The sequence below is a fragment of the Candidatus Firestonebacteria bacterium RIFOXYD2_FULL_39_29 genome, assembly GCA_001778375.1.
In the GTDB taxonomy this organism is placed as follows: domain Bacteria; phylum Oederibacteriota; class D2-FULL-39-29; order D2-FULL-39-29; family D2-FULL-39-29; genus D2-FULL-39-29.
Window position 1 is genome coordinate 1 of record MFGV01000019.1, and the last position, 54,851, is coordinate 54,851.

The window sequence follows — 54,851 nt, forward strand, 5'->3', positions numbered from 1 at the left end:
ATTATTAACACGGGTCACAAAAGAATAAAATCCTTGATTTTTCAGTGCAAAAGTTATGGCTTAATTTGCTTGTTGCGGAATCGCTGTTTAGTTGGCGCGTTGCTTGACAGACAATTAAATATTTGCTATATTACTGTAGAGGGTGAAAGAAATAAAAGAAATCCTATAAATTTTACTTCTTCCAAGGCAGGCGTGAAAAGTTAAAGTAATTAATGCGGCAAAGAAGGGAATAATTGAAAATATTGAGGCAAATTTCTTGGAGGTGTTATGAATAGTGATAAAAATCTTATTCAATTTGAAGGAACGAAAATTAGAAGACATTGGGATAAACAGAAAGAAAAGTGGTATTTTTCTGTTGTGGATGTGGTTGGTGTGCTGTCTGAAAGTAATAATCCGGCCGTTTATTGGCGTGTATTAAAAAAAAGGTTATTGGATGAGGGTTCAAATGAAACCGTTACAAAATGTAACGGTTTGAAAATGGTTGCTGCGGATGGAAAAATGAGAGAAACCGACATAGCCGATACTGAAACAATGTTTAGAATTATACAATCAATACCCTCCCCAAAAGCCGAACCTTTTAAGCAATGGCTTGCAAAGGTGGGCTATGAACGGCTTCAGGATATGGGTGATCCCGCCCGCTCTGTTGACCGCGGACGTTTATACTGGCAACAGCAGGGAAGAAGTGATAAATGGATTCAGCAGCGGATGATGGGACAGGAGACGCGCAATAAGTTAACAGATTATTGGAAAGATCATAAGATTATCAGAGAAGAGGAATATGCGTTTCTCACCAACATTATCCATAAGGAATGGGCCGGTGTAACGGTGAAAAAACATAAAGAAATAAAAAAGCTTAAAACACAGAATCTCAGGGATCATATGAGTGAGGCAGAACTGATTTTTACGGCGCTGGCCGAACTTTCCACCAGACAAATCGCAGAGACTGTTCAGGCTGACGGCCTGGTTCAAAATACCGATGCAGCCAAAAAAGGCGGAAAGATTGCAAAGCACGCCAGGCTTCAATTGGAAGAAAAAACCGGAAAAAGTATAATTACGGAGGAGAACTTTTTACCTCCTGCCGGACTAAAGAAGAAGATAAAGAAATGAAGCCTGTCTGAGAGGTGTTTTCGCAGCCGTTGTCTGCGAAATTTAAACCCTTAGGGTACAACATTGCCTCTTGTTCATGCTATTCATTAAGTAAGGACGCCTTTTCAAAAAAGTGTAGTTAATCATATGTCCGTCCTCCGGCTTCAGTCTTCTGCCTTCAGAAAGACTATTTTGCTAACCCTAAAACATTGAGTGGTACAGGGGCTTGTTACTTGGAGTCGAAATACGCTGATGCGTTGTCGCAGAGATATACCAGAATATCTGCGAATATTGTGTAGACGGCTTCAAGCTGGCCGGCATTTTTAATAAGATAGGGTACTTCTATATAGAGTTCGTCCACAGGTTCTTTTATGGTTTCCTTAAACCAGCTTTCGTCATCTTTAACCTGAATAAGTATATCTTCCTGCTCCATAAGGAGCTCTCTAAGAGCGTTGCTTAAAAACAAACCTTCAATTATATTTTTATTATTTCCCTGAATAATATACTTGTCGTCTATTTCTTTATGCCCGACAATAATATCCTGCATACCGAAGAATTTCATTATATTGACTGATTTGCTTTTCGGAAAGATTTTAACGCTGATGCGCTCGTTATTAAAAAAGGGGGCGCGAAACCTTGTATGAAGAGCTCCGGAAGAGGTGTACGAATCAATGGTGATAATCCAATCCTGTATTTCAAGCTGGAGTACCTTTTCTTTTAGATAATCAGGATCTAACAGGTTATCGCCGATACCCTTTGATATCCGTTCCCAGGCAGCATCCCTTATTAGAGAGAATCGTGTTTTTTTCATTGCCATAAGTTTTCCCCGTCTATACCAAACTCTAATTCTGAATGATTCTATCACAGGAAAGAAGCTTTGTCAATCGCGAGGAGCAGCAAGTAAAGCAAAGGAAGAAAGAGCAGCAAATAAAGCAAGTAATGTGAAAAAAGTAAAATGCTTTCCATGTTCTACAACTATTTTAACCCGTTATCCGCCTGGGTGGATTTCGCAAAGGGCTATGGTTTGATCCACCTAGGCGGATTGAGAAAAAGATTTATGGTTAGATATTTATACTTTTACTCAATATTATGGCTTTGCTCAACTCGCTACCCGTCACGTTTTAGTTACTTCAATATAATATTTCTCCGCAAACCCTACCGGATTATAGGAAAGCTTTGCTTTCCGGAGTCCCGGTTCGCCGACATCCTGTTCTCTGTTGACAAATTCGTACTTACTGAGAAGTTTTTCTGCGGCGAACTGATTAATGGCTTGATAAATACCTCTATATTCCGTGTTTGCTTTTTCTGCGTGTCCGACGGCTGTGGTGGAATTAAGTTCTTCCAATATGGTAAAAGCCTGGACTTTTCCGTCAATCAGTATTACTCCGCCAAAGAGTTTCCAGTGGGAAAAATTATTAAGGAGCTCCATAACCATTAAATCTTCTGCATTTGAGTCAGCATTTCCCGTACAGGCTTTGAGATTACACCACTTTTGATGAAGCTGTAAGCACTCCGGAATAAGAATACTGTCCAGAGGCTTAAACTCGAAAGAATATCTTTTAATAAAACCGTTAACCAGGTTTTTCTTGGCGTGAAACTTTTCTCCCGAGAGATTAATAAGTTCTTTTACATTATAGATATAATCAAAGTCATCTCTGTCGGGAAGGGGGTTAAACCCGAGGCCTTTCAGTTCCATTGCAATAGCTTTTGGAATAGCTCCGAGGCGGCCGGTTTTAAGATTCTCTTTTATATATTTTACACAAAGTGAAATAGTTTCCGGCAGTTTTTCTTTGCCGAGAGGCGAGACAATTAAATTATATCCGTTGTAGCAGCCCTTTAGAATAAGGTTATTGTTCAAACTGGAGATGGAAAGTTTTAGTGATTTTCTATAGCCGTAGATAAATCCAAGGGAATGCTCGGATATCTCCGGTTGTTCTTTTAAAAGAACTTCTCGTATGTCTTTATAGAAATCACAATTAATCTCGGAAAATTCCGGGAATAACGGTATTCTTTTAATGGTCATTTTTCTGTCCTTTTAATCAATAGAATACTATTTACTGAATAATTCGAAAAATTCTGCCTGTTTTTGTTTTAAGCCTTCGCCCTGCGGAAATCCTTCCTTAAGGGAGAGATAGTTGTTTGAAGAAATATCAAAAGGTTTCCATTCCGGCAGACCTTCGCCGTTGGGATTCCCGGTTTTCGCAAAATTAATCCAATAGCCCATTACACCTTTTGCAAACACACTGTCTTTGTCCGTAAGACCTGCTCCGGTGATAGTTGTTGAATTAAAAAGATAGGGGAGTTCTGAACCATGAAAGCTTCCGAGTCCGTCTGTTTCAAAACGGTAGCTTAGCTTTGAGAAGACATAAAGCCAGGTGTTATTTTGTTGTTTTCTTGAGAACTTTGCCAGAGATACGGCTCCGTCAACAAAAAGTGAGTCACCAAGGAGTTCTGAAAGTATTTTGTGAATAGCTTTGTCATTTTCTGCAGGATAGATATTTAAGATCTTTTCTGCTTTACTTCCAAAGGTTTTCCGGACATATTTTTCATAATCCTTTAATTTTCTGATTCCGGTAAAACCGGAGAAGAGCGACCCTTCATTTTCTGTTATGCCGGTCATCAAAGGGATATTCATGGCTCTTCCTCCGGAAAATGCGCTATAAGGCGCTTCGATGACGGCATACCCGTCAATTGCTATATGATTTACGGAACTGCTCTCAGCGCCGGTAGTTCCGGCCGGAAAATCATATAGTGTCTCCTTCCAGGCGTTCAAGAGATTCCCGTATCCGCGTTTTCTCGCTTCACTTATACTTTTTACCTTCAGATGCTTTAGAAAGGCGTTTCCTATATCTTCCATGGAGGGAAATGCTGCATCTCCCGTACTTTTCAAAGGACGGAGGCGTTTTGGCGCCCAGCCGCTTTGAATAATAGCTTTGTTAAAAATTTCTTTTGAGAGGGGGGAGGTCATAAGCAAAGAGACGCTTACACCTCCGGCTGATTGTCCGAATAGCGTTATATTATTAACATCCCCGCCGAATGCGGAAATATTTTGCTTTACCCATTTCAGTGCGGCAATCTGGTCCAGCAACCCGTAATTACCCGAGGTTTTTATCTCGCTTTCGTTTGAGAGTTCAGGGTGCGCCAAAAAGCCGAGAGGCCCGAGGCGGTAATTTATACTTACAAGAATTACCCCGTGTTTGGCAAAGGTACTGCTGTTAAACACGGGTTGAGCTGAGGACCCGAGATAAAATCCGCCCCCGTGAATAAAAACCATTACGGGAAGTTTATCGTCTTTTGATTTAGCTCCGCTCCAGATATTAAGCGTAAGGCAATCCTCATCTTGCTTGGAGCCGGTGTTGATGGTAAAAGAACTTTCCGGCTGCGGGCAGGAGTAGCCGAATTTATCACAAGACATGGGTTTGTCCCATTTTTCCATGGGAACCGGAGCTTTCCACCGCAGATTTTCTACCGGAGGTTTTGCGTAGGGAATACCTAAAAACGCAGTGACCCCATTTTTAGAAAAACCTTTTACCTCTCCGAGCCTGGTTTGTGCCAGATCGTTTTCGAAAGCAAAGGTATTTAATGAAAACAGAAGGAAAAATAATAATATTTTCATAGATCCGAAGTTATGCGGTCTTTACCGTCAACTTTGCTTTTATACATAAGTTTGTCCGCCCGCGCTATTAAAGATTTTGAATTGTCGCCCTTTTCAGCCATTGTAGCTCCGGTAGATATTGTGACCCTGAGAGGCCTGTTGTCAACGAGGAGCATAGAGCGGTTTACCAGCATATGAATTTTTTCCGCAATACTGGTAAGTTCCGCTTTATCTACTTTTTCCAGTATAACGAGGAACTCTTCCCCGCCCCAGCGGCTTACGGTGTCAAAGTCCCGGATATTTTTCGAAATAGTTTTAGCCACCATCCGGAGAACCTTATCCCCGGTTTCATGTCCGAATGTATCGTTAACATTTTTAAAATTGTCTATATCAATAAAGAGAACGCCAAAAGGACTGCCGTATCTTTTCAGTTCAGCAAACCGGGCTTTTAAGTCGGTATCTGCATGTCTTCTGTTTCCGATTTCGGTGAGCGCGTCAAAAAAAGCCATTCTTTTTAATTCTTGCAGGAGCATTGCATCATTCGAACGTTCACGGAAAATTTCCACTGCCCCTATCGGTTTCCCTAAAGAGTCCTTAATGGGAACTACTTTTACTATTACGAGAACCCGGTAGCCTTCTTTGTGATGCAGGTAAACTTCCGCATTTTGAGGGCAATTATTTTGCATAGCTGAGGAAAGCAGGCAGCCCCCAAGACAGAGTAAATTTCCTGATTTATCGGTGTGTATGAGAATGTTGTCTGAACAATGTTTTCCGACGACTTCGTCAGAGGTGAACCCTGTTATTTTTTCGGCGCCCTTATTCCAGAAAGTAATCAGGCGATCAGGGTCAACGAAGTAAACCCCGTCTTCCATATATTGAAGCAGTTCTTTAAATGAGGCATCATTAATAGGCATACACTAAATATACCATTTTTGTATTAAAAATCAATGAGAATCAGTAAAAAAGCAGTTGACTGCTTTTTTAGATGCGCGGATGTTCAGATGCGCAGACGCTCGGAAAATATATTCAATTCCTGTTTTTGCCGCGCTTCCGTGCCTCCGCGCCTCTGAGCATCTTTTAACTTCTTGATTTGGACTGTAAACGCCAGTATAATATGGCTATGAAAATATTTGCGTACCGGCATGAAAAAAAAGCTCCACTTGGATTTGTCTATAAAGGAAAGAATTATTGCCTGTCAGGATTACTTCGCTTGTACTACTTCCAAAAAGGAAAGTTTCTTCCCCGGGGTTATGATCTAAAGTGGCTCCTGGAAAATGAGTTATTTACTCCCAAGGTAATGAAAGAGATACTGCAATATGCGGAGAAAGCAAAGATTTTAAACAGATTTTTAATGACGGGGAAGGTTAAACTCTTGCCTCCGATACTTCCGGGCAAGATTATTGCGCTCGGGCGTAATTTTGCAAAACATGCAAAGGAACAGAATGCGCCTGTCCCGGTTGAGCCGATAATTTTTGAGAAAGCAGCTTCTTCAATAATCGGACACGATTCACCGGTCGTCTATCCTTCTTTTATGGTGAAAGAATTTAAAAATGAGGCGAGGGTTGATCACGAGGTTGAACTTGCTGTAATAATCGGAAAGAAAGCTTCAAAAGTAAAAGCTAAAGACGCAATGAAATATGTATTTGGCTATACTATTATTAATGATGTTTCTGCAAGAAATATCCAGGAGATAGATTTTAAAAAAACGCAGCCCTGGTTCAGGTCAAAGTGCATCGATACTTTCTGCCCGATAGGTCCTCTTGTTGTTACTAAAGATGAAATAAAAAACCCGCACAATCTGAATGTAGAACTTCGCGTAAACGGAAAGATAAGACAAAGCGATTCGACTAAAAACTTTATTTTTAAAATCCCTGAGATGATTGAATATATTACAAAGTATTTAACTCTTTTGCCTGGTGATGTGATTTCCACCGGCACTCCTGATGGTATCTCTCCCGTATTTCCCGGAGACGTTATGGAAGCCGAGATAGAAAAGATAGGAGTACTTCGTAATAAGGTAGTTAAAGAAAAGTACTAATGACAAATGACGAATGACAATTTAAGGTGAGCGGGGAAAAGCCCCGCCATATTTGAAAAAAAGAAATATATTCGCGGGGCTTTTTGCGCGTTCATTAAATAGTCATTAGTCACTAGTAATTAGTCATTGAATTGTCATTTTATTTTAAAAGGAAGGCATTCATGGACGAGAGTCTTATCACAGAATTTATGCAACAGAAAGTATTCGCCGTCGTCGGAGCTTCTTCAAATCCGGAAAAGTACGGCTATACTATTACTAAAAACCTGATAGATAGAGGTTATAAAGTCTATCCGGTAAACCCCAGACTGGAAGAACTTCATGGGGTGAAATGTTATAAATCTCTTGCCTCTCTTCCTGAAAAACCGGATGTTGTTGATCTGGTTGTACCTCCAAAAATTACCGAAGAAGTGGTGAAGGAATGTCTGAAACTCGGACTTACCCGCGTGTGGATGCAGCCCGGAGCAGAAAGCAGTGCCGCTGTAGAATTTTGCGAAAAAAACGGCATAAAAGTAATACACGACACCTGCGTAATGATGCATTAAAAAAAGCATCTAAAATCTTTCATTTTAAAGACTCTTGGCTTTCCATTACGTTAGCAACGTTACCCGTGTAACGTGAGTAACTTCTTCCCATTTACTTTTATAGACGTTATGGACATTTACAGACTTTTACGGACGATCTTTATTACGCCTTCTCCCAGCTTCCATACTCAATTATCCCTTTATACAATATCTGGAAGGTGACCTTAAGGGCGCAGTATATCGGTACGGCTAGAAGCATTCCCCACAGGCCCATAAGTGCTCCGCCGATTGTTACTGACAATATTACTATTATAGGATGGAGGTCAACGGACTGACCGACGGCGATAGGCGAGACGGCAACATTATCTATTAATTGGACTCCCATCATTACGGCAACGACGGAACCGGCCATTGCTCCGGATTTGTGTTCAACAAGCGCGATGAATATAGCGGGTATCATTCCCATTATAGGACCGAGATAGGGAATAATATTTGTTATTCCGCAAATTATTCCTATTATGATGGCATATTTTAGTCCGATAAGAGAGAGCCCTATCACCGATAGTACGGCTACAATTGTACAATCAATAAGCTGGCCTCTGACGTAATTGCCGACTGATTTGTTGATTTCGAAAAGAAGGCATAAGACGGTTTCAAAATATTTATTCGGAACAATACGGATAATGTTTTTTCTGAATTCCCTTCCGTCTTTTAATATAAAAAAAGTCAGAAAAAGGACTATTAAAGTGCTGGTTACCAGTCCCAGTAATGTGCGCAGGATATAAGGCATCTTTTCACCGATAATAGTCGGAAGATCTCCGATCTTTTGCGTGATCATATTCTGAAGTATGCCTTTTTTCATGTTGGGGATTTTTGCTTCAATCATTGCCGCATTATCTATCAGACTTAGTTTTATCCTTTCTATATATGCAGGGACTTGTGTTTTTAAGAGCGTTATTTCAGCCTTGATGCTCTCAAAACCCAAGCTGACAACTAATCCGGAGACAACTACAAATCCGATAAAGATCATTGCCACTGCCCAGGGTCTTTTTATACCCCAGCTTTCAATTTTGTCTGCAAGCGGATTTAATGCGTATACAAGAATAAAAGCCACCAAAAAAGGTGTGAGCAGATCTTGAGCCATGTAAAATATTACAAGGGCAACCAGGATTACAAAATAAATCCCGAGAAGTTTTGCCCAGTTTAAGACTTTAAGATTCTGTCTCGCTTCCATTTCCCGCTCCTTTTATAGTTGCTTCCGTTGCCGCTCTTAAACGTTTTGCTATTATCTGGGAGAGCTGGAGAAGCACTTTTAAGCCCAGTCTGGGATCTCTTTTTAAAAGCTCTAAAAAATCAGGTCTGTAAAATCCGAGTATTCTGGTTTTTCCGACCGCTACAGCGGTTGCTGACCTGTTAGATTCGTCTAAAAGGGATATTTCGCCGAAAAAGTCTCCCTGCTTCATCGAAGGAAGTTCTATTTCTCCTGTTTCAGTTTTTTTAAAAAGTTTGATGCTCCCTGCCCGTATAATATACATTCCGGCTCCGGGTTCGTTCTCATGGAAAACCTGTTCGCCGTCCATATATTCCCGTTCGTGGGTAATAATCTCTATTTTATTCAGCTCCACTAAATTAAGGTCGGAAAAAATAGGTACTTTTTCCAAAATGGCTGCTATTTCACTTTTATCAACCCCGAATATCTTTCTTAACCGTTCAAAAATATTTTTTCCAATATTAGGCATTTAATCCTCCGGAGAGTTATTTAAAAACTCTTGTTTGTAATTTGCTATAGCTTTTCCAAGCGCCTCGATAATGTCCGGCTCAAGGTCCAAAAAGTCTTTAATTCTTGTAATTATTTTATTGTGGTTCTCCTCCATAAATTTAAACAGCCCGGCTTCAAAATCCTTTACTTTTTCCACGGGCACATCATCAATATGGCCTTTTGTCACGGCAAAAAGTATAATGACTTGTTTTTCAACGGAAACCGGTTTATACTGCTCCTGCTTAAGTATTTCCACCAGACGTTGTCCGCGGTCAAGCTGGGATTGAGTTACTTTGTCCAGTTCTGCGCCAAACTGCGCGAAATTAACAAGTTCCCAGTACTGACTAAGTGTATTCCGGAGTCCCCCTGCTGCTTTTCTCATAGCTTTGTTTTGCGCGGCACCGCCGACCCTGGAAACTGAAAGTCCGGCATTTATGGCAGGGCGGATACCGGAGTAGAATAAATTACCTTCGAGATATATCTGCCCGTCGGTTATAGAAATAACATTTGTCGGAATATACGCTGAAATATCCCCTGCTTGTGTTTCTATTATAGGAAGTGCTGTTAAAGTCCCGCCGCCTTTTTCATCATTCATCTTGGCCGCCCTTTCCAGCAGGCGGGAGTGAAGATAGAAAATATCTCCCGGGTATGCTTCTCTGCCTGGAGGTCTTCTAAGAAGTAAAGAGATCTCTCTGTAAGCAACTGCATGTTTTGAAAGATCATCATAGATTATCAGCGCATGCCTTCCTGAATCCCTGAACTCTTCACCAATCGAGCATCCTGCGTAAGGCGCTATATATTGAAGGGAGGCGGGATCGGAAGCAGTAGCGGAAACAATTATCGTATGGTCAAGTGCCCCGTTTTTCTGAAGAACATCAACTACCTGCGCCACTGTGGATTTTTTCTGACCTATAGCAACATATATACAAATGACATCTGTATTTTTTTGATTAATTATCGCATCAATGGCGATGGCGGTTTTACCGGTTTGCCTGTCCCCGATAATTAGTTCGCGCTGGCCTCTGCCTATCGGGATCATGGAATCGATCGCCTTAATTCCGGTTTGCAGAGGATTTTTTACGGGCGCTCTTTCCACGACCGAAGGTGCTCTCATTTCGATGGGTCTTGTTTTTTTATTAGGAATAGTACCTTTGCCGTCCAGAGGATTTCCGAGTGCGTCAATAACCCTGCCGCAAAGTTCTTTCCCAACCGGTACTTCAACTACTCTGCCGGTGCACTTTACAATATCCCCTTCTTTTATTGCTTCATCGTTTCCGAGAATAACGATACCTATATTATCTCTTTCCAGATTGAGCGCTATACCAAAAACCCCTTCTTTGAACTCTACCAGCTCAAAATACCTTACCTCATCGAGACCGTAAACCCGGCAAATGCCGTCGCCAACCTGGAGAACAATACCCGTGTTTTTCCGGTCCAGCTTGCTTTCAAATTCAGTTATGAGGCCTTTCAAAATAGAAGTTATCTCTTCAGGACTTGTCTTTACTTCTTTAGCCATAATGACCCCTTTATCCCGTTAGAAAATCACAAGACGTCGCATTCTAAATGACGCATGCTTTTACGGGTATATACTTGCATTAATACTTTTCCATTTATCACATTTTCTAACGGGATTTATCCCTACTTTAAAAGCAGGGTTCCAATTTCAGCAAGTTTATTTTTTAAGCTTCCGTCGTACATTTCCGTGCCTATACTTATGATCATTCCGCCGAGTAAAGAAGCTTCTACCGAATATTCTACAAGGAATCTGCTTTTATATCTTTTTTCCAGTGCGCTTGTTATTTTCGCCTTTTGTTCTTCCGAAAGAGAGAAGGCGCTCTTGATTTTAGCTGCCTTAAAACCGTGATTTTCATCGTAGATACTCTTAAACTCAATACCTATCTCCGGTAAAAAAGTAAAACGTTTTTTTTCTATAAGCAAAGAAAGAAAGTTAACCAGTTCTTTTGAAAGTTTTTCTGCAAATACTTTTTCTATTCCGGCCACTTTGTTTTCAAGAGTAACTTTGGGATTGCTGAAAGCTTCATATGCTTTTCTGTCCATAGAAGATGTAATATCAAAAAGAGCGGCCCTTGTTTCTTCAACCTTATTTTGCTCTTTGGAAATTTCATACAGAGCCTTTGCGTATTTTTTTGCTATAGTTTTAACAAGCATCAGGTATTTTCTACTTCTTTTATAATATCCTCAACTATCTTATCCTGTGTTTCTTTATTGATACTTTGTTTTATTACTTTCTCAGCGATAGTTATCCCGAGTGTTGCTACTTCAATGCGCATTTCTTTAAGCATTTTTTCTTTTTCAATATCCAATTTTTCCTTGGTCTTTTCAAGGAGCTCTTTTGCTTCTTCGCGTGCTTTTAGAACAATGTCATTTCTGATTTCATTGCCTTCTTTTGTTGCCTCGCGGATTTTTTCCTGAAACTTTTTTTCTATAGTCTCCAGTTGTTTCTCGTACTCTGCCTTAAGTTTTTCAACGTCAATTTTTTGTTTTTCCGCCGAATCTATAGTGTTTTTTATCAAATCTGTCCGGTCCTGCATCTTTTTTGAAAAACCTTTAAGGAATACGAACCAAATAAGCACCATTCCCGCAAGGAAAGTGGCGATATTTATTAATATTAAAGGTAAATCAACGCTTAAATCAACCATAAAACAACACCTCGTTTAAGAAAAATAAGTTTATCTCGCTATGTCAACGATAGTTGACATTTATATTTCTTTCCTATCGAGAAAAGCTTTGCTTACAGCAGAAACCAGTGAAGTTATTTCTTTTTTGCTTCTGCTTTGGGAGCTGCTACTTTAACCATGGAAAGCTCTTTTTCGAGCTTGTTTTTTTCCAGTTCGAGTTTTAAAACCTCTACTTCGGCTTTTGCTTTCTCCACGCTCATTGCGGGAGCCGTGAAGGGGTTCGCAAAGAGTATGATAATCGCAATTGCCAGCACGTAGATCGCGATAGATTCAATAAAAGCAAGCGCCAGTATCATTGCGCCCTGGATTTTTCCTGCCGCTTCCGGCTGTCTGGAAATACCTTCCACTGCTTTTCCTGCCGTAATTCCCTGTCCGAGTCCCGTCATAAGAGACCCTATTGCCATTGCAAACCCTGCCGCAAAAATAGAAACTTCCAATATCCCCATCTTGATCCTCCATTTGGGCAAAAAAGCCCGAAAATTTAATTGCAGTTAATAGTTTACCGTTTACAGTTAAAAACAAATGCTCTTACTGTACACTGTAAACTTCTTTTAATGTTCATGTTCTTCTATTGCTGACCCTATATATATCATCGAGAGCACCGTGAATACCAGTGCCTGAACAAAACTTACGAAAGCTCCGAGTAAAATAATACCCGGTCTTAAAATAACCGGCAATGCAATCAAGCCATCCTTTATGATACCGGAAACTGGTATGCCGAATATTTTTGCCGGCGGAATATACAGAACAATAAAAACAGTAAATAGAAACGCAAGAACGCTAAGCAGTATCTCTTTTGCAAGTATATTAAAAAAAAGTCTAAGAGTAAGTGAAATCGGCCTTATCAGTTCCCCTACCGTGTGTATGAGTATAAATAACGGAACAAGGAACAAATAATATAACAACAGAGGTCCTCCTTTTGGTTCTATAAAGTGACGGAAATAATTTTTAACCCCTTTTTTCATAATTCCAAAAAAATGTGTAGCTAAAAATATTATTAAAGCCAGGGAAAGATTTATGCTTAAGTTGCTTGTAGGGGATTTAAGCCCCGGGACAAGGCCTATCAAATTTGAGATAAAGATAAAAGAAAAGAGCATGGCAAAGAGAGGGAAGAACGGCTTTCCGGCTTCACCCATAAAATCCGCAATTTTAGTGTTTATCCATTCTATGGAAAATTCCAAAAAATTTTGAAAGCCTTTTGGCGCCAGCTTCATAGCGATAGAACCCATGAATGCTATGAAAACAATAACAGCCATAACGAGCCATGACATTGTCAGGGCCTCCGGAATACCGGGGATGTGAATAAATATAAGTTCTTTTATACCTTCTTCTTCTGCAGCCATTTAACCTTTATCTTTTATTTCTTTTAATTTGTTTCTTGTCTTTGTATATTTAATAGTCATAACAATTGTATGTATTACTAGTCCTGCCAGAGTACCGAGAGCCATTACTTTGCTGACATAGGTTATTAAAATATAGATTACCAGCAGGATAACTGCCAGCCGTATTACCGAAAAAATTGAAACAAAAGCCACCGCTTTTTTCTTGTCGGTTTTAAGAAGTCTAATAGCAAAATATTGCCTTAAGAAAGCGTTGCCAAAACCAAGTAAAAGCCCGAGAAACCCGCCCCAGGCCGCATATAAAATACCTGCCAGAGTCATTTTATCTTCCTTGCCTCAATAAAGATATAGAAGAAGCCTGCCACAGTGCCTGAAACAAATAATATCAAAGTGAAGACCGGTGAAGTGTTAAGGTATTTATCAAGAAAGTATCCGGCTGCTAACCCTCCAAAAGTAGATATAGCAAGGGTAAATCCGAGTCCGGATGCAAAACCTAGCTTTCCCCAGTCAAAATCACTCATTAAATCTTATCATATCAGAAAAATGTAAAGTATTCAATAATGGAGAGCTTTCTTTTCTTATATAATAAATGTCGGGTAAAGTGTAAACTTTTTACTCTTTTAGTACGTCATACATACGAGTAAATTATGGAGGTGTAAATGAGATATCCTATGAATAAGGCAGTAAAAACAAGCATAATTCTTCTTTTTCTTGCTATTTTCACCGGTTTTGCTTTTGGGGCGGAAGGTGAAGAAAAAAATAAAGAAAATGCCAAGGAAAACGACAGAAATACCGGGACCGATAATGGTAAGGGGAATCAGAAAAAAAATAATGGTCTCCAGAATGGAGAGAATATTAGTGATCAATTAGAGGACAGTGAAAATGAAGGAAAACACAAGGGTTGGGATAAGGGAAAGCTCAAAGAATTAAGAGAAAAGAATCCTGAAAAATTCAAAGAACTAATGACGGAATTTAGGCAAAGGCTTCAAAATCTCAAGAAAAACAATCCTGAGAGATTTGAGAAATTAATGGAGAAACGGCGTGCACGCTTGCAGGAAATGAAAAAGAATAATCCCGGGAAGTTTAAGGAGATGAGGGAGCGGATGCTTGAACGGCTTAAAAGCATGAGGGAAAAGAACCCCGGAGAATTTAAAAAATTTCAAAAAAGGATACGGGAACGTCTTAAAAATATAAAAATAAATAACCCTGAAAAATATCAGGAACTAAAAGATAACTTGAAAAGTAAGCTTAAAAAAAATGAGGGAAAATAATCCGGAAATATTCAGAGAGTTAATGGAGGAAAGGGAAAAAATTAAAAACCATAAACGTCAAAATCAAAATGAAAAGAATATTGATGAAAAAGATAAAAATAAAGAAGGGAAAAGAAACCGCGATAACTACGGATTCGAAAAACCTGGAAATAATAAAAATAATTGATGCTGTCGACACTTGACGTCTTTGAAGGCGTGGGTTATAATCAAAGCATGGTTAACCCGAACGAAAAAGACAATTTCTTAGTGGCCGGATTAAAAACCGGTAATGAGCAAGCCTTTAGAATGCTGGTGGAAAAGTATCAATCCAGAGCCTTCTCAGTGGCATTTGGGTATATGAAGGATGCGGAAGAAGCAAAGGATGCAGTACAGGAATCTTTTATCAGGGTTTATGAGAAAGTCAAAAGTTTTAAGGAGGAATCAAAATTCTATACCTAGTATTACAGGCTGCTTATCAATATTTGCCTTGATGCTAAAAGAAAGAAAAAGATAACGAAAGTTTTCTCGATCTTTAAAATAGGAAAACATGAAGAAGGAAATAAAGAATATGAAGTAATGCTGAAAGAGGATGAGAAAAATGGACCTGAGGAAAAATATATTGCGGAAGAGATTTCCGGAAAAATAGAGTCTTGTATGGAGAAACTTTCACCTAAAGAAAAACAGGTTTTCGAATTGAAAAATTATCAGGGTTTTAAGATAAGGGAAGTTGCCGGCATTATGAAAATAAAAGAAGGAACTGTCAAGGTGCTTCTTTTTAGGGCCGTGCAAAAATTAAAAAGTATGCTTGGAGATGAAAAACCATGAAAAAATGCAAAACAATAAAAAATAAAATAATGGAATACTATTATGGTGAACTTCCGGAAAAAGAGAAAGATGAAATAGTTATTCATCTTGAAAATTGTCAGACCTGCGCAACAGAGCTTAAAGCAATTACCGCTGTTCTTGAGAAAGTTTCGAGGATTAAGCGTCCGGTATTAGCCGGTTCTTTATACCCCTCTATTAAAGAGAAGCTGGAACAAAAACGTACCGGCTCCGGTAAATTCTGGAATCTGCCTTTTGCAGCCGGTGTCGGCCTTCTTATACTTCTTTCTGTTTTTTCAAACAGTCAAAATATTTCCTCCATGAAGAAAGCAGATTTGAATGATCCGTCTATAGTCTCCAATGTTATTGATATGGAGGATAAAGACCTGGACAGCTTAGGCAGCCTTGATGTTGAAATACTCGCGGATGAATTATTTATGGAAGAAAATCTAATGAATTTTGAAAGTTAGGATAAAATCTCTTTGCATTAATGTTATTGTGCAGGCGGTTTTGAAAACCACTGGCGTAAGCCCGTGGATGAAAAAACCGCGTATAATAAATAGGTTCCGCTCACAAGAGGATTCCAAAGGAGGATACTCCTTTGGCTTGGGCATAGCCCAAGTAAAAAAAGACGCCACGTCCGTAAGGGCGTGAAGTTTCACTTCATAAGCGTTTAGCGGTGTTTCTTTTTCAAGTGTGTATGAAATAGATGTGTTGACTGAGAAAGATTTAGCAGAAATTGAACTTTTTCGCGAATAGGATTGAAAAAAATTAGAATAATTTTTTTTATTGCGTCGTAAATGCCTTGTAAAATAAGGAGTATTCTGGCCCTAGAAAATAATCAAAAAATATTGAGCAAATACTTGACAAAATGAAAATTATTGTGTATAATCACTATTCATTAAAAAATAGTAATGGTTTTGAAAATAATTGCGAAAGGTACTTGACAAAAAGAAATATTTTGTGTATAATTAGATTTACCACTAAGAGCAGTAAATCTTTGCAAGAAGAGGTGGCTAACATAATAACGATGCGCGGTCCTCATTCAAGAAAATCGAGAGGCAGTCCATGACGAATTAAAAAATTCGTCGTTCTGTTTTTTTGAATGAGCGCCGTTATCACGGTGCTCTTTTTTTTGTGATCTTTGAGAGATATTTGGTTACGTTTAAGTAAACTTTGAGGTGCTGTAAATATTTGTAATTTGATTTAAATAAAGAGCTATAACTCAAAAAAATTCTAACAAATTTTGGAGAGTTTGATCCTGGCTCAGAACTAACGCTGGCGGCGTGCCTAACACATGCAAGTCGAACGGACTTGTTGTAATAGCAATATTGTAACAAGTTAGTGGCAAACGGGTGAGTAATATTTAGGTAACTTACCCAGGAGAGGGGAATAACTCGGCGAAAGCTGAGCTAATACCACATGATGATAAGCTCTGCAATGAGTTTATCCAATGGCATAGCAATATGCGCTCTTGGAGAGGCCTAAATCCTATCAGCTAGTTGGTGAGGTAACGGCTCACCAAGGCTTTGACGGGTAGCCGGTCTGAGAGGACGGTCGGCCACACTGGAATTGAGATAAGGTCCAGACTCCTACGGGAGGCAGCAGTGGGGAATATTCCGCAATGGGCGAAAGCCTGACGGAGCGACGCCGCGTGGATGATGAAGGTCTTCGGATTGTAAAGTCCTGTAGAGGGGGAAGATGGGTGCAGCAATGCATTTGACAGTACTCCTAAAGTAAGCTACGGCAAACTCTGTGCCAGCAGCCGCGGTTATACAGAGGTAGCAAGCGTTGTTCGGAATGACTGGGTGTAAAGCGCGTGTAGGTGGTTTAGTAAGTTGAATGTGAAATCCATTGGCTCAACCAATGAACTGCATTCAAAACTGCTTTACTTGAGTACGGGAGAGGGAAGTGGAATTTCTGGTGTAGCGGTAAAATGCGTAGATATCAGAAGGAACACCGGTGGCGAAGGCGACTTCCTGGTCCGTAACTGACACTGAGACGCGAAAGCTAGGGGAGCAAACAGGATTAGATACCCTGGTAGTCCTAGCCGTAAACGATGTACACTAGGTGTGTCCCGGTTAACGGGATGTGCCGAAGCTAACGCATTAAGTGTACCACCTGGGGAGTACGGCCGCAAGGTTGAAACTCAAAGGAATTGACGGGGGCCCGCACAAGCGGTGGAGCATGTGGTTTAATTCGACGCTACGCGAAGAACCTTACCTGGGCTTGACATATTGGTAGTAAGAACCCGAAAGGGCAATGATTCGTAGCAATACGAAAGCCATTACAGGTGCTGCATGGCTGTCGTCAGCTCGTGTCGTGAGATGTTGGGTTAAGTCCCGCAACGAGCGCAACCCCTATCTTTAGTTGCCACCCGCAAGGGGGCCACTCTAAAGAAACTGCCACGGACAACGTGGAGGAAGGTGGGGACGACGTCAAGTCATCATAGCCCTTATGTCCAGGGCTACACACGTGCTACAATGGCGCATACAAAGGGTTGCCAAATCGTAAGATGGAGCTAATCCCAAAAAGTGCGCCTCAGTTCGGATTGAGGGCTGCAATTCGCCCTCATGAAGCTGGAATCGCTAGTAATCGTAGATCAGCTACGCTACGGTGAATACGTTCCCGGGCCTTGTACACACCGCCCGTCACACCACGAGAGTTGATTATACTTGAAGAAACCGTTAAGGTGGCTAAAGTGTGATCAATGATTGGGGTGAAGTCGTAACAAGGTAGCCGTATCGGAAGGTGCGGCTGGATCACCTCCTTTCTAAGGAGAATTTGATCAACACAAAGCGAACAAACGTAACCATCTATCTCTATAATAATATTTGAAGCATTACGCGATTGCGTTAGCGAGGGCTCGGTTTGGGGCCTATAGCTCAGTTAGTTAGAGCGCACCCCTGATAAGGGTGAGGTCTCCTGTGCAATTCAGGATAGGCCCACCATTAAATCAGAGAATGGAAAATAGAAAATCGAGAATAGATTAAGGAATAGATCTGATCGGCTTTCAAATCTCGATTCTCGATTTTCAAAAAATGGGGGTGTAGCTCAGCTGGGAGAGCACCTGCTTTGCAAGCAGGGGGTTCAGGGGTTCGATCCCCCTCACCTCCACCAATTTTAATCTTAGATTAAAATTGGTAGAGAATTGATATTCGAGATTTGAAAATAGATAAAAATCGATTCGGTCTACTCTCGATTTTCGAATCTCGGGAATAGGGCTTTGCAATCGATAACGTAATGGCGCAATGTTTCAAGTGTTCTTTGAGATTTTGTACGACAGAAAAAAAGTAAAGTTGATATACCCAGAACAGTTAATATTTTTTGTATTGAAACAAACGTAGAAAAGATTTAAGTAATATGGTCAAGCTACTAAGGGCGTACGGTGAATGCCTTGGCGCTAGAAGCCTATGAAGGACGTGGTAGACTGCGAAAAGCTTCGGGGAGCTGTCTGCGTGCTTTGATCCGAAGATATCCGAATGAGGAAACTTTTAACGTGTTAACGTTAAGCCGTGGGATAAATAAAATAGTCCTACGGAGACAACCGGGTGAAGTGAAACATCTCAGTAACCCGAGGAAAAGAGAATCCCCTTACGGGGATCATTTCCCTAGTAGTGGCGAGCGAACGGGAAGGAGTCTAAACCTTTTGCAATTATAGCCTGCACGCGTTTTGCAAGAGGTGTCGCGGGACGGTCATGCTGCTGTGCAAAGCAGCGTCCGAGTTAAAAATCGTAATCTAGTCGAATATCCTGGAACGGATAACCATAGACGGTGATAGTCCGGTAGACGAAAGATTTACGGTCTCGGAGACATGTTCCCAAGTACTGCGGGACACGTGAAATTCTGCAGGAATCCGGCCAGACCACTGGCTAAGACTAAATACTCTCTAGCGACCGATAGTGAACAAGTACCGCGAGGGAAAGGTGAAAAGAACCCTTAAGAAGGGAGTCAAAAGAACCTGAAACCGTATGCCTACAAGCAGTCAGAGCCCGCCGCAAGGCGTGGTGATGGCGTGCCTATTGGTTAATGAGCCTGCGAGTTAGTCGGTGTAGCAAGGTTAAGCAGCCTTGAGCTGTGGAGCCGTAGCGAAAGCGAGTGTTAATAGCGCGATAGTTACATCGATTAGACCCGAAGCCAAGTGATCTACCCTTGTCCAGGATGAAGTAAGCGTAACAGCTTATGGAGGTCCGAACGGGTGATTGTTGCAAAAATCTCCGATGAGGTGAGGGTAGGAGTGAAAAGCTAATCGAACTTGGTGATAGCTGGTTCTCCTTGAAATAGCTTTAAGGCTAGCCTCGAAATTATAACAGTGGGGGTAGAGCTCTGATTGGTCTATGGGGTTGAATAAACCTGCAGAAACCATTCAAACTCCGAATACCATTGTGTAGATTTCGGGAGTCAGAATATGAGCGCTAAGGTCCATATTCGAGAGGGAAACAGCCCAGACCATCAGCTAAGGTCCCTAAATTTATACTAAGTGGCAAAGGATGTGAAATTACTTAAACAGCCAGGATGTTGGCTTAGAAGCAGCCATCATTTAAAGAGTGCGTAACAGCTCACTGGTCGAGTGATTTTGCGCCGAAAATGTCCGGGGCTAAAGTATAGTACCGAAGCTATGGACTTGTCCCGCAAGGGAAGAGTGGTAAAGGAGCGTTCTATTGTAGTGTGAAGTGTGACCGAGAGGTTACATGGACGAATTAGAAGTGATGATGCAGGCATAAGTAGCGTAAATCAAAGTGAAAAACTTTGACGCCGTAAATCTAAGGTTTCCTTGAGCTAGGTTAATCCTCTCAGGGTAAGTCGGGAACCTAAGTCGAGACCGAAAGGTGTAGATGATGGATAACAGGTTAATATTCCTGTACTATGGTAAAGTCGTTATCAGCGATGGGGCGACGCAGTAGGATAGGTCAGCATACGGCCGGTAGTGTATGTCTAAGCTCTTAGGCGGGGTTGCCAGGTAAATCCGGCGGCTCATTAAACGCTGAAAAGTGATGGGTAGTATACGGGGAGACTTGTATATGAATTGATTGATTCCACACTGACGAGAAATAACCTCTAGTCAGACTTTATCGTATCCGTACCGTAAACCGACTCAGGTAGATGGGTAGAAGATACCAAGGCGTTCGAGAGAACTTCTGTTAAGGAACTCGGCCTAATCACCCCGTAACTTCGGGAGAAGGGGTGCAACATTAGCGTGTAGTTGTTAACTCAGCTATGCGTGAAGTTGCCGCAGTGAATAGGCTTGGATGACTGTTTAACAAAAACACAGGACTCTGCTAACTCGTAAGAGGATGTATAGGGTCTGATGCCTGCCCAGTGCCGGAAGGTCATGAGGAGAGGTTAGTCGCAAGACGAAGCTTTGAATCTAAGCCCCGGTAAACGGCGGCCGTAACTATAACGGTCCTAAGGTAGCGAAATCCCTCGTCGGGTAAATTCCGACCTGCATGAATGGCACAACAATCCAGGCACTGTCTCAACAGAAGACTCGGCGAAATTGTAGTTCCTGTGAAGATGCAGGATACCTGCAGCTAGACGAAAAGACCCCATGAAGCTTTACTGTAACTTGGTACTGGATTTTGAATCGATTTGTAGAGAATAGGTAGGAGGCGTTGAAGCATTGCCGCTAGGTGATGTGGAGCCGAACAGTGGAATACTACCCTCGTTGTTTTGAGATCCTAATCTGAACCGTAATCCGGTTTGGAGACAATGCCTGGTGGGCAGTTTAACTGGGGCGGTTTCCTCCTAAAGAGTAACGGAGGTGTACAAAGGTTCCCTCAGCGCGGTTGGAAATCGCGTGTTGAGTGTAAAGGCATAAGGGAGCTTAACTGCAAGACCGACGGGTCAAGCAGATACGAAAGTAGGTCTTAGTGATCCGGTGATACCGAGTGGAAGGGTCATCGCTCAACGGACAAAAGCTACTCTGGGGATAACAGGCTGATCGCATCCAAGAGTTCATATCGACGATGCGGTTTGGCACCTCGATGTCGGCTCATCGCATCCTGGGGGTGAAGTAGCTCCCAAGGGTTTGGCTGTTCGCCAATTAAAGCGGTACGTGAGCTGGGTTCAAAACGTCGTGAGACAGTTTGGTCTCTATCTGCTGTGGGCGCAGGATATTTGCGGGGAGCTATTCCTAGTACGAGAGGACCGGAATGGACGAACCTCTGGTGTATCGGTTATCATGCCAATGGTAATGCCGAGTAGCTATGTTCGGACGAGATAAACGCTGAAAGCATATAAGTGTGAAACTCGCCCCAAGATTAGATATCCCTGAAGGCAACTTATAGACTATGAGTTTGATAGGCCGGGAGTGTAAGGCACGCGAGTGTTTCAGCTAACCGGTACTAATCTGCCGTTCGGCTTGACCATATTAATTAACTCTTTTCGAGTTAATGTATGTCAGTCGCGCACCAATCAACAACGAATGTTTTACAGCTTTAAAATTTTCAACTGACTTTACTTTGATTCGAATCGTACAAGATCTCATGCTCTTATACATATAAATTATGTTAGCGATTTTACCAGAGGGGAAACACCCGTTCCCATTTCGAACACGGCAGTTAAGACCTCTAGGGCCAATGGTATTGCACGGGCAACCGTGTGGGAGAGTAGGACGTCGCTAACTTGCTATCATAAAAGCCCTGTCAGGCAATTGCTTGGCAGGGCTTTCTATTTTTCGGGACTGACTCCGATTTGGTACTTTAAATCGGTGGCTGTCCCAAATCTTGTTTTATCGGTGCCCGATTAAGGTCCCGCTTAGCAGGGCTCTTTTTTTGTAGAAAATACATTTCAAACATGGTATTATCTTAACAATCAAAATCTCAAGGGGGAAATATGAGAAAAATGATAGTGCTTTTGCTATTGGTAGTTGTTTGTTTGTACGGCGAGGAAAAAGGAGTTACTTCAAATCTGCCTGCCGCTTTGTCTCTTACGGAGCCGCTTAAAATAGCGCCTATCGTTCCGTACAAAGATCCTTTCTTTGGTGTGTTTCTTGACACTGCCTTATTGCTTCCGGTCGGACACCTTTATAACGAACAGTCGTCGAAATTTCTAATTTATACAGGAATAGAAGGAGCCTTGGCTTTAGCGGCTTATAATCTCTATGGGAACGAAGGACAAAAACAACACCGTGACGCCTCTTACGCCGTTATACTTCTTGCCATCGGTGTTAAAATCTACGATCTTTGCGACGTGTATACTTCCGCGCAGGAAATAAATAAGAAAAGCGGGTATCAGTTGCATGTGGAGATAGATGACAGAAAAGCAACGCTTTCAGTAGTGAGTTACTTCTAACCTAGTTGAATAATGTTTGGAGGAAAAGATGGTAAATAATAAAAACAACACATTTGAATCCGGTTATCCTGATTTACTAAAAGAGATAAAGGAACGGATAACATCTGCAAGGATTAAAGCCTCCCGGTCGGTTAATACAGAACTTATAAAATTGTATTGGGACATAGGTAAAATGATAGTTTTGCGTCAGGAAAAATATAAATGGGGCGATAATATTGTAGAAAAATTGGCAAAAGATTTACAGGAAGAAATTACAAAGAGTGTCGGTTTTTCAAGTCGCAACCTATGGGAAATGCGAAGATTCTATTACACTTATAAAGATTTCCCAATTCTGCAACAGCTTGTTGCAGAATTACCCTGGGGTCAGAACGTTGTTATTTTGCAAATGGTTAAAAACAAGGAGGAAAGAGAATATTATCTTAAGGCCACAGCGGAAATGGGCTGGAGCAGGAGTGTGTTAATTCATCAGATTAAGGCCGATGCGTATGAATATCATAAAAAACTGCCAAAGCAACACAATTTTGAAAAAGCATTACCTGTTCATCTGGCCGAACAGGCGGATGAATCGTTGAAAAGCCTGTATAATCTTGATTTTCTTAATATAACAAAACCTGTATTGGAGCGAGAATTAGAAAGACGTCTTGTAGAAAAGGTAAAGCGGTTTATGCTTGAAATGGGGAAAGGATTTTCCTTTATAGGTAATCAATACCGTTTAACATTGAGTGACAATGAATACTTTGTTGACCTTTTGTTTTTTAACAGGATTCTCAAATGTCTTGTGGCCGTTGAATTAAAAACCGTGAAATTTGAGGTTGAACATTCGGCGAAAATGGATTTATATCTTGATCTACTAAATAAGCAAGCGAAATACAAAGGTGAGAATTCGTCAATAGGTATAATATTTTGTGTAGAAAAAAATTCCGTTGTTGTTGAATACGCCTTGAGCCGTACAGTTAATCCAGTAGGTGTTGCAGGGTATAAGTTAACCTCAAAACCTTCAGTCGAGCTTAAAAAATTGTTACCTTCTGAAAAAGAAGTTAAAAAAGAATTAATAGCGGAGTATGGTAAATAAACTAAAAAGCATCAAGGAACTCTACAAAACAGCTTTTACGTTAGCACCGTTCAAATGTGGAACGTGCAACAATCTTTTATTCAAGGGGGAAAGTATGGAAAAGGTAAATATCGTGAGCAGGGAAGAGAGGGAGAAGAAGGACAAGAGCGGGAAGTATTTTGTGTACAAATCCGCGGACGGCAGGGAGATGCTCAGCAAGCAGAAGTATGAAGAAGGCGAGCAGGAGTTTGAGGTAACGCCGTCAAAAGACGGAAGAATTCTCTGGCTAAAAAAAGCCGGTGAACCAAGCGCTAAAAGCAGTTCAGTAAAAGCGCCGAAGGCCGATAAGGGCCCGCTTGCCGGAAAATCAAACGAGTTAAATTTGCTTGGGAGCTCAATAGAACTTGCCAAACTCTGGGTAAAAGAAGGTCTCGTTGCCAAACCCAAAGCTCTCGACGAAATGGAAGAATATATAATAGAAGCCCGCACCCGTCTTCAAAAAATGTTGTAAAGAAAAGAGGGGACAGACAACGGGTATTATCGGTGTCTGTCCCCGGTTATAACTTGCAATGAAAGATAAAATAAAAAATATCTAAAAGGGGAGACTTATGGAAGATCATTCCGTTATAAAAGAAATCATTACAAATAAAATATATCACATAAGAGAACAAAAAGTAATGCTAGATAGAGACCTGGCGGAACTATATAATGTGGAAACAAGGATCTTGAATCGAAATGTCAGAAGAAATATAAACAGATTTCCTGAGGATTTCATGTTTGCACTTAGAAGAGAAGAAATTATGAACTTGTCCCAATTTGGGATAAGTTCAATTAAACATGCTCCAAATGTATTTGTTTTTACAAGAAGGGGTGTCTCAATGCTCTCGTCAGTCCTTAATAGTGAGCGCGCTATTAGAGTAAACATAGAAATAATGAGAATATTTGACAGTCTGGAATTGTTTTTAACAACACATAAAGAATTGGCAAGCAAATTAAAAGAACTCGAAATAAAATTCAATAAATATAGCAATCTTGAAACCAAAATAAATACACACAACGATATTATTAAGGATATCTTGGAGCAAATACGTCGAATGATAAGCTCGCCGGTTAAGCAAGTTAAGAAATATGGATTTCACAAGCAAGAAGGGAAGAGAGATAATGATAAAATAAATAGAAAAAAATGAATTTCAATAGTGCACATGAGAAACTGCAGTGATTCAGCAGTTAAACAATTAGCGGATAATTTAAATTTGGTATTTTGCATTCTAAAAAACTATTTCTCTCGCCAATGGTGAGAGAAATAGGCTGGATTCCACCAGTACACTACAAGCAAACCACAGTTGAATATGCTTACCAGGTAATATGCTTTTCTAATAAATTACTTCCTGTTTATTAAACCCCTTTTTGTAGTAAAATAATTCAATATGTAACCTATTGGGAGAAAAAGGCAAATGAAATGTCCGTCTTGTAAAAACGAGCTGCGTCAGATAAAATCTGAGAGGCTGGTTCTCGACATTTGTGATTCTTGCAAGGGGACCTGGTTTGATGCTGAGGAGCTGGGAGAGTTTATCACGTGGTTTCTGGCTGAGAATAAGAATTTTGTCGGTGCAAAGCTTGAGTATGAAAAGAAAGTCATAACTGTAAGTGAATTACAGGAACCCGCCAGAGTTTGTCCGTGCTGTAACAAAATAATGGAAAAATATAATTACGCATATGATTCAAATGTTATATTGGATAGGTGTTCCTCTTGCGGCGGGGTATGGACTGATAATGGAGAGGTTTTTAAGATAGCGACGTATGTGAAAGGTAATCCCGACATGCGTGAGTTGGCAAAAAGCTTTTCTGAAGAAATGAATAGCTCTCAAGACCTGCAAGATTTAGTAAACATTTCTGAGTTCTTTTCAAAAGATGCCGGGCCGGCTATCATGTTACCTAAAATAATATTTCCTCTTGGAGATAGCGTAGTCAGAACAGGCAAAGCCTGGATGACGAAAAGTATTATAGGTGCTAATATTTTTATATTTATACTTATGGTGATGCTTGTTGAAAATCCTCAGGAGGTTAACAGATTTGGTTTAACTCCGGCATTAATCTTATCGGGGAAGAACTACTTTTCATTTTTATCTTCCATGTTTATGCACGGAGGAATTATTCATCTTATAGGAAATATGTGGTTTTTTTGGATTTTTGCCGACAATATTGAAGATGTTTTGGGTACTTGGAAATTCCTTTTGTACTATCTTCTGTTTGGATATTTTGCGAGCCTGCTCCATATCCTTGTGAATCCTGCTTTAACTGTTCCCGCAATAGGCGCCAGCGGTGCCATTGCAGGTATTATGGGTGCTTATTTTGTAATGTTCCCCAGGGCAAAGATAAAAACTTTTTTTATCTACAAAGTTATTCCTATTCCCGCGTATATTTATCTCGGTGTTTGGATAGCGTTTCAAATGTTATACGGAATGGTAGATTATTCCGGAGGTAGTACTAATAATATAGGCTGGTTTGCTCATATAGGCGGGTTTATTTCAGGCGTTGTTCTTATGTTACTTTACAAAAGAAAAAATGCAAATTAAATCTGCCCTTCGTACCTACTTGTTCAATATAAAAATATAATAATTTAAAATACTTGCGAAGCTGACCCATAAGATATATGGGATTAAAATGAGGCCTGCCGGTTTGGAGATCCTATAAAACATTATTATATTTGCCAATATCAATAGCCAAAGTATTACTATTGTTATTAAACCTCCGAAATATGATCTTCCGCCAAAGAAAATAACAGACCATAGAAAGTTCACGATTAATTGAATAATAAAAACGACTGCAGCATTTTTAACCTTACTATTTTTCAGTCCTTTTTCCCAGATTAGGAAAAATGCAATTCCCATAAGAAGGTATAGAGTTGTCCAGGCCGGCCCAAATATCCAGTTGGGAGGATTAAAAGAAGGTTTATTTATCTCCATATACCAGGACTTGACGGCAGGCATCGTAAAAATCGCGCCTAAAATCCCTATTAATTCACAGATAATTATGCTTGCTGTTAGTTTTAAAGCATTTCCAGTTTTCATAACAAGCCTCCCATAAAAGTGGTCTTTCTGATGGTATCCTACCAAAAGCTATGGTTAACTTCAACGTATTTCCATGCGTATAAATTGGGGACAGACACCGAGAAAACACGTTGTCAGTCCCCTAAAATAAAAAGCCCCCGGAGAAAAACCGGGGGCTTTTAAATATTTTAGAAAACTAAGTTAATTCTGCCTCCGAAGCCTATTTGATGCTGGTTGTTTGTTAAAAGGGAGGAATATAAAAGGTCGAGAGATGCAAATTTTAAGACCGGGATGTTAAACCCGCCGCGGTAAAAGAGCATATAGGAGTCGGTGTATATCTGTAGATCACCTTCTGCGATAAGATTTGCAAAGGGGAAAAGCTTATATTTGAAGTCTACACCAAGATCTCCGTAAGCAGCGTCGCCATTGATGGACCTTGCCCAACCTGCTCCAACGAACGGTTCTGTGGTTAGCCCATCCATTAATTTGACACTGGTGATTGCCTGGCCTGTCAGCATAAAATTATTCAAACTCCCGCGTAACTCCAGCAGGCCGTTCATAATAGAATAGTTCAGCCTCACTTTCAGGTTAGGCGCAATATCGGTTGCCGCTCTTAAGGACCTGTTAGATACATTTGTGTAGTTTACTTCTGCGTCCAGATAGATTTGGCCTGCGTAAGCGGTACCCAGCATTGCAAAAAACATTATTATAATTAACTTTTTCATTTAATCTCCTTTACATTCGTATTCCTTCTCCCTTTTAATAGGGAGAAGGTCAGGATGAGGGTTATATTTTTTACTCTATTCTCGTAGCGCTGAAAGTTCTTGTCGTGCCCGCGGCGTTTTTCCAGGTACCGTTTTGTGAAGCTCCTACGGCAGTTAACTGGAAACTTTCTATCAATTTATAATCAGAATTTTGAGTTTGTCCCATATAAGCCATGGCGATAGAGTCATACATCTTGATCCATATTGAACCATCCTGATTTTTTTTCAGGTATTCAAGTTCTACTGCGCCTGTCCCGCCCATAAGCCCGCCGGTAAGGGTAAAATTATCGCCGCTGTTAATGTAACGTGGTCTTGCATTTCCGGAAATAGGATTCCCGCTTGCGTCAAAAAGTAATGTTAAACGGCCTTCTCCGTTGGTATAACCGTCAGTTGAGGAGTATCTGTAAACCTGTTTTGTCGGCATTACATTGAAAGCTATACCTACAGGTAAGTAGCTGGGCATACACATGCCGACAGCTGAGACTCCGCTGGGAGCACTACCTGAACCATCCCAGTAAGTAAGGAACTCTTCGGCGTCTATAAGGATGTTGACGCTGGTGAGGGCAACGCCGCTGCCAACCGTGAGACGCGGGCTGAAATCTCTGGCGAAAGACTGTACGTCCATTGTCTGACCTGCGATATTCAGAGTTTCAAGTTCGGCAGGAGCGGTAGAGAAACCGGTGTGGGCTGCTTTGGTATAGTAGGTACTGCCGCCGATAGTCACGCTTCCTTTTACTTTATAATCTTTGCTGAAATGAATTGAAAATTGCCGGTAAGTTCCGCTTGGTACGGATACATCAAATGCGCGTACATCAGAAAGAGAGGTTAAGGTCATTAAGTCTATCTCTTCTTCGCCTGACCAGACATTTACCTGCGAGTTATCTTCTTTGACAAAATTAATGGAAATTACTTTTAAAATAAAGGATTCTGGTTTATTCGCACTATGCGCCTTATATACAGAAGCATAGAGATTGGGAGTAAGATACCTGAATCCTGCTACCAGCGCCAGAAGAGCGACCTGAATTAAAACTAAGCGTTTAAAGAATTTTATAAGTTTGTCTGTCATATTTACATCCTCCCTACACCGACACTAGTGCTGCTCCCGAAAACACCCAAAATAGGGTTTCTGCCGCACCCCGTGACTAGAATGAGGTGGAGCAATATCAGAGACAAAACCACATACAACGCCAGAGTACTCTTCTTTTTCATTGTGAACCTCCTTAGGATTTATATTAACAAATCAATTATAACACGAGTTTAGGATTATGTCTATATGCAGAAAAGACTAAAAAAGGGTTTTAGGTTCTAGGTCCTGGGTTTAGATTATTGTGGTATTATCTGAATTATTAACTCCTAAATGTAAGCCTAGTCCCAAGCCCCTAGGACCTAGTCCCGACAAAGCTTTATCTATCTTTGTAATTGTTGTATAATAACTCTATGAAAAATAGGATACTTCAGGTTTTGACTAAACATTGGGGTTACGACTCTTTTCGGGAGTTTCAGGAAGAGGCAATTATGTCCATTATGGAGTCAAACGATACACTAACAATACTTCCTACAGGCGGCGGCAAATCCGTCTGTTTCCAGGTTCCTGCTATGCTCTTACCCGGGACTGCGGTAGTGATATCTCCCCTTATCTCGCTTATGAAGGATCAAGTTGATTTTTTAAAGGATATCGGGATAGAGGCGGAGTACTTTAATTCGGCGCTTACTGCGGTCCAGGCAAGGGAAGTTGCGGATAAGATACGTTCGGGGAAGGTGAAGCTTCTATATATATCACCGGAACGGCTTATGACGGATTGGATGCTTGAGATACTTCGAACTCTTCAGGTTCCCTACTTTGTTATCGATGAGGCACATTGCATAAGTCAGTGGGGGCATGATTTCAGGGCGGAGTACCGGCAGTTGAGCGCTATCAAACGGCTTTTTCCCGGAGTTAAGGTGCATGCTTTTACCGCTACGGCAACAGAAGAAGTAAAAAAAGATATTCTGGCCCAGTTAAAACTGGAGAGCCCTCATATATATGTGGGGAAAGTAGACAGGCCTAATCTTACATTCAGAATGTCGGAGAGAGAAGAGGGTGGAATTAAACAAATAATAGAAACGTTAAAACTGCATGAGAAAGAAGCGGGAATAATCTATTGTTTAAAACGGGCGGATGTTGACAAAATATCTGAGGTTTTGAATAAAAAAGGTTATATAAATCTTCCTTACCATGCCGGGCTTCCGGATGTTGAAAGAAAAAAGAATCAAGAAGCTTTTTTAACGGAAAAAGTAAGTATTATTGTGGCGACGATTGCTTTTGGTATGGGGATTGACAGGTCTAATATTCGTTTTGTAATTCACGCGGCGATGCCTAAGTCGGTTGAGCATTATCAGCAGGAAACCGGACGTGCGGGAAGAGACGGTCTGCCTTCCTATTGCTATATGTTTTATTCCGGTGCCGATTACAGAACGTGGGAATATATATTCCAAAAATCTTTTTCAGGACAGAGTGCACATAAAAAACTTGGAGAGATGTATAATTTTAGCAACGTGCCGGTTTGTAGGCATCGCTACTTGTCGGAATATTTTGGGCAGAATTATCCGAAGACAAACTGCAATTCCTGTGATTTTTGTCTGGACGAAGTCGGAACACTTCCTGAATCAGACAAATTTGCGAAAAGCATTATAGAAGGTGTTTTTGGAGTGGAAGAACGTTTTGGCGCGGAGCATGTTTCGAATGTTTTGGTCGGAAATACTACTGAAGGTATTGAAAGATGGGGGCATCACACTCTTCCGTTTTATGGAACATTAAAAGGAGAAACAAAACGCGCAGTCAGGTCTATGATAGACCAGTTAATTGCTCAGAGATATTTAAGAAGATCCGGAGAGTATCTGACCCTTTCCGTAACGGAAGAGGGCCTGAAAATCCTTTCGGGTCAGGAGAGTCCTAAATTAACCAGGATACTGGAAAAAGAGAAAAAAGCTGTAATTAAAAAGAAACAAAAACTTGCTCTGGAATCTGATTATGCAAATATGGAAATCGGTCTTTTTGAAAGTCTAAAACGCCTAAGGAGAGCTCTTGCTGATAAGAAGAACATGCCGTCGTATATTGTCTGTTCGGACAGGACCTTGAAAGAAATGGCAGAAAAGAAACCGAAAACTGAAGGGGAGCTAAGAACCATTTTCGGCATTGGGGAAGCAAAATTAAGAGACTACGGCGAGATATTTTTAAATGCGGTAAGAGAATATGAAAAACGTTGAAACGTTACACGTTATCACGTTACTAACGTTAAAGCAAAACCTCACGACTTTATAAGGCTGCGCTAACTGGTAGTTGCCTGATTTCCCTCCTTAAAGATTGGCGGACAGGCAGCCTCAGGCGGAAAATTGAGCAACTACATTTTTCTTGAAAAATTTCTGTAACAGTGATAAAGTAAAGAAGTAAGTATTCCGGATACGAATTTCATTTTTAGAAGGGCGCATCTGTCGGGGACTTTTTGTTTCTAAAAACCCTGAAAGGCCCGGACTAAAAGAAAGAAGGGTTATTGGATTTTCTGACGGTGGATTGGAAGCTTTCTTTTGACTCACTTTCAATCTTCTTCGGAGTCGTAATACTGCTTGTTGCTCTACCATCTGCGTTGTATTCGACCGGTTACATGAAAGGTTTGTATTCACGCGGGAGGGCTTCTTTTGCTCAAATCCTTTTATTTTTCTTTGTAATCTCAATGCTCCTTGTAGTATTTTCCGCAAATGCCCTTTTTTTCCTCCTTGCGTGGGAAGCGATGTCTCTTCTTTCCTATTTTCTGGTTACACTTGACTCTCATGAAGAAAAAGCGGTTAACGCCGGACTTATTTATGTGCTAATGACCCACATCGGAACTGCTTTTATTACGACGGCGTTTTTGATCCTTTATTTTTATTCAGGTTCGTTTGATTTTATATTAATGAAAGAAACCTGTTTAAACCTGCCCTTAAATATTAAAACAGTTATATTCCTTTGTTTTTTAATAGGTTTTGGCACTAAGGCAGGGCTTGTTCCTTTCCATATATGGCTGCCTTACGCCCATCCGGAAGCACCCAGCCATATTTCTTCAATAATGTCCGGAGCGATGATAAAACTGGGCGTGTATGGTTTTATCAGATTTGTTATTTATATTCTGGGAGCAAGTGAGCTCTGGTGGGGAAATCTTGTTCTTGTTATCGCAGGTGTATCCGCTGTTTACGGTATTTTATACGCGCTTATGGAAAAAGACCTGAAGAAGATGCTTGCCTACAGCAGTATAGAAAATATGGGAATAATAATGCTCGGGGTCGGCGGTTATATGGTCTTTCTGAATATGCAGTTTCCGCTTCTGGCTGTTCTCTCTCTTTCCGCCGCGCTCTATCATATAATTAATCACGCGATATTTAAAACCTTGCTCTTTCTTTGTTCCGGTGTCGTGCTCAAGGCCTGCGGTACGAAAAACATGGAAAAGCTGGGCGGGCTAATTAAACTAATGCCGGTCACCGCGTTTTGCTTTTTAATAGGAGCGCTTGCAATATCAGCAATCCCTCCTTTTAACGGTTTTGTAAGCGAGTGGTTGATGCTTCAGTCTCTTTTTTCCGGTGCTGTTTCGGTGCCTGCAGAACTCTTTGGCAAGATGAAAGTATTTCTGGCTCTGCTGGCCGGAGCTCTTGCTCTTACCGGAGGGCTTGCCGCGGCCTGTTTTGTTAAAGCTTTTGGTATTTCTTTCCTGGCGCTTCCCAGATCAAAAAAAGCGGAGGCGGGGAAGGATTTTGACTGGACGATGAAAACACCGCTTATATTTTTATCCTCTTTGACTCTTCTTTTTGGTATTTTTGCCGCTCCGGTTTTTAAGTTACTGGCAAAAATAACCGCTGATATTTCAGGATTCAAGAGTGCAGGATCAGAGCTGACATCCGGACTGCTCTCGCTTTCACCTCAGGGAACATTTCATTTTAACGGACTGCTCCTGGTTTTACTTGTTCTTGCAGTCAGCATAATTGTTTATATAATTGTCAGAATAATATCAAGAGAAAGGAGTGTAACCTATGGACGTACATGGGACTGCGGTTATTACGGGCTGACAGCGAGAAATCAATATACCGCTACAGGCTTTTCCAAACCTTTAAGGATGGCGTTTAATTTTATTTTAAGGCCTTATAAGAAGACGGAGAAAGTAAGAGATTCTTACTATCATGTTAAATCGTTTAAATATGAGATATTTACAAAACAATTATTTACGGAGTATTTTTACTCGCCGATAATAAAAAGATTGTTCAGTTTTTCGGAGTCAATAAGAAAAATACAATATGGAAGTATTCATCTGTATATAGGGTATATTTTTCTTGCCGTAATATTTCTGATAATATTTTTAAAGAGGTTTTAATGAAAATGCTTTTACAGGTTATACTCATAATTATCCTGGCGCCCTTAATGAGCGGTCTCATAAAAAAGATCAAGAATAATGCCAGGATGAGAAAAGGGGCTCCCATACTGCAGCCTTATTATAATCTGGCTAAACTAATTAAAAAAGATGAGACTATCTCAAAAGATACTTCGTATATCTTTAAAGTAACGCCTTACATTGTTTTAACGGCTTCAATAGCCGCAGCATTTTTAACGCCTTTCTTTTTTCCGGGAGTACGGCTGTTTGGCATCGGGGATGTTTTTGTTATTGTCTTTATCTTCGGTCTCGGGAGATTTTTCATTGCTCTTGCCGGACTTGATGCCGGCAGCGCCTTCGGGGGGATGGGTTCTTCCCGGGAGATGTTCATCTCAGCTCTTGCGGAACCGGCGCTTCTTACCGCGCTCTTTGCGGCGTCTTTAAACGCCGGGGGAAGCGGAATCGGCTCTCTTATGGCATCAGGAGCTGTCTTTAAAGTATCCATGCTTTGCGCGGGCCTGGCTTTTTATTTTGTACTGCTTGCAGAGACTTCACGGGTACCGGTGGATAATCAGGAGACGCACCTTGAACTTACAATGATACATGAAGCGATGATCCTGGAGTACTCAGGAAAATCCCTGGCGATGATAGAACTTGGCGGGTATATTAAACAAATTATACTAATTTCTTTACTTGCTAATATCTTTATTCCCGGAAGCGGCTGGGATCTGTATATAGTCAAATTGTTTGTTGTCCTTGTAGTTACTGCTCTTCTGGAGGTGTTCATGGCTAAAATGCGTCTGTTCCGCGCTGTGGATTTCCTGATATTTTCCTTTATTCTTTCTTTTGCGGCGGTAATTGCCGTTGTTATGGGAGTGTGATCAAATATGGAAATGATGCTATACGGAATCCTTGTTATATCTCTGATGATGACTGTTGTAAAAAGATTTTCCGCGCTTGTCACTGCTTTTGCTCTGCAATCGTTTCTTCTTTTTCTTCTTATACTTATTGAGGCATTAAAAAGCGGAAGTATACAGCTCTATATTGTTGCCGGGCTTATTCTTGTAATGAAAGTTATAGCTATTCCGGCTTTTCTCGGAAGGATAGTAAAAAAAATTAAAACATCGGAAGAACTCGGCCTTTTCGTAAATACGGCGCTTTCAATATTAATAGCCGTGGCTCTTGTCGGTATCGCATATTATTTCATAGGTAATTTCCTGCCTGCTATGGAGAAGGAAGCAAAAACCGCTCTGGTTATAGCTCTCTCCGTTACCTTGATTGGGGTTTTTATCATGATCTTCAGAATGAAAGCTCTGGCCCAGGTGGTCGGGCTTCTTATAATGGAAAACGGGATATTTCTTGCCGGTGCTTCTATAACTGACGGAGTCCCGTTCTTTGTAGAGATAGCGGTCTCTTTTGATGTTTTTGTTGCCGTAATAATTCTCGGAGTATTTGTTTACAGGATAAACAGTTTATTTACCCATATAGACGCTGACAAATTAAATGAGCTGAAGGGTTGAGATGGAAATAATAATATTATTCATAACTCTCTTGATTGCCGCAGCGGTTTCGTTCTTTGTAAAGAAACCTAAAGCTGCGGGATTGATCACACTATGGGGACAGGTTCTTGCCTCGTTCTTTGCTTTGCTTCTTTGTTTTAAAATTACAACAAACGGTCCTCTTACCGTTTTAAATTTCTTTTATGCGGATGCTTTAAGCGCTTTCTTTCTTTTGTTGATCTCTGTTTCCGCCGTTGCTTCAGCCTTCTATTCAAAGTGGTACTTTAAAGATGAGGAAAATACAGGGTTTTACAACGCCCTTTTCAATATTTTTGTTTTTTCAATGTACCTTGTGGTGACCGTTAATAATCTTGGAATGCTCTGGGTCTCGGTTGAAGTAACGACCCTGGCTTCCGCATTCTTAGTCGGTTATAGAAATAATAAAACTTCGGTTGAGGCGGCGTGGAAATATATAATTATCTGTTCCGTAGGCATTACCCTGGCTCTCTTTGGAATAATACTGTTTTCGTATACTGCCACGGCAGACGCCGGAATAAAAAGTCTTAACTGGACTGAATTGAATTCTGCCAGGAGTTTGTTTAACCCTATGGTGGTAAAAGCCGCTTTCATTTTTATAGTGGTGGGTTTCGGTACTAAAGCGGGACTTGCTCCCATGCATAACTGGCTGCCGGACGCGCACAGCCAGGCGCCTTCTCCGATAAGCGCTTTATTATCGGGAGTGCTTCTTAAAGCTTCTATCTATGCGATCATAAGATTCTTAATTATTGCGGCAGGCAGCGTGGGCTTTTCCTTTTGCGGCAACATACTGGGGCTTTTTGGTTTGATCTCTTTAGGTATCGCGGCATTTTTTATTCTTGTCCAGAAGGACATAAAAAGACTTCTGGCATACTCAAGTGTCGAGCATGTGGGGTTGATCTCTGTCGGTTTCTATTTTGGTGGAAAGATCGGTATTTTTGGCGCTCTCTTTCACGCGTTAAATCATTCACTGGCCAAGGGGCTTATGTTCTTTTCCTCTGGAAATATTATTAAAAAGTACGGTACAAATAATATTAACCAGATCAAGGGTGCGCTCGAAACTGTTCCTCTGGCGGCTACCGCTGCTTTTATCGGTATGTTTGCTCTTGCCGGAATGCCTCCGTTTTCTATTTTTATGAGTGAATTTACGATCTTAATGGCGGGATTTAAAGGCGGCTATTATTACAGCGCCTCGGCGGTGCTTTTATTTCTTGCAATTACTTTCGGGGCTCTTGTCTACCAGTTTGGCGGAATGCTTTTCGGAAAAAAACCGGGGAATATTGAGAAAACAAGGGAACCCCTGGATATATCAGTGTTATTCGGAGTAATAATAGCAATAATGCTTGTTTTTGGAGTGCATTTACCGGAATTTGTCAGCACGGTTATTTCTAATGCTTCGGATGTTATACTTGGAGCCGGATTATGAACTATAACGAATTTAAAAAAAGCTTCATAGAAAAAAGCGGTTTTGCGGCAGAGCTTATCCGTGAAGCCGGCGAAGAAATATATATCAAAACAAATCATGAAAATTATCTGGATACCTGCCTTCTTCTTCACCGGGGGCTTTTATCGCCTGTAATGATCTATTTTGCCGAGGATAACACAAAAGACCTCGGGGTTTATACTCTTTACTGCGGCTTCCTTGGCAAACAGGTCAAGAAATGGATCTTTGCCGTATTGGATGTGGAAAAAGAAGTGAAGGAGTTCCCTTCTCTCTCAAAAAATATTGTTTCCGCGCAGCTGTTCGAAAGAGAGATCAGAGAGATGTTCGGTTTAATTCCCAAAGGGAGCCCGGATGAAAGGCGTTTTCGCCTGCATGAAGAGGTTTGGCCGGAAGGTTATTATCCTTTAAGAAAGGATTTTATAAGACCGGAAAAAACAGGCAGCACGGGAAAAGAATATGTCTTTGATAAAATAGAAGGAGAAGGTGTTTTTGAAGTGCCCGTCGGGCCAGTGCATGCCGGAATAATCGGCCCCGGGCATTTTAGATTTTCCGTTGCGGGAGAGCCTATAATAAATCTGGAGCTCCGGCTCGGGTTTACTCACAGGGGAGTGGAAAAACTCTTTGAAGGAAGAACGGTGCAGGATTCTCTTAAGCTTGCCGAATGTGTATCTGGAGATTCTGCTTTTGCTCACGGATTGGCTTTCACGCTTGCGGTTGAAAAAACCTGCGGTATTCCGGTAAGTGAAAGAACGAAATATTTCAGAAGTATTTGCCTGGAACTGGAGCGTATTTATAATCATGTTAATGATATCGGAGGAATGGCCGTAGATGTGGCTTTTTCGTACCCTTCGGCGCTTGCTTCCATAATAAAGGAAAATATTTTAAGATTAAACGAAAAACTTTCAAACCACAGGTATTTAAAAGGAATAAACGCTTTTGGAAACTGCGAGCTTGCTCTTTCACCCGGTAAACAGGCGGAAGTATTTAAAGTATTGGAGCAGGCGGAAGAAGACATGAAAATACTTAAAGAAATACTTTTTTCCTCCGTTTCCTTTATGGACAGGGTGGACACGACAGGGCTGCTTCGCCGTAAGACTGCGGAGGATTTTGGAATAACGGGATTGGCCGCCAGAGCAACGGGAATAAAAACGGATCTAAGGACTGTGTTTCCCGGGGCCTACATGAAAACTTCTTTTATGCTTGCCAGGCAGGAAAAAGGTGATGTGCTGGCGAGATTGAATGTGCGTTTTGATGAAGTCAGCGTTTCTCTCCGTCTGATAAAAGAGTTCATGAATTTATTAGCAGAGCAAAAGTCGGAAGAAAAAAAAGATGCTGCGGTGAAAGAAGGAGCGGGAGTCGGATGTTGTGAAGGATTCCGCGGGCCGGTTATTTACTGGGTAAAGCTGGACAACGACGGCAAAGTTGAGCGTTGCAAAATAGTTGATGCTTCTTTTAATAACTGGCAGGGACTTTCTTACTGTGTGCTAGGAAACATTGTGCCGGACTTTCCGCTGTGCAATAAAAGTTTTGACCTTTCGTATTCGGGAGGGGATCTGTGAACAATATATATAATATCGCAAAATCCAGGATACAAAAAGGTGTTGTAACGGAAGAACTGACTTTGATCGGTGAAGCTCTAAAATCAGAGATACAAAAGAAATTTAACAGGTCGCTTCATATAAGAGAAGTTGATACCGGCTCCTGCGGCGCCTGCGAATCAGAGATAATATCGACAACAAACCCTTTGTATGATATCCAAAGGTTCGGAGTGGATTTTGTTGCCTCCCCAAGGCATGCAGACGCTTTACTTGTTACAGGTCCGGTCACACTAAATATGGCAGTAGCGCTTAAAAGAACTTATGACGCGATGCCGACTCCAAAATTTGTAATTACCGCCGGTGATTGTGCCTTTGACGGCGGTCCTTTTAAAGGTTCTTACTATATAGAAGGCGGGGTAAGCAAAATAATCCCCGTAGATTTTCACGTCCCGGGATGTCCGCCAAAACCAATTGACTTGATCAAGCACATCCTTCTTGCCGTCAAAAATATTAAAGTTAATTAAAGAATATCGTTTTGGCGAGATCTCGATTTTATGCGGATCCTCCATCACCTATTGATCTGATGAAACATATTCTATTGGCTGTCAAAAATATAAAAGTGCAATAAATATTGTCATCCTGGACTTGATTCAGTACCCAGTGTCTTTGCTTTTAAAGACGCTGGATACCTGCTACCTCCAAAAAGAGTAGTGGGCAGGCAAAACCGACATGACAAAAGTAAAATTTTAGCAACCCATGTTAAATCGCAATACGAGCATTTTCCTTATTCTAGCAACATAAATGCCTTCCTGATAAAAATCATACAAGTATATTTAATATACTATATCATTACCTTACGGGCTGCCTATTCTGCCTGCTCCGTTTCACCCCTTGAGTACCGAATTGGAGTGGGGGGCAGCCCTACTAATAAAAACTAATGACAAAGTACGAATGACAAATGACAATTTAATGTAGGCGGGAAAAAGCACCCGCCAATGTTTAATATAAAATAAAAGGGACGGAGATAAAATTTCTGTCCCTTTTGTTTTATATGGGAAAGTTTACTTTTACATGCTTTTACTATACAATAAGCTATGTTTATTGAAGAGGTAAATAGCACTATTGATTTTCTGATTGACGGCTCTAAGAGTGTAATAAGATATCCTGCTTTAAAACTCAAAGAGCTTTTTGCTTCGGTTAAGGGAAATGCGAGAGTAATGATCATTACTTATCCCGGATTTTCAATTCCTTCCGCCTGGCTGGGCGCTTATCAATCGCTTTTTATTTTATCTCTGGGTGTCAGCAATTTACAGTATGGCAATATCATAGGTATCGCCATTATCGTTCAGATCTTTGCCCAGCTTTTGGGCGGGGTTTTAGCGGACAGGTACGGGCATAAAAGAATTCTGGATATTTTTACGCTCTTTTGGCCTCTGAGCGTACTTGTTTTTGCTTTTGCTCAAAACATCTGGTGGGTGATACCTGCTATCATAATGCAAAATCTGTTAATGATCACAACGCCTTCCTGGTATTGCTTATTCGTGGAAGGCATTCCGAAAAATAAAAGATCAAATATCTACGCTGTCGTGCACATGCTGTTAAACGGCGGAGCGCTTTTTTTACCCGTTGCAGGACTACTGATAAAATTTTACGGACTTGATAAAGCAAGCAGGGTTATTTACCTTATTTCCGCAGTTCTGACTTCCGGTGCAATATATTACAGATGGAAGCACATGACTGAAACCAAACTTGGGGAGAAGGCAAGAAAAGAAAAAAAGCCTATTAAGATTTTTGTTGAAGCCGGAAGATTCCGGGAAGCTTTTAAATATCTTGCAGGGAAAAAAGATCTGTTTTGGTATGGAGTCGTGAATGTTACTTTTTTATGCGCACTTACCATGTGGACCTCTTTTAATTCTATCTTTCTTGCCGATACAAAGGCGGCTGCTTTTAAAGAATGGAGCATAATGGTCTTTCCTATGATTTCTGCAATATCCTTTGCTGTTGCTATCATAGTGTTTGTCCCCCTGATCCGCAAACATAATTATTTAAAATATATAGGTATAGGAATTATTCTAAATGCTATTGCCTCTGCTTTTTATATATTCGCTCCGGCAAAGAGTATGACTTTCATAATACTTTCTTACATGACTTATGGCGCAGGTTTAGCGCTTTTTCGCCCATTGTATGATGCGAGGCTTATTAATGCTTTCAAAGAGAAAGACCGTGCCCGCCTTCTTTCAGCTTACAATACAATTGTTATGCTTCCCTCAATTGCCATAGGTCCGATTACGGGTTTTCTTTATACGGGAAACCCCCGTTATGTTTTTATCGCAGCAACGTGCATGTTTGCAATTTCTTTCCTTGTTTTGTGGAAGAAAGTCAGATAATTTTAACCTATTTGATGTCATCGAAAATACTTCAATAAAAAACATATACGTGGTAAAATACATTTTAAATAGAAAAATGTACTCAGTCTGATATCAAGGGTGAGAGGAAAACATTGTCTTTTATAGATAAAAATAGTAAGGAAAAAACACCGCGTTTTATTGCTTTTGTTCTGGCGCTTTCTATTTTAATTGCCGGGATTGTTTTTGTCTTTTACGTAAATAATCTTACAGCTGTACTTGATCATGATTCTATTTCATATTCTCAATGCATAGAAAAGAACTCCTGGGGCGAAATATACCACGCGCACCATCTTCTATATAATTATTTCAAATGGGTCGTGTATGATCTTCTGAAAACTAATGGTTATGAAGGACGGGCGCTGATCGTTAATCAGACATTTAATGCGTTTTTTGGCGCTGTAGGAGTCGGCATTCTTTTCTTTACTATATGGTACATTACCGGAAGCTTGTTTCTTTCTTTTGTTTCGGGCATATTTATGATGATCTCCAATGGTTATTGGTATTGCAGTACTTTTGGCGGGGTTAGAGTTATGGGTACCGCTTTTCTCCTTTTTACCTTTTTGCTGGCAATTATATTTATTTATCAAAAGAGCCTCAAACATTGGCAAAATATTCTATTAGTACTTGGTATAGCTGCAGCGAACAGTATTGCGGTATTTTGTCATCAAACAAATATTATGTTTGCAGCGGTCATTTTAGTCTTGATGGTTTTTAAGAAAGAAACTTTTTTAAAAAAAACATCTTACCTTTTGCTTTACATCCTTTTCTTTCTTACAATCGTAATAGGTTTGTACTGGTATGTCGGCTGGAAAGTATTTTACTGTACGACTTGGGACAGGTATCTGGCCTGGCTTGCCGGTTATGTAAACCTGGGTATCTGGGGAGAATTTACCGATCAAAGTTTATCTCTTTCTAAAGAAGGTGTAAGAGCTCTGTATATCGGTTTTGTTGAAGGCAGGGTGGAATTTTACGGTTATAAAATAAACAACTATGAAGCGCTGAATATTTTTGTCAATTCGATAAAAGTTATTCTTCTGTTTTTTGCGGTCTTTTCTTTCCTGATCTTTAAAAAATGGAAAGAAATATTGGCAGCTGCCGCAGTATGGCTGCTTCTGTATCTTCCGTTTTTTATATGGTGGGAACCGGGAAATCTGGAATTTTGGCTTCCGCTACTTCCTCTCTCGATAATACTATTTTCTTTGCCGCTTGGGATCATCTGGAACATAGCCGGGAATAAAATATTTAAATACATATTGCGTTCCTGTCTTGCCGTTTTATCAGCTGCGGTTGTTCTTGTTTTTGCAAATTATAATTATTACAATTTAATATTACCTAAGACCGATCCCGGTAAAAATTTCGATAAAATGGCAATGGAACAATTAAGTGCCGTGCGGGAAGGGCCTGAAGACTTGGTCATTATTATGGGATGGGACGCACTCCGGGTTAATTTGAATTATTACTTTTCGCAGGATTTTATTTCCATCTATTGGCTTTCTACAAAATATAAAACGAATTCAGACGGGTTTTATGCCTGTATATCTAAGAGAATTAGTGATAAGATAAAAGAAAAGCACAAGGTTTTCCTGCATAAAGATGTCCTTCGGGCAAAGGATTTTAAAGATATTAACGCCGGATACAAAGCGCTGGAAAAAGATTCATTTATCAGTTTTTTTAAGGATAAGTTTGAACTGACACCTGTTAAGGAAGGAAAAGATAATTATTTCTATGAAGCAAAACTTAAGACTGCACGCTAGTTTCATTGTTTTCCTGCTCTTACCTGCGTTCTTTTATGCGTTTGAAGAGCTTAAAACCTATCCGTGGTTAAATACTACTTACGGCTTTACGGAAACTTACGATACAAATACTTCTCCTATTACCGGAAAAAAAGCCGGTTGTTATCCCATAGGAAATGGACTGGTTTTTGGAGGTCTTGGAGCTTTCGATCCCGTCTCCTCCGTGAATTTTATTTGCGGGCCATATTATGATGAACCGTTTTTAGGTCGGGAAGAGCTGCAATGCCTGATTGATGGAGAAAAGGTAAAGCTTCATAAGCAAACCATACGCTGGGTAAAAGGTGCAGATATTATTATAAGCAGTTTAATTAATGATAAAGTGGAAATTACGAATATAGATTTTGCTCCGCCGGGAATAAAAGCGCTTGTAAGAATATTCTCGGTTAAGAATATTTCCGGAGCACCGTTAAAAGATCTCAAATTAGTGTTCAAGTACCTGATACTGGAAAAGAACGTAAAAACAACTCTGGATGGTGGTAAATGTTTTAATGCCAAGTTTAACGGTGATATCAAAAAATTTTACCGTTCCGGTTTTGTTTATCATTCTGAAAAAGCGTCGCTGGAAAAAGGTAATGATTATTCTGTTGCTTTTGCTTTAAATTCAAATGAAGAGTTCAGTGATATCAGATATATTGCCGCAGATCTGGAAGAGAGCGGTCTTTCCAAGACAGCGGAGCTTATCAAAAAAGACGGTTCAAAACTTCTGGAGCCGACAAAACAATATTGGGATGAATGGCTTGCGTCCTCTACTGCTTTTACCACGGATAATATCCTGGTCAATTATCTTATTGAGACCCAGAAGATGATCATTAAATGCCAGCAGTCACATAGCGGCGGATTCTCTCCCGTGTATGGGTATGCTGATACCTGGGCAAGAGACAACAACGGTCCCGTTCTATTAATGCTTAGAAGCGGGAGATTTAAAGAGGTCAAACAAATACTAGATTTTTTCTATAAAGTCGCTCGGCATGCCGGTTTTGTCGCGGGTTGTGCCGGGGTAACTTGCGCTTTAGATGAAACTAAGAACAATGAGAGTGATTTTGACTGGAAATTGGTAGGTGTCCCGGCTGCGGAAATTCCAAGCTGGATCATTAAACAGTATTACTGGTATTATCTTTATACGGGGGACATTGAACTTATTAAAGAGAGATTTCCTTTTCTAATGAGGTGCCTTGACGGTCAGAGTTTAACTAAAACCGGAAGGCTTCCTTTTCAAACTGATGAGACCTATATGTGGACACTTCAAAACAGGACGTTTAAACTGCTTGGCTATCCTAATTACTATATAGGGCTCCGGGCTGATTCTGCCGATTCGGGATTTGAATGGGTAGCGGCTGCGGAAAATATGGCTGAAATGGCGGCTGCTTTTAAAGATGTTAAGACAGCTTTAGAGTTGAAAAAAAAGGCGTATGAAGTTCGAGCGGCTACAAATAAATATTACTGGATGGAAGAAGAAGGTTACTATTCGCCCGCGCTCTCGCTTTTTTCAGACAGATATGCGATGCCCCACTCGAATATAGGTCTTAATCCTTTATGGGTCGGCTATGCGGATGAGAAAGATGAGAAAGCTGTTAAATCGGCAAAAACAACAATTTCTTATCTGCTTAAAGACAATTTTTTAATGAAGACGACTCCCGGGGTAGAACTTTTTTCAGGGCTCGTACCCGGCATGCTTTTATATAATTTGGCAATATTAAATGATCCGTTAAAAGAAAAGGCTTATGAGGCCTTGCTAAAATGCGCGTCACCTTCGGGAGATTATTCCGAGCTTTATTACGGGGACGGGAGTGTTTGGATCGTTCCCTCCTGGGGAGACGGTTCTTATGGAAGGGTCAGACCGTGGGAGGGTGGAGTAAATATAGATGCTCTGCTTTTTTATCTTACAGGATTTAAACCCGGGTCGGACGGTGTTTTTAAACTTTCTCCGGAATTGCCTTCAAATATGTCTAAACTGGAGATCAACGGATTACTGCTTAATAATTCTAAAATAGATTTTTCAGTTAAGGAAGAAAGGGGAAAAGACATAAAAAGAATTTACGAAGTAAAAAACCTGAATTTGAAATCTGTAAAAGTGTCCATTGATACAAATCTTGTCGCAAGCACCGTCAAATCGTTTTTGGTCAATCAAGAAGACGCTCTAAAAGAAAGCGGCAAAATAGAAAGAGAACTTCCGGGACTTGGAATATTGAAAATTGAAGTATTATATGAAAAAGCCGAAATGAAAACCGCAATAACACCTAAAACATTTAAAAAAAGATGGAATTACTATCCTAAAAGCGACATTGTGTATCTTACCGCAGATGATAAAAATACTTATTATTCCCTTGCAAAAAATAATAAGGTATTGGCTATAGACATACAGCTTCCTCTTTCTGCCGGGGATATTTATTCTGCGATATATGACGAGAAAAATAATACGTTAAAAACAAAAATGGTAATCTTTGGTCCCAAAGTATTTTCCATAAGCAACCTCCACTGGAAGAATTATGAGTTCTGGAACAGTTGGGAGATGCAAAATATGTTTAAAAAATATACAGAGGCGGGCGGAGTTGTTATTTTTATGTCGGAACCATCGCAAAAAGAAGGTTACGAGGTTAGTCCGAAATGGCTGGAAAAACTCTTAGACGGCGGCAAATGGGTCGCTAATTGGAAAAGCGGAAGAGCGATGGCTTCCGATGATTTTACGGAAACGACTTTAAAAAGCTACAAAATGGATTCTTTTAACTTTTATAACAAAGCTCAGCAAAAAGAAAAAAAAGCGGTAGTTTACTCAAAGCTGGGTAAGGATGGGGAAGGTGTTGCGGAAAAATCTGTAACCGATAAAAAATACTCCGGTTATTGTGAGTTTGAACTGTCCGTTGCAAGAGGTCTCCAGCATAGTATTTTAATAAAAGCACCTTCAACAGTCAGCAGTTACGATCTAAATCTGGAAGTCAGGGCAAAATCCGGGTTTGTAAGACTGTCGCAAGGTAAAAAAAATGTTAAAGATAAACACCTGGAAATCAATTATATTCTTTCTTCCCAATATGTCGATAAGGATAAGATAACCCTCAGGATCGGAGCCTTGAAAACAAAAAATAAAATAACTTTCAGTTTAGTGGAGATCTCAAAGCTTATTATTACAGGGCAAAATCCGCTGGCGGAGGTTATGGGCTTTAAAGCAGGGGAAATACTGGAAAATTCAATAGGTTCTTTGACTTATGAAAAAATGACGGCCCCCATAAGGCTTGTTGAAAATGAAAAATATGCCGCAATTGTTATGAAAAAGGCAGGGAATGGGATAGTAATACGCTCTCAGTTGAAATTCTCGAATCTTAAACCTGTAATATTCAATCTGATAAACGATGAGAGTCGAGGAAAAATATTGAAATATCTGGCTAAAAGTAGTAAAAATGAGAATAAATAAAAAAGCACGTAACGGGTGGCGGGTTACGGGTGACGAGAAAAAGAAGATATGAGGTCTGGGTATTAGGTGAGTAAAACAAAATTACTAAGAATTAAGCACTAAGTTTTAAACAATAACTAAGGTTAAAGCACTAAAAAGGAAGATATATAATATAGGTTCGATGATTTTGTTTAGAATTTATAATTTTGTTTTTAGTGCTTGGTTTTCAGTTTGTTTAGTGCTTAGAATTTAAGTCTTAGTGATTGATTTTTATAGGAGTTATAATATGGATAAAAGTATGCTCTCCCGAATAAAACATTTGTTTGCAAAAGAGGAGCTTCCTCCGGATATATTATTTAAAGAAAAGCCGTCGTTGATTCTTCTTGTTCTTATTTATGTTCTGGCAATATGTGCGGTAATAGTTGTTGCAAAGTTCTACTCCGGAATTGTTCCGTTGCTTATCTCACAGATAACCTCGTTTTTTAAAGGCGTTAAGAGTGAATGGGTAGAGTTGATATTCCTTTTGATCACAAAATACATTTATCTTTTGATTGTACTGCTTCTTGCGCTTTATCACGTAAAAAGGGAGATAACATCCTATACGCTTACAAAAAATGATTTGGTAATTAGAAAAGGTTTGCTTGTCAGAAAAGAGATCTATGTACCCGTATCGAAGATATTAAATATTTCAATAAGAAGAAATTTTATCGGTCTAATAGCCGGATATGGAACAATAGAAGTGGAGCTTGGAGGGTATGCCGCACCTATTACCCTTGAAAATATTTCAAATTCAAGAGAAAAAGTAAAGCTGCTCCTGCAATTGATAAATAAAATTTGATAAAGTTACGGGTAGAGAGTTGAGTGAAAAAGCTTTTGCTCGTAACTCGTCACCCGCGACTCGTAACATCTTTAAGTTCGTATCAACGGAGATAAATAATGACGGTAGAAAGATATTTAGCTTTTGATTTTGGCGCCGGCAGCGGAAGAGCGGTAGTTGGAGAAATAAGCGGGAAAAATGAGCTCAAGTTGAGCGAGCTTCACAGGTTTCCCAATCAAACTGTAAAATTAAAAGATACGCTTTATTGGAACACATTATCGCAGTATACAGAAATTAAAAATGGTTTCAGGATATTTGCTGCAAAATATTCCAAAGCCCCGAGGGGAGTAGGGATAGACACCTGGGGTGTTGATTTTGGACTCCTGGATGGCAAGGGAAGACTTATAGAAAATTCTGTAGCCTACAGGGATAAGCGGACGGATCATATACCGGAAAAATTGTTTAAACTGCTTTCCAGAAGAGAGCTTTACCGGCTTACCGGAATACAGATAATGCAGATCAATACTGTTTTTCAACTTTACTCCCTTTCTCTTTCTAAAGACAGGACTTTAAAAGCTGCAAAAAGCCTGCTTTTTACTCCGGATCTGCTGAATTATTTTTTAACAGGAGAGAAAGCGTCGGAGTTTACCATCTCTACTACATCTCAATTATATAACCCAGAAAGCGGCAGATTTGAAAAGAAAATATTAGATAATATTGGTGTTGACCCGAAGCTTATGCAAAAATTTATTTTACCCGGGGAAAAACTCGGGAAAATAATTCCGGAGATTTCTTCCGAGACAGGCCTTTCTTCAGGTGTGCCGGTAATAGCGGTTGCTTCTCATGATACGGCTTCAGCTATAGCTGCAATTCCTGCGGAGACGGATAACTTTATTTACATCAGCAGCGGGAGCTGGTCTCTTATCGGTTTTGAAACGGAAAAGCCCTGCATTAATGAGAACTCCGCAAAGTTTAATATTACCAACGAGGGCGGTGTCGGAGGGACCTTCCGGGTCCTCAAAAATATTAACGGGCTCTGGCTAGTACAGGAGGTCAAGCGGATGCTTCTAAGAAAGAAAGAGTATTCTTTCCCGGAGCTTACAAAGCTTGCGGAAAAAGCGAAACCTTTAACCGCTGTAATAGATCCGAATGACCCGTGTTTTCTCGCACCGAAGGATATGATAAAAGAAATTCAAAACTACTGCAGAAAAACCGGGCAGTCGGTGCCGCAGGATGAAGGCTCGATCGTCAGAACTGTTCTCGAAAGCCTTGCGCTTTCTTACAGGCAGGCAATAGAGCAAATTACAGTTTTAAGAGGAAAAAAACCGGAGTGTATCCATATTATAGGCGGTGGATCCAATAACAGGCTACTTAACAGGTTTACCGCTGAAGCAGCCGGAGTTCCGGTTTTTGCGGGACCTTCCGAGGCAACCTCAGCCGGAAATATCCTGGTACAGGCAATGGGGATGGGAAGATTAAGTTCGTTAAAAGATATAAGAGAGGTAAGTAAGAAGTCATTCAGACCGGAAGTGTACATGCCGAAAAGTAACGGTGGATTTGAGAAGGCGTATGAGAAGTATCTTAAATTAAAGTAGCCGCCAAATAAAATCACTAAGAATTAAGCACTAATAACTAAACAATAACTAAGGTCACTAAGCACTAAAAAGGAAGATATTTAATATAGGTTCGATGATTTTGTTTAGAATTTATAGTTTTGTTCTTAGTGCTTGGTTTAAAGTTTGTTTAGTGCTTAGAATTTAAGTCTTAGTAATTAAAAATATTTTGTACGGAGGAGTTTAAATGAATTTGACTATAAAAAAAGAGTATGCACTTGCAAAAGAACGTTATGCGAAACTCGGTGTAAACACGGCTGGGGCATTAAAAAAACTAAGTTCAGTCAGCTTATCTCTTCATTGCTGGCAGGGGGATGATGTTTCCGGATTTGAAAAGGAGGGCTCGCTCCTTTCCGGCGGCATTCAGGTAACGGGTAACCGGTTTGGCAAGGCAAGAAGCGCGGATGAACTTAGAAATGATCTGGAAAAGGCGCTCTCACTGCTCCCCGGAAAACATAGAGTAAACCTGCACGCTATATATGGTAACTTTACAATGAAAAAAAATGACAGGGATCAAATAAGTAAGGAAAATTTTACGGATTGGGTTTCCTGGGCAAAGAAACAGAAGTTAAAACTTGATTTTAACGCAACACTCTTCTCGCATCCGAAATCGGAGTCCGGTTTTACGTTAAGCAGTAAGGATGCTTCTATCCGTGCTTTCTGGGTGGAGCATGTTAAAAAATGCCGTGAGATCTCTGCCTGGTTCGGGCAGACACTCGGGAGCGCCGCAGTCCACAATCTCTGGATAGCTGACGGGATGAAAGACCAGTGCGCGGACAAGCGTGGTTACAGAGAAGCGCTTAAGAAATCTCTGGATGAAATATATTCGGAGAAACTCTCTTCAAGATATATAAAAGATGCGGTAGAATCAAAACTTTTCGGGATAGGGAGCGAGTCTTTTGTTGTCGGTTCCCAGGAGTTTTACACTTCGTATGCCTTAAAGAACAATCTTATGCTCTGTCTTGATATGGGACATTTTCATCCGACCGAAAGTATAGCGGATAAAATCTCGGCAATACTGATTTTCCAGAAAGAAGTACTAATCCATGTGAGCCGCGGCGTTCGCTGGGACTCCGATCATGTTGTCCTTTTTGATGACGCTACAAAAGAAGTAGCCTCGGAAGTAAAAAGAAACAATGCTCTATCTACAGCCCACTTTGCCTTGGATTATTTTGACGCTTCTATTAACAGGATAGGCGCGTGGGTAATCGGCGCAAGAGCCGCTCAAAAATCCCTTCTATGCGCGTTACTTGAACCGACCAGCACTCTTGTTAAAGCCGAAGAGTCCGGGGACTATTTCAAACGCCTCGCGCTCTCCGAAGAATTAAAAGCCATGCCCTTTGGCGCAGTCTGGAATTATTTCTGCGAGCAGGAAGGCGTACCCTCAGGAAGTGAGTGGATAAAGGAAGTAGAAACTTACGAAAAGGAAGTCCTTACCAAGAGATAAAATAGTTTGTATCCTTGTCCGCCAATGCTTTGTGGCGGAAGTGGAAGCGAACTCGAAATTCCTATAAACTTGATATTATGAATTTTAATTATTTCATTTTTCTGCTTCGGTTTTTGGGTTAGACAGTTAGACATTAGACTTTTATGGAGTTATTATTTCTGTTATAATGAATAATGTTTATACCTACAACAGCAGATGAAGTAAAAAGAATCGGTTGGAAAACTCTGGATATTATTCTGATAACCGGAGATGCTTATATTGACAGCTCTTTTATTGGCGTTGCTGTTATCGGCAAAGTTCTTATGAATGCGGGTTTTAGAGTGGGGATCATTGCCCAGCCGGATTTGACCTCAATTCTTGATATAACACGACTTGGTGAACCGGAATTATTCTGGGGGGTTACCGCAGGGGCGGTGGATTCCATGGTAGCTAACTATACCGCTTTGCTTCGAAAAAGACTGGAAGATGATTTTACCCCCGGTGTTGAAAATAATAAAAGGCCTGAGAGGGCGGTTATTGCGTACACCAACCTTATTAAGCGGAACTTCAAAAAAACAAAACCCATAATTCTTGGCGGGCTTGAAGCATCTCTCCGGCGCATCGCGCACTATGATTATTTTACCGACTCAATCAGGCGCTCTGTCCTTTTTGACGCTAAGGCAGATATTCTTGTTTACGGTATGGGAGAAAAAGCGGTATTAGAAATAGCGGCGGCTTTAAAGGAAGGAAAGGATTGTAAGAACATAAAAGGCATCTGTTATGCGTCAAGTGAAGCGAAACCGGACTATATAGAAGTTGCCTCATACGATGAAGTAAAGACGGATAAAAAGAAATTTGCAGAGATGTTCAAAATATTTTATGATAACACCGACCCGGTTACCGCCAAGGGTTTACTTCAAAAACACGATACAAGATACCTTGTGCAAAATCCTCCCCAACCCAACCTGACGACACCGGAACTTGACGCTATCTACGACCTTGATTATGAAAGAGAAGTTCATCCGTATTATAAACAAAAAGGCGAGGTCAGGGCGATGGAGACGATTAAATATTCCATAACATCGCATCGCGGCTGTTACGGGGAGTGTAATTTTTGCTCGCTTGCCGTTCATCAGGGTACGACTGTTGTTTCAAGAAGCAGTGAGTCCATAATAAGAGAAGCAGAAAATATCTCCGGACGGGCAAATTTTAAGGGTTTTATCACGGACGTAGGCGGCCCTACTGCAAATATGTACGGTATAGAGTGTAAAAAGAAATTAAAAGAGGGAAGATGCAAAGACAGAAGGTGTATTTATCCTGAGATCTGCCCTAAATTAAATATAAGCCACCTTCCCCAGATGGAGCTCCTTCGAAAAATTGCCGCGATACCGGGGGTAAAAAAAGTCTTTATTGCCTCAGGTCTTCGCTATGACATGATAATAAACGATAGAGAGTTTGGCCTTGAGTATCTGGAAGAACTAGTTAAAGATCACGTTTCAGGACAGCTAAAGATAGCTCCCGAGCATATAACGGAAAAAGTAACAGCTTTAATGGGAAAAACAAAATTAGCCCATCTGCGGAAATTCAGAGAACAATTTGACGGATTTAATCTTAAGCATAAGAAGAACCAGTTCTTGACGTATTATATGATAGCCGCGCATCCCGGCTGTGAGCTTACCGATATGAAAGAACTCCGGGCCTTCGTAAGAAAAGAATTAAAAATGACCCCCGAGCAGATACAGGTCTTTACCCCGGCGCCTTCAACGTATTCAACCTTGATGTACCACACCGGCTACGACCCTTTCACCGGCAAAGCAATTTTCGTAGAAAAAGGCCTGAAAGGAAAAAGAGAACAGAGAGACGTGATTTTTGAGCCGGTGGAAGAAAAAGGATACAAAGGTCACAGAATACAGACGGGAGACTGAGTAGAGGTTTGGATGTTTAGATGGTTGGAGGGTTAGCAAGTACGTTGAGCTGAAGCGAAATCCGCCAACGCTTTTTGGCGGAAAGTACGAAGTTTAAAATTAATGAGTTTTTATTATATTAATACCACATTAATGTAGCACCCGTAACTCTTCACCCGCTACTCGCAACATCTTTTAGTATGCAGCCGTATAATTAAGTCAAAAATAATAAAACTGGAGAAAAGCACATGCCCCATGAACATAAGCATGATATCTTCTGCGCCGGCCGCGCCGGGAAGTTAATAGGCTTTTTAAGACGGCTTACCCAGAATCCTTACAGGATACTGAAACCGTACTTAAAGGAAGGGATGACTCTGCTGGACTTTGGGTCCGGTCCGGGATTTTTTACCGTACCTGCGGCAAAGCTTGTAGGAACTTCAGGAAAAATATATGCCGTGGATGTTCAGCAGCAGATGCTGGATATGCTTGTCAAGTACGCGGATAAAAAAGGTGTATTAGGGAATATAATAACTATAAATAATCCTGAACATGAAATAGGTATTGAATTAGAAGCAGATATCATCCTTGCAATATATGTAGCGCATGAAGTTCCTGACAGGGACAAGTTGTTCCTGAGTCTAAAGAAAAGACTAAAACCGGAAGGATTCCTCCTTCTTGCCGAACCCAAACACAGGGTGACTGAAACCGAGTTCAAAGAAACCCTGGAGATAGCAAAGAAGAACGGCCTGGAAGAAGCGGGTAAGTTTAAGATGGTGGAAAGCAGAACGGCAGTGCTGAAAAAAAGTTAATAAAGTTTTTAAGGTTTGTAAAGTTTATAAAGTAAAAGCAAAATAACAGCTAAAGACAGAAAGGTGTTGACGTACTGTATGTTCTTATGTATAATATTATATACATAGGAGAAATGTGCATATAAATAATGTGTTAGAATATATATTTGCGAAGAAGACAGGGGTGAAGCTGTTACGCTGGCTGGTGCTTGATGATACCGAAAGAAGCGGCAGAGAACTGGCGAAGTTTGCGGGTATTTCGGCTATGCAAGCCCATATTAATCTCCAGGAACTAAGGGAAGAAGGACTTGTTTCCGTGCGCAGTATAGGGAATGCCATGGTGTACAAAATCAAAGAAGACCATTTTCTGATGAAAAATATATTAAAAGAGTTGTTCAAGGCAGAAAAAGAGCTTTTTGATAAGTTGAAAGCGGAGTATATTGATAAAGCTGTAAAAAAAGCGGAATGTGTTATTCTCTTTGGCAGTGTATTTGAAAAGACAGAAAAAGGCAACAGCGATTTAGATCTGTTTGTCTTATGCAGAAGTGAAGCGGATAAAAAGGTTATCGAAAAAGAGTTTTCGGATGTCGGTATTAATTTTCTTGTTGAAACCGGGAATTCACTTTCACCGTTGATACTGACAGAGTATGAATATAAGAAAGCAGTGAAAGAAAAAAAAGGGATAATTGCTAATATAAAAGGAGGGAAAGTTTTAAAAGGCAAGCTTCCATAAAAGTATTAATTTCACGGGGGTGAAATGACAGGCAAAATTCCAAGAAAAACGAGAGAAAAAAGTACGTATTCTTTGTATTTTAAAAAGGCAAATCAGTATTATAGGGTAATTATTGCCAACATATAAAAAGCTAATCACAACGGTTTTCTCTTGACATGAATATGCCTGAAGCATACAATTATATGCATAGGGCATACAGAGGTGAATATGTTAGATCTAAAGGGAAATAAGGGGAAAATATTGGGGATATTGTATTCTTCGCCGGACCGGGATTACTATATGCAGGAGCTGGGGCGGCTTATTGGAAAAAAACCCGGAGTGTTTCAAAAGGCTCTTGAAGCGCTTTCAAAAGAAGGTGTTTTAAAAAGTGAATACAGGGCAAACGCAAGATATTTCCGGGCAAATGAAGAATATCCGCTTTATGCGGAGCTGAAATCCATAGTTAAAAAGACATCCGGAATGATCCCTGAAATTAAAAGTGTTATCATAACAATGCAAGGGATTAAATTCGCTTTTTTATACGGCTCTTATGCTAAAGGAAAAGAAAACTCTGCTTCTGATATAGATATTTTCCTGGTTGGAGTTGTTGATGACAGCAAATTATTAAAGGTAATAGAGAATCTTGAGAATAAAATTAAAAGAGAAATAAATTATAGGATAATTCCTCAAAAAGAGCTGCTTTCTTTATTGAGAGAAAAAGATCCCTTTATCTTGAGCATCTTTTCTGATAAAATAATAATGCTCAAGGGGGACGAATATGAATTTAGAGGAATATTTAATACAAAATCTCGTAAAAAAAGTAGTTCCTGATTTTCTTCAAATAAACATGCAATTGAAAAGATCAAGAAAAGATATTGTTGCGGCTGAGAAGCTGGCGAAATCTGACAAAACCTGGGCTTATACGATCTGCTACCATTCAATGCTAAGGAATGCAAGGGCTTTAATGTATGCGAATGGATATCTTCCGACGAACAGGAATACGCATAAAACTATCGTACAATATGTGAGCTCTCAAATTGGAAAGGAGTATTCGGATATTATCAGTAAACTGGGCCGTATGAGGCGCGAGAGACATGATTTCATATACGAATCTAAAAACGGCATTTCAACTTTTCAAGTTACAACAGCAATAAACTATGCAAAAACCTTGGCGAAAGTTATAGAAAAGTCCATAAATAAGATAAATCCTCAAAGCAGTATAATGGAGTAAATTTTGCTCCGACTTGTTAACGCTTTATACGTGCCATCTCTTTTAAAATCTCGTCAAAAGATCCGCCTTTTATGACTGGCGGATGTGTCATCAGTGCCTTCTTAAAGGCCCTTCAAGACAAGTTCCAGCAATTGTTCTTCCGATACTCCCAAATTTTTATATTTTTTGTAATAGTCATCAACTATATCCTGATAATCCCTTGCGGTCGATTCGCGGATGGCTTTTACTTTTTTCAGGGCTTTCATTATGAGTTCGTCGGTGATCTCGATTCCCTTTGACTTTAGGAGTTTTTCGTTCTGTTTAAGAACGTCTTCTACGGCTCCGGCGCCGCTGTGCTTGCCGAATACAAAACGTCTTTTGCCTCCGACTTCTTCTTCTCTGATTACCTGATATATAGAAGGATGGATCAGTATACCGGCTGTGTGAATCCCGGATTCGTGGGCGAAAACGCCTTCGCCAATAATAGGTTCATGGGGTTGTATGCAGATACCGGAGGCTTTTTCCACTTCCTGCCTTAATTCGTGAAGCATATCATATCTGAAGCCGGGGATCTCTACGCCGTAAAGGTCTTTCAGTATCATAACTGTCTGGTGAAGAGACGTATTGCCGGCCCGTTCTCCCAGTCCGTTTGCTGTGACTCCCATATAAGAAGCGCCGTGACTCATCGCCCGCACCGTATTTAAGGCGCTCATACCGAAGTCATTATGAAAATGCGCGGTCATAGGGACACCATTAAGGGCTTTAACCATTTTTGGAATATAATAATCAACTGACTCGGGAGTGAAAACACCGCAAGTATCGGAAAAGCACATTCTGGTGCCGCCAGCTTTAACGCAGGCTTTTGCCCATTTTACACCGTATTCTATATTTCCTCTTGAAGAATCTTCAGAGGCGAACTCGATCCTATTAATACCTTTTGATTTGCCGTATTTGATGGCATCACAGATAAGAGCAGTATTCGCTTCTCTGTAAAATTCCAGAGGAGTTTTCATCCAATCTTTTTCGGATTTGCCTTCTCTTCTTAAGAGAGTTCTCCCCAGTTTATACTTTATATGAAGGTCGGAGATGGTGGAGAGGACGAGAATGGAAACATCATCCGGTTTTGCTCCGATCTCTGCAAGGGTATTAATGACAATATCAATATCTTTAGTATTACTCCGGCACATAGCGAGGATCTCAACATCTTTTCTTATCTCGCCTTTCTTTTGCGCCGCAACACAAAGCTTAAGAGCCTTCTGGTCCGTCTCACCGTTAACGGGGAAGGCGACGTCCATGGTGTGAATGCCCATTTTTGAAAGAAGTTTCGCAAGGCGCAGTTTTTGCTCCGGAGAAAAGATAACCCCCGGCATCTGTTCACCGTCCCGGAGGGTATCGTCGTAGATCCTTATCTTATCAGGCTTCGGGAACTTGAGATGCTTGGTGAACTTTTTAGGATCGTTGATGAGCTTACTTAAGGGCTCTCGAAACTTAATCATGGCGTCTCCTGTAGAGTAAAAATGAATAACTAAGATTTAAATTCTAAGCACTAAACAATTACTAATCCAGACTGTGTCGCAATTAAATTACTAACATGATATAATATGGCATATTCACTCCAAAGGAGCAAGCCATGTATCG

49 protein-coding genes, 2 tRNA genes, 3 rRNA genes and 1 pseudogene are annotated in these 54,851 nt (G+C 40.5%); 38 read left to right on the top strand and 17 right to left on the bottom strand.

The annotated features are described in order from the left end of the window. A pseudogene (locus A2536_01395) lies at positions 1-204 on the top strand (hypothetical protein). Between the two features lie 63 nt (positions 205-267). Continuing rightward, complete coding sequence (locus tag A2536_01400; GenBank protein ID OGF47589.1) at positions 268-1,107, top strand: antirepressor; 840 nt, start codon at positions 268-270, stop codon at positions 1,105-1,107. A 208-nt stretch (positions 1,108-1,315) separates the two neighbouring features. Here A2536_01400 and A2536_01405 read toward each other — a convergent pair whose 3' ends face one another. The 4 genes from A2536_01405 to A2536_01420 form a co-directional block, all read right to left on the bottom strand. After that, a complete protein-coding gene (locus A2536_01405; GenBank protein ID OGF47590.1) occupies positions 1,316-1,903 on the bottom strand; it encodes a hypothetical protein in 588 nt (195 codons plus the stop codon). A 297-nt stretch (positions 1,904-2,200) separates the two neighbouring features. Next, positions 2,201-3,109, bottom strand: a complete 909-nt coding sequence (locus A2536_01410; protein ID OGF47591.1) for a hypothetical protein — start codon at positions 3,107-3,109, stop codon at positions 2,201-2,203. Between the two features lie 27 nt (positions 3,110-3,136). After that, a complete protein-coding gene (locus tag A2536_01415) occupies positions 3,137-4,702 on the bottom strand; it encodes a hypothetical protein (GenBank protein ID OGF47592.1) in 1,566 nt (521 codons plus the stop codon). After that, on the bottom strand, positions 4,699-5,595 hold the full coding sequence (locus A2536_01420) for a hypothetical protein (protein OGF47593.1): 897 nt from the start codon (positions 5,593-5,595) through the stop codon (positions 4,699-4,701). Before A2536_01420 ends, A2536_01415 begins: the two co-directional genes overlap by 4 nt. 437 nt (positions 5,596-6,032) lie before the next feature. On the opposite strand from A2536_01420, the gene A2536_01425 reads away from it, so the two are divergent. Together A2536_01425 and A2536_01430 are read left to right on the top strand one after the other, a co-directional pair. Beyond that, positions 6,033-6,719: a hypothetical protein gene (locus A2536_01425; protein ID OGF47635.1), complete on the top strand. Its 687-nt coding sequence runs from the start codon at positions 6,033-6,035 to the stop codon at positions 6,717-6,719. A gap of 161 nt (positions 6,720-6,880) precedes the next feature. Continuing rightward, positions 6,881-7,261 carry a CoA-binding protein gene (locus tag A2536_01430; GenBank protein OGF47594.1) on the top strand — a complete coding sequence of 127 codons (381 nt, stop codon included), beginning with the start codon at positions 6,881-6,883 and terminating at the stop codon, positions 7,259-7,261. Between the two features lie 142 nt (positions 7,262-7,403). Here the strand turns inward: A2536_01430 and A2536_01435 are convergent, their stop codons facing one another. The 9 genes from A2536_01435 to A2536_01475 form a co-directional block, all read right to left on the bottom strand. Continuing rightward, positions 7,404-8,474 carry a hypothetical protein gene (locus tag A2536_01435; GenBank protein OGF47595.1) on the bottom strand — a complete coding sequence of 357 codons (1,071 nt, stop codon included), beginning with the start codon at positions 8,472-8,474 and terminating at the stop codon, positions 7,404-7,406. Next, positions 8,452-8,979, bottom strand: a complete 528-nt coding sequence (locus A2536_01440) for a hypothetical protein (GenBank protein ID OGF47596.1) — start codon at positions 8,977-8,979, stop codon at positions 8,452-8,454. Before A2536_01440 ends, A2536_01435 begins: the two co-directional genes overlap by 23 nt. Then, positions 8,980-10,515, bottom strand: coding sequence for a F0F1 ATP synthase subunit alpha (locus tag A2536_01445; GenBank protein ID OGF47597.1), 1,536 nt, complete (start codon positions 10,513-10,515; stop codon positions 8,980-8,982). Positions 10,516-10,637: 122 nt separating this feature from the next. Further along, complete coding sequence (locus A2536_01450) at positions 10,638-11,168, bottom strand: ATP synthase F1 subunit delta (protein ID OGF47598.1); 531 nt, start codon at positions 11,166-11,168, stop codon at positions 10,638-10,640. Next, entirely contained in the window at positions 11,168-11,659 is a 492-nt protein-coding gene (locus tag A2536_01455; protein ID OGF47599.1) for an ATP synthase F0 subunit B, read from the bottom strand. The genes A2536_01450 and A2536_01455 overlap by 1 nt, the downstream gene beginning before the upstream one ends. 113 nt (positions 11,660-11,772) lie before the next feature. Continuing rightward, positions 11,773-12,144: an ATP synthase F0 subunit C gene (locus A2536_01460; GenBank protein ID OGF47600.1), complete on the bottom strand. Its 372-nt coding sequence runs from the start codon at positions 12,142-12,144 to the stop codon at positions 11,773-11,775. A gap of 105 nt (positions 12,145-12,249) precedes the next feature. Beyond that, a complete protein-coding gene (locus A2536_01465; protein OGF47601.1) occupies positions 12,250-13,041 on the bottom strand; it encodes an ATP synthase F0 subunit A in 792 nt (263 codons plus the stop codon). Next, positions 13,042-13,359: a hypothetical protein gene (locus tag A2536_01470; GenBank protein OGF47602.1), complete on the bottom strand. Its 318-nt coding sequence runs from the start codon at positions 13,357-13,359 to the stop codon at positions 13,042-13,044. After that, positions 13,356-13,559, bottom strand: coding sequence for a hypothetical protein (locus A2536_01475; GenBank protein ID OGF47603.1), 204 nt, complete (start codon positions 13,557-13,559; stop codon positions 13,356-13,358). Before A2536_01475 ends, A2536_01470 begins: the two co-directional genes overlap by 4 nt. A 138-nt stretch (positions 13,560-13,697) precedes the next feature. On the opposite strand from A2536_01475, the gene A2536_01480 reads away from it, so the two are divergent. The 16 genes from A2536_01480 (at position 13,698) to A2536_01555 (ending at position 26,030) form a co-directional block, all read left to right on the top strand. Further along, the gene (locus tag A2536_01480; protein ID OGF47604.1) at positions 13,698-14,309 is read left to right on the top strand and encodes a hypothetical protein; all 612 of its coding nucleotides are present in this window, start codon (positions 13,698-13,700) and stop codon (positions 14,307-14,309) included. Next, complete coding sequence (locus tag A2536_01485) at positions 14,296-14,475, top strand: hypothetical protein (GenBank protein ID OGF47605.1); 180 nt, start codon at positions 14,296-14,298, stop codon at positions 14,473-14,475. The genes A2536_01480 and A2536_01485 overlap by 14 nt, the downstream gene beginning before the upstream one ends. Further along, entirely contained in the window at positions 14,475-14,747 is a 273-nt protein-coding gene (locus tag A2536_01490) for a hypothetical protein (protein ID OGF47606.1), read from the top strand. The genes A2536_01485 and A2536_01490 overlap by 1 nt, the downstream gene beginning before the upstream one ends. A 117-nt stretch (positions 14,748-14,864) precedes the next feature. After that, positions 14,865-15,113: a hypothetical protein gene (locus A2536_01495; protein OGF47607.1), complete on the top strand. Its 249-nt coding sequence runs from the start codon at positions 14,865-14,867 to the stop codon at positions 15,111-15,113. Further along, positions 15,110-15,580: a hypothetical protein gene (locus A2536_01500; protein ID OGF47608.1), complete on the top strand. Its 471-nt coding sequence runs from the start codon at positions 15,110-15,112 to the stop codon at positions 15,578-15,580. Before A2536_01495 ends, A2536_01500 begins: the two co-directional genes overlap by 4 nt. Then, positions 15,570-15,764: a hypothetical protein gene (locus tag A2536_01505; protein OGF47609.1), complete on the top strand. Its 195-nt coding sequence runs from the start codon at positions 15,570-15,572 to the stop codon at positions 15,762-15,764. The genes A2536_01500 and A2536_01505 overlap by 11 nt, the downstream gene beginning before the upstream one ends. A gap of 590 nt (positions 15,765-16,354) precedes the next feature. Next, positions 16,355-17,890: ribosomal RNA gene (locus A2536_01510) — 16S ribosomal RNA — on the top strand. A 94-nt stretch (positions 17,891-17,984) separates the two neighbouring features. Continuing rightward, a tRNA-Ile gene (locus A2536_01515) sits at positions 17,985-18,061 on the top strand. 92 nt (positions 18,062-18,153) lie between these two features. Then, a tRNA-Ala gene (locus A2536_01520) sits at positions 18,154-18,230 on the top strand. Between the two features lie 238 nt (positions 18,231-18,468). Then, positions 18,469-21,481 (top strand): 23S ribosomal RNA (locus A2536_01525). Between the two features lie 137 nt (positions 21,482-21,618). Further along, positions 21,619-21,735 (top strand): 5S ribosomal RNA (gene rrf, locus A2536_01530). Together the 16S, 23S and 5S rRNA genes with 2 tRNA genes alongside form the textbook arrangement of a ribosomal RNA operon. A 209-nt stretch (positions 21,736-21,944) precedes the next feature. Continuing rightward, positions 21,945-22,403 carry a hypothetical protein gene (locus tag A2536_01535; GenBank protein ID OGF47610.1) on the top strand — a complete coding sequence of 153 codons (459 nt, stop codon included), beginning with the start codon at positions 21,945-21,947 and terminating at the stop codon, positions 22,401-22,403. Positions 22,404-22,431: 28 nt separating this feature from the next. Further along, on the top strand, positions 22,432-23,475 hold the full coding sequence (locus tag A2536_01540; GenBank protein ID OGF47611.1) for a hypothetical protein: 1,044 nt from the start codon (positions 22,432-22,434) through the stop codon (positions 23,473-23,475). A 94-nt stretch (positions 23,476-23,569) separates the two neighbouring features. Further along, the gene (locus A2536_01545; protein OGF47612.1) at positions 23,570-23,965 is read left to right on the top strand and encodes a hypothetical protein; all 396 of its coding nucleotides are present in this window, start codon (positions 23,570-23,572) and stop codon (positions 23,963-23,965) included. 97 nt (positions 23,966-24,062) lie between these two features. Further along, complete coding sequence (locus A2536_01550) at positions 24,063-24,641, top strand: hypothetical protein (protein ID OGF47613.1); 579 nt, start codon at positions 24,063-24,065, stop codon at positions 24,639-24,641. 756 nt (positions 24,642-25,397) lie between these two features. Further along, entirely contained in the window at positions 25,398-26,030 is a 633-nt protein-coding gene (locus A2536_01555) for a hypothetical protein (GenBank protein OGF47636.1), read from the top strand. Between the two features lie 15 nt (positions 26,031-26,045). Here A2536_01555 and A2536_01560 read toward each other — a convergent pair whose 3' ends face one another. From A2536_01560 to A2536_01570, 3 genes are all read right to left on the bottom strand, one after another. After that, entirely contained in the window at positions 26,046-26,525 is a 480-nt protein-coding gene (locus A2536_01560; GenBank protein OGF47614.1) for a TspO protein, read from the bottom strand. A 167-nt stretch (positions 26,526-26,692) separates the two neighbouring features. Then, complete coding sequence (locus A2536_01565) at positions 26,693-27,229, bottom strand: hypothetical protein (protein ID OGF47615.1); 537 nt, start codon at positions 27,227-27,229, stop codon at positions 26,693-26,695. 70 nt (positions 27,230-27,299) lie between these two features. After that, on the bottom strand, positions 27,300-28,334 hold the full coding sequence (locus A2536_01570) for a hypothetical protein (GenBank protein OGF47616.1): 1,035 nt from the start codon (positions 28,332-28,334) through the stop codon (positions 27,300-27,302). Positions 28,335-28,705: 371 nt separating this feature from the next. Between A2536_01570 and A2536_01575 the strand changes: the two genes are divergently transcribed. The 18 genes from A2536_01575 to A2536_01660 all read left to right on the top strand — a co-directional run bounded on the left by A2536_01575 (position 28,706) and on the right by A2536_01660 (position 53,234). Then, positions 28,706-30,514 carry an ATP-dependent DNA helicase RecQ gene (locus A2536_01575; protein OGF47617.1) on the top strand — a complete coding sequence of 603 codons (1,809 nt, stop codon included), beginning with the start codon at positions 28,706-28,708 and terminating at the stop codon, positions 30,512-30,514. A 284-nt stretch (positions 30,515-30,798) separates the two neighbouring features. Beyond that, positions 30,799-32,643 (top strand): hypothetical protein, encoded by a 1,845-nt coding sequence (locus tag A2536_01580; GenBank protein OGF47618.1) that lies wholly within the window; start codon positions 30,799-30,801, stop codon positions 32,641-32,643. Continuing rightward, positions 32,643-33,521: a hypothetical protein gene (locus A2536_01585; protein OGF47619.1), complete on the top strand. Its 879-nt coding sequence runs from the start codon at positions 32,643-32,645 to the stop codon at positions 33,519-33,521. Before A2536_01580 ends, A2536_01585 begins: the two co-directional genes overlap by 1 nt. Before the next feature lie 6 nt (positions 33,522-33,527). Further along, positions 33,528-34,160, top strand: a complete 633-nt coding sequence (locus A2536_01590; GenBank protein OGF47620.1) for a hypothetical protein — start codon at positions 33,528-33,530, stop codon at positions 34,158-34,160. Between the two features lies 1 nt (position 34,161). Beyond that, the gene (locus A2536_01595) at positions 34,162-35,601 is read left to right on the top strand and encodes a hypothetical protein (protein OGF47621.1); all 1,440 of its coding nucleotides are present in this window, start codon (positions 34,162-34,164) and stop codon (positions 35,599-35,601) included. After that, on the top strand, positions 35,598-37,178 hold the full coding sequence (locus A2536_01600) for a hypothetical protein (GenBank protein OGF47622.1): 1,581 nt from the start codon (positions 35,598-35,600) through the stop codon (positions 37,176-37,178). The genes A2536_01595 and A2536_01600 overlap by 4 nt, the downstream gene beginning before the upstream one ends. Before the next feature lie 5 nt (positions 37,179-37,183). Beyond that, positions 37,184-37,681: a hydrogenase gene (locus A2536_01605; GenBank protein OGF47637.1), complete on the top strand. Its 498-nt coding sequence runs from the start codon at positions 37,184-37,186 to the stop codon at positions 37,679-37,681. 570 nt (positions 37,682-38,251) lie between these two features. Continuing rightward, complete coding sequence (locus tag A2536_01610; GenBank protein ID OGF47623.1) at positions 38,252-39,544, top strand: hypothetical protein; 1,293 nt, start codon at positions 38,252-38,254, stop codon at positions 39,542-39,544. Between the two features lie 113 nt (positions 39,545-39,657). Beyond that, on the top strand, positions 39,658-41,319 hold the full coding sequence (locus tag A2536_01615; GenBank protein OGF47624.1) for a hypothetical protein: 1,662 nt from the start codon (positions 39,658-39,660) through the stop codon (positions 41,317-41,319). Next, positions 41,291-44,764: a hypothetical protein gene (locus tag A2536_01620; GenBank protein OGF47625.1), complete on the top strand. Its 3,474-nt coding sequence runs from the start codon at positions 41,291-41,293 to the stop codon at positions 44,762-44,764. Before A2536_01615 ends, A2536_01620 begins: the two co-directional genes overlap by 29 nt. Positions 44,765-45,029: 265 nt before the next feature. Beyond that, complete coding sequence (locus A2536_01625; protein ID OGF47626.1) at positions 45,030-45,581, top strand: hypothetical protein; 552 nt, start codon at positions 45,030-45,032, stop codon at positions 45,579-45,581. Between the two features lie 98 nt (positions 45,582-45,679). Further along, positions 45,680-47,155: a hypothetical protein gene (locus A2536_01630; protein OGF47627.1), complete on the top strand. Its 1,476-nt coding sequence runs from the start codon at positions 45,680-45,682 to the stop codon at positions 47,153-47,155. Between the two features lie 205 nt (positions 47,156-47,360). Continuing rightward, positions 47,361-48,620: an L-rhamnose isomerase gene (locus tag A2536_01635; protein OGF47628.1), complete on the top strand. Its 1,260-nt coding sequence runs from the start codon at positions 47,361-47,363 to the stop codon at positions 48,618-48,620. A gap of 173 nt (positions 48,621-48,793) precedes the next feature. Further along, positions 48,794-50,524, top strand: coding sequence for a YgiQ family radical SAM protein (locus A2536_01640; GenBank protein ID OGF47629.1), 1,731 nt, complete (start codon positions 48,794-48,796; stop codon positions 50,522-50,524). A 227-nt stretch (positions 50,525-50,751) separates the two neighbouring features. Beyond that, on the top strand, positions 50,752-51,312 hold the full coding sequence (locus tag A2536_01645; protein OGF47630.1) for a hypothetical protein: 561 nt from the start codon (positions 50,752-50,754) through the stop codon (positions 51,310-51,312). Between the two features lie 115 nt (positions 51,313-51,427). Next, positions 51,428-52,024, top strand: a complete 597-nt coding sequence (locus A2536_01650) for a hypothetical protein (protein OGF47631.1) — start codon at positions 51,428-51,430, stop codon at positions 52,022-52,024. Positions 52,025-52,231: 207 nt separating this feature from the next. Then, on the top strand, positions 52,232-52,834 hold the full coding sequence (locus A2536_01655) for a hypothetical protein (GenBank protein OGF47632.1): 603 nt from the start codon (positions 52,232-52,234) through the stop codon (positions 52,832-52,834). Next, a complete protein-coding gene (locus tag A2536_01660) occupies positions 52,782-53,234 on the top strand; it encodes a hypothetical protein (protein ID OGF47633.1) in 453 nt (150 codons plus the stop codon). The genes A2536_01655 and A2536_01660 overlap by 53 nt, the downstream gene beginning before the upstream one ends. 101 nt (positions 53,235-53,335) lie before the next feature. Here A2536_01660 and A2536_01665 read toward each other — a convergent pair whose 3' ends face one another. Beyond that, the gene (locus A2536_01665; GenBank protein OGF47634.1) at positions 53,336-54,709 is read right to left on the bottom strand and encodes a hypothetical protein; all 1,374 of its coding nucleotides are present in this window, start codon (positions 54,707-54,709) and stop codon (positions 53,336-53,338) included. Positions 54,710-54,851: the final 142 nt, after the last annotated feature.

What these genes read in the sequence shown, in the direction of transcription:
- A2536_01400 (OGF47589.1), top strand. Translation starts at nt 268, where the DNA reads ATGAATAGTGATAAAAATCTTATTCAATTTGAAGGAACGAAAATTAGA.
- A2536_01405 (OGF47590.1), bottom strand. Translation starts at nt 1,903, where the DNA reads ATGGCAATGAAAAAAACACGATTCTCTCTAATAAGGGATGCTGCCTGG.
- A2536_01410 (OGF47591.1), bottom strand. Translation starts at nt 3,109, where the DNA reads ATGACCATTAAAAGAATACCGTTATTCCCGGAATTTTCCGAGATTAAT.
- A2536_01415 (OGF47592.1), bottom strand. Translation starts at nt 4,702, where the DNA reads ATGAAAATATTATTATTTTTCCTTCTGTTTTCATTAAATACCTTTGCT.
- A2536_01420 (OGF47593.1), bottom strand. Translation starts at nt 5,595, where the DNA reads ATGCCTATTAATGATGCCTCATTTAAAGAACTGCTTCAATATATGGAA.
- A2536_01425 (OGF47635.1), top strand. Translation starts at nt 6,033, where the DNA reads ATGACGGGGAAGGTTAAACTCTTGCCTCCGATACTTCCGGGCAAGATT.
- A2536_01430 (OGF47594.1), top strand. Translation starts at nt 6,881, where the DNA reads ATGGACGAGAGTCTTATCACAGAATTTATGCAACAGAAAGTATTCGCC.
- A2536_01435 (OGF47595.1), bottom strand. Translation starts at nt 8,474, where the DNA reads ATGGAAGCGAGACAGAATCTTAAAGTCTTAAACTGGGCAAAACTTCTC.
- A2536_01440 (OGF47596.1), bottom strand. Translation starts at nt 8,979, where the DNA reads ATGCCTAATATTGGAAAAAATATTTTTGAACGGTTAAGAAAGATATTC.
- A2536_01445 (OGF47597.1), bottom strand. Translation starts at nt 10,515, where the DNA reads ATGGCTAAAGAAGTAAAGACAAGTCCTGAAGAGATAACTTCTATTTTG.
- A2536_01450 (OGF47598.1), bottom strand. Translation starts at nt 11,168, where the DNA reads ATGCTTGTTAAAACTATAGCAAAAAAATACGCAAAGGCTCTGTATGAA.
- A2536_01455 (OGF47599.1), bottom strand. Translation starts at nt 11,659, where the DNA reads ATGGTTGATTTAAGCGTTGATTTACCTTTAATATTAATAAATATCGCC.
- A2536_01460 (OGF47600.1), bottom strand. Translation starts at nt 12,144, where the DNA reads ATGGGGATATTGGAAGTTTCTATTTTTGCGGCAGGGTTTGCAATGGCA.
- A2536_01465 (OGF47601.1), bottom strand. Translation starts at nt 13,041, where the DNA reads ATGGCTGCAGAAGAAGAAGGTATAAAAGAACTTATATTTATTCACATC.
- A2536_01470 (OGF47602.1), bottom strand. Translation starts at nt 13,359, where the DNA reads ATGACTCTGGCAGGTATTTTATATGCGGCCTGGGGCGGGTTTCTCGGG.
- A2536_01475 (OGF47603.1), bottom strand. Translation starts at nt 13,559, where the DNA reads ATGAGTGATTTTGACTGGGGAAAGCTAGGTTTTGCATCCGGACTCGGA.
- A2536_01480 (OGF47604.1), top strand. Translation starts at nt 13,698, where the DNA reads ATGAGATATCCTATGAATAAGGCAGTAAAAACAAGCATAATTCTTCTT.
- A2536_01485 (OGF47605.1), top strand. Translation starts at nt 14,296, where the DNA reads ATGAGGGAAAATAATCCGGAAATATTCAGAGAGTTAATGGAGGAAAGG.
- A2536_01490 (OGF47606.1), top strand. Translation starts at nt 14,475, where the DNA reads ATGCTGTCGACACTTGACGTCTTTGAAGGCGTGGGTTATAATCAAAGC.
- A2536_01495 (OGF47607.1), top strand. Translation starts at nt 14,865, where the DNA reads ATGCTGAAAGAGGATGAGAAAAATGGACCTGAGGAAAAATATATTGCG.
- A2536_01500 (OGF47608.1), top strand. Translation starts at nt 15,110, where the DNA reads ATGAAAAAATGCAAAACAATAAAAAATAAAATAATGGAATACTATTAT.
- A2536_01535 (OGF47610.1), top strand. Translation starts at nt 21,945, where the DNA reads ATGAGAAAAATGATAGTGCTTTTGCTATTGGTAGTTGTTTGTTTGTAC.
- A2536_01540 (OGF47611.1), top strand. Translation starts at nt 22,432, where the DNA reads ATGGTAAATAATAAAAACAACACATTTGAATCCGGTTATCCTGATTTA.
- A2536_01545 (OGF47612.1), top strand. Translation starts at nt 23,570, where the DNA reads ATGGAAAAGGTAAATATCGTGAGCAGGGAAGAGAGGGAGAAGAAGGAC.
- A2536_01550 (OGF47613.1), top strand. Translation starts at nt 24,063, where the DNA reads ATGGAAGATCATTCCGTTATAAAAGAAATCATTACAAATAAAATATAT.
- A2536_01560 (OGF47614.1), bottom strand. Translation starts at nt 26,525, where the DNA reads ATGAAAACTGGAAATGCTTTAAAACTAACAGCAAGCATAATTATCTGT.
- A2536_01565 (OGF47615.1), bottom strand. Translation starts at nt 27,229, where the DNA reads ATGAAAAAGTTAATTATAATAATGTTTTTTGCAATGCTGGGTACCGCT.
- A2536_01570 (OGF47616.1), bottom strand. Translation starts at nt 28,334, where the DNA reads ATGACAGACAAACTTATAAAATTCTTTAAACGCTTAGTTTTAATTCAG.
- A2536_01575 (OGF47617.1), top strand. Translation starts at nt 28,706, where the DNA reads ATGAAAAATAGGATACTTCAGGTTTTGACTAAACATTGGGGTTACGAC.
- A2536_01585 (OGF47619.1), top strand. Translation starts at nt 32,643, where the DNA reads ATGAAAATGCTTTTACAGGTTATACTCATAATTATCCTGGCGCCCTTA.
- A2536_01590 (OGF47620.1), top strand. Translation starts at nt 33,528, where the DNA reads ATGGAAATGATGCTATACGGAATCCTTGTTATATCTCTGATGATGACT.
- A2536_01595 (OGF47621.1), top strand. Translation starts at nt 34,162, where the DNA reads ATGGAAATAATAATATTATTCATAACTCTCTTGATTGCCGCAGCGGTT.
- A2536_01600 (OGF47622.1), top strand. Translation starts at nt 35,598, where the DNA reads ATGAACTATAACGAATTTAAAAAAAGCTTCATAGAAAAAAGCGGTTTT.
- A2536_01610 (OGF47623.1), top strand. Translation starts at nt 38,252, where the DNA reads ATGTTTATTGAAGAGGTAAATAGCACTATTGATTTTCTGATTGACGGC.
- A2536_01620 (OGF47625.1), top strand. Translation starts at nt 41,291, where the DNA reads ATGAAGCAAAACTTAAGACTGCACGCTAGTTTCATTGTTTTCCTGCTC.
- A2536_01625 (OGF47626.1), top strand. Translation starts at nt 45,030, where the DNA reads ATGGATAAAAGTATGCTCTCCCGAATAAAACATTTGTTTGCAAAAGAG.
- A2536_01630 (OGF47627.1), top strand. Translation starts at nt 45,680, where the DNA reads ATGACGGTAGAAAGATATTTAGCTTTTGATTTTGGCGCCGGCAGCGGA.
- A2536_01635 (OGF47628.1), top strand. Translation starts at nt 47,361, where the DNA reads ATGAATTTGACTATAAAAAAAGAGTATGCACTTGCAAAAGAACGTTAT.
- A2536_01640 (OGF47629.1), top strand. Translation starts at nt 48,794, where the DNA reads ATGTTTATACCTACAACAGCAGATGAAGTAAAAAGAATCGGTTGGAAA.
- A2536_01645 (OGF47630.1), top strand. Translation starts at nt 50,752, where the DNA reads ATGCCCCATGAACATAAGCATGATATCTTCTGCGCCGGCCGCGCCGGG.
- A2536_01655 (OGF47632.1), top strand. Translation starts at nt 52,232, where the DNA reads ATGTTAGATCTAAAGGGAAATAAGGGGAAAATATTGGGGATATTGTAT.
- A2536_01660 (OGF47633.1), top strand. Translation starts at nt 52,782, where the DNA reads ATGAATTTAGAGGAATATTTAATACAAAATCTCGTAAAAAAAGTAGTT.
- A2536_01665 (OGF47634.1), bottom strand. Translation starts at nt 54,709, where the DNA reads ATGATTAAGTTTCGAGAGCCCTTAAGTAAGCTCATCAACGATCCTAAA.